General features: G+C 51.3%; 45 protein-coding genes, 8 pseudogenes and 1 riboswitch (2 of these 54 only partly in view). Of the genes and pseudogenes, 26 read left to right on the forward strand and 27 right to left on the reverse strand.

Translation table 11 applies throughout. The features are described 5' to 3' along the window. On the forward strand, positions 1–1,216 hold the 3' portion of the coding sequence (locus ACVB80_RS08725; protein WP_481080901.1) for an ABC transporter ATP-binding protein. 635 nt of this gene lie to the left of the window's left edge; only the last 1,216 of its 1,851 coding nucleotides appear in the window; its start codon lies off the left edge, out of view; its stop codon occupies positions 1,214–1,216. A 66-nt stretch (positions 1,217–1,282) separates the two neighbouring features. Here the strand turns inward: ACVB80_RS08725 and ACVB80_RS08730 are convergent, their stop codons facing one another. Together ACVB80_RS08730 and ACVB80_RS08735 are read right to left on the reverse strand one after the other, a co-directional pair. After that, complete coding sequence (locus tag ACVB80_RS08730) at positions 1,283–1,639, reverse strand: MmcQ/YjbR family DNA-binding protein (RefSeq protein ID WP_481080902.1); 357 nt, start codon at positions 1,637–1,639, stop codon at positions 1,283–1,285. Positions 1,640–1,670: 31 nt separating this feature from the next. Then, complete coding sequence (locus ACVB80_RS08735) at positions 1,671–1,967, reverse strand: ArsR/SmtB family transcription factor (protein WP_481080903.1); 297 nt, start codon at positions 1,965–1,967, stop codon at positions 1,671–1,673. 227 nt (positions 1,968–2,194) lie between these two features. On the opposite strand from ACVB80_RS08735, the gene ACVB80_RS08740 reads away from it, so the two are divergent. Next, positions 2,195–3,259: a permease gene (locus tag ACVB80_RS08740; protein ID WP_481080904.1), complete on the forward strand. Its 1,065-nt coding sequence runs from the start codon at positions 2,195–2,197 to the stop codon at positions 3,257–3,259. Between the two features lie 67 nt (positions 3,260–3,326). Here the strand turns inward: ACVB80_RS08740 and ACVB80_RS08745 are convergent, their stop codons facing one another. The 7 genes from ACVB80_RS08745 to ACVB80_RS08775 form a co-directional block, all read right to left on the reverse strand. Then, positions 3,327–4,346, reverse strand: coding sequence for a GGDEF domain-containing protein (locus ACVB80_RS08745; RefSeq protein ID WP_481080905.1), 1,020 nt, complete (start codon positions 4,344–4,346; stop codon positions 3,327–3,329). 256 nt (positions 4,347–4,602) lie between these two features. Continuing rightward, positions 4,603–5,427, reverse strand: a complete 825-nt coding sequence (gene thiD, locus ACVB80_RS08750) for a bifunctional hydroxymethylpyrimidine kinase/phosphomethylpyrimidine kinase (RefSeq protein ID WP_481080906.1) — start codon at positions 5,425–5,427, stop codon at positions 4,603–4,605. Positions 5,428–5,478: 51 nt separating this feature from the next. After that, positions 5,479–5,583, reverse strand: a riboswitch (TPP riboswitch). Positions 5,584–5,597: 14 nt separating this feature from the next. Further along, complete coding sequence (locus ACVB80_RS08755) at positions 5,598–6,473, reverse strand: NAD(P)-dependent oxidoreductase (RefSeq protein WP_481080907.1); 876 nt, start codon at positions 6,471–6,473, stop codon at positions 5,598–5,600. 79 nt (positions 6,474–6,552) lie between these two features. Beyond that, positions 6,553–7,269, reverse strand: a complete 717-nt coding sequence (locus ACVB80_RS08760; RefSeq protein WP_481080908.1) for a YebC/PmpR family DNA-binding transcriptional regulator — start codon at positions 7,267–7,269, stop codon at positions 6,553–6,555. Between the two features lie 76 nt (positions 7,270–7,345). Next, entirely contained in the window at positions 7,346–7,555 is a 210-nt protein-coding gene (locus ACVB80_RS08765; protein ID WP_481080909.1) for a DUF3283 family protein, read from the reverse strand. 159 nt (positions 7,556–7,714) lie between these two features. Then, complete coding sequence (locus ACVB80_RS08770; RefSeq protein ID WP_481080910.1) at positions 7,715–8,884, reverse strand: BamA/TamA family outer membrane protein; 1,170 nt, start codon at positions 8,882–8,884, stop codon at positions 7,715–7,717. 254 nt (positions 8,885–9,138) lie between these two features. Then, positions 9,139–9,339 carry a hypothetical protein gene (locus tag ACVB80_RS08775; protein ID WP_481080911.1) on the reverse strand — a complete coding sequence of 67 codons (201 nt, stop codon included), beginning with the start codon at positions 9,337–9,339 and terminating at the stop codon, positions 9,139–9,141. 348 nt (positions 9,340–9,687) lie between these two features. Between ACVB80_RS08775 and ACVB80_RS08780 the strand changes: the two genes are divergently transcribed. Beyond that, positions 9,688–10,158 carry a transcriptional regulator gene (locus ACVB80_RS08780; RefSeq protein ID WP_481080912.1) on the forward strand — a complete coding sequence of 157 codons (471 nt, stop codon included), beginning with the start codon at positions 9,688–9,690 and terminating at the stop codon, positions 10,156–10,158. Between the two features lie 286 nt (positions 10,159–10,444). Here ACVB80_RS08780 and ACVB80_RS08785 read toward each other — a convergent pair whose 3' ends face one another. Further along, entirely contained in the window at positions 10,445–12,421 is a 1,977-nt protein-coding gene (locus ACVB80_RS08785) for a replication initiator protein RctB domain-containing protein (RefSeq protein WP_481080913.1), read from the reverse strand. 1,175 nt (positions 12,422–13,596) lie between these two features. Here ACVB80_RS08785 and ACVB80_RS08790 point away from each other — a divergent pair. From ACVB80_RS08790 to ACVB80_RS08875, 18 genes are all read left to right on the forward strand, one after another. Further along, positions 13,597–14,817, forward strand: a complete 1,221-nt coding sequence (locus ACVB80_RS08790) for an AAA family ATPase (RefSeq protein WP_481080914.1) — start codon at positions 13,597–13,599, stop codon at positions 14,815–14,817. 3 nt (positions 14,818–14,820) lie between these two features. Continuing rightward, entirely contained in the window at positions 14,821–15,795 is a 975-nt protein-coding gene (locus ACVB80_RS08795; RefSeq protein ID WP_481080915.1) for a ParB/RepB/Spo0J family partition protein, read from the forward strand. 134 nt (positions 15,796–15,929) lie between these two features. Further along, complete coding sequence (locus ACVB80_RS08800; RefSeq protein ID WP_481080916.1) at positions 15,930–17,969, forward strand: GNAT family N-acetyltransferase; 2,040 nt, start codon at positions 15,930–15,932, stop codon at positions 17,967–17,969. A gap of 347 nt (positions 17,970–18,316) precedes the next feature. Then, positions 18,317–18,580 (forward strand): STAS domain-containing protein, encoded by a 264-nt coding sequence (locus tag ACVB80_RS08805; protein WP_481080917.1) that lies wholly within the window; start codon positions 18,317–18,319, stop codon positions 18,578–18,580. A gap of 20 nt (positions 18,581–18,600) precedes the next feature. Continuing rightward, the gene (locus tag ACVB80_RS08810) at positions 18,601–18,960 is read left to right on the forward strand and encodes a response regulator (protein ID WP_481080918.1); all 360 of its coding nucleotides are present in this window, start codon (positions 18,601–18,603) and stop codon (positions 18,958–18,960) included. A 35-nt stretch (positions 18,961–18,995) separates the two neighbouring features. After that, complete coding sequence (locus tag ACVB80_RS08815) at positions 18,996–21,080, forward strand: chemotaxis protein CheA (protein ID WP_481080919.1); 2,085 nt, start codon at positions 18,996–18,998, stop codon at positions 21,078–21,080. A gap of 9 nt (positions 21,081–21,089) precedes the next feature. Beyond that, positions 21,090–21,581 carry a chemotaxis protein CheW gene (locus tag ACVB80_RS08820; protein WP_481080920.1) on the forward strand — a complete coding sequence of 164 codons (492 nt, stop codon included), beginning with the start codon at positions 21,090–21,092 and terminating at the stop codon, positions 21,579–21,581. 7 nt (positions 21,582–21,588) lie between these two features. After that, positions 21,589–22,053 (forward strand): chemotaxis protein CheW, encoded by a 465-nt coding sequence (locus ACVB80_RS08825; protein WP_481080921.1) that lies wholly within the window; start codon positions 21,589–21,591, stop codon positions 22,051–22,053. An 82-nt stretch (positions 22,054–22,135) separates the two neighbouring features. After that, on the forward strand, positions 22,136–24,118 hold the full coding sequence (locus tag ACVB80_RS08830; protein ID WP_481081078.1) for a methyl-accepting chemotaxis protein: 1,983 nt from the start codon (positions 22,136–22,138) through the stop codon (positions 24,116–24,118). After that, the gene (locus ACVB80_RS08835; protein WP_481080922.1) at positions 24,103–24,966 is read left to right on the forward strand and encodes a CheR family methyltransferase; all 864 of its coding nucleotides are present in this window, start codon (positions 24,103–24,105) and stop codon (positions 24,964–24,966) included. The genes ACVB80_RS08830 and ACVB80_RS08835 overlap by 16 nt, the downstream gene beginning before the upstream one ends. Before the next feature lie 9 nt (positions 24,967–24,975). After that, positions 24,976–25,632 (forward strand): chemotaxis protein CheD, encoded by a 657-nt coding sequence (locus tag ACVB80_RS08840; RefSeq protein ID WP_481080923.1) that lies wholly within the window; start codon positions 24,976–24,978, stop codon positions 25,630–25,632. Then, positions 25,632–26,684 carry a protein-glutamate methylesterase/protein-glutamine glutaminase gene (locus ACVB80_RS08845; RefSeq protein WP_481080924.1) on the forward strand — a complete coding sequence of 351 codons (1,053 nt, stop codon included), beginning with the start codon at positions 25,632–25,634 and terminating at the stop codon, positions 26,682–26,684. The genes ACVB80_RS08840 and ACVB80_RS08845 overlap by 1 nt, the downstream gene beginning before the upstream one ends. A gap of 88 nt (positions 26,685–26,772) precedes the next feature. Beyond that, positions 26,773–27,927: a methyl-accepting chemotaxis protein gene (locus ACVB80_RS08850; protein ID WP_481080925.1), complete on the forward strand. Its 1,155-nt coding sequence runs from the start codon at positions 26,773–26,775 to the stop codon at positions 27,925–27,927. A 9-nt stretch (positions 27,928–27,936) separates the two neighbouring features. Beyond that, positions 27,937–28,236, forward strand: a complete 300-nt coding sequence (locus tag ACVB80_RS08855) for an STAS domain-containing protein (protein ID WP_481080926.1) — start codon at positions 27,937–27,939, stop codon at positions 28,234–28,236. 49 nt (positions 28,237–28,285) lie between these two features. After that, on the forward strand, positions 28,286–29,944 hold the full coding sequence (locus ACVB80_RS08860) for an ATP-binding SpoIIE family protein phosphatase (RefSeq protein WP_481080927.1): 1,659 nt from the start codon (positions 28,286–28,288) through the stop codon (positions 29,942–29,944). Between the two features lie 296 nt (positions 29,945–30,240). Further along, complete coding sequence (locus tag ACVB80_RS08865) at positions 30,241–31,944, forward strand: DUF342 domain-containing protein (protein ID WP_481080928.1); 1,704 nt, start codon at positions 30,241–30,243, stop codon at positions 31,942–31,944. A 677-nt stretch (positions 31,945–32,621) separates the two neighbouring features. Further along, the gene (locus ACVB80_RS08870) at positions 32,622–34,403 is read left to right on the forward strand and encodes a DUF262 domain-containing protein (RefSeq protein WP_481080929.1); all 1,782 of its coding nucleotides are present in this window, start codon (positions 32,622–32,624) and stop codon (positions 34,401–34,403) included. Between the two features lie 325 nt (positions 34,404–34,728). Continuing rightward, complete coding sequence (locus tag ACVB80_RS08875) at positions 34,729–35,301, forward strand: hypothetical protein (protein ID WP_481080930.1); 573 nt, start codon at positions 34,729–34,731, stop codon at positions 35,299–35,301. Positions 35,302–35,430: 129 nt separating this feature from the next. Here the strand turns inward: ACVB80_RS08875 and ACVB80_RS08880 are convergent. From ACVB80_RS08880 to ACVB80_RS08890, 3 genes and pseudogenes are all read right to left on the reverse strand, one after another. Further along, positions 35,431–35,625: pseudogene (locus tag ACVB80_RS08880) on the reverse strand (IS4 family transposase); the annotation flags it as partial. A gap of 174 nt (positions 35,626–35,799) precedes the next feature. Continuing rightward, positions 35,800–36,040, reverse strand: a pseudogene (locus tag ACVB80_RS08885) (type B chloramphenicol O-acetyltransferase); the annotation flags it as partial. Positions 36,041–36,098: 58 nt separating this feature from the next. Beyond that, positions 36,099–36,461 (reverse strand): YbbD-related protein, encoded by a 363-nt coding sequence (locus tag ACVB80_RS08890; RefSeq protein ID WP_481080931.1) that lies wholly within the window; start codon positions 36,459–36,461, stop codon positions 36,099–36,101. A 286-nt stretch (positions 36,462–36,747) separates the two neighbouring features. Between ACVB80_RS08890 and ACVB80_RS08895 the strand changes: the two are divergent. Continuing rightward, positions 36,748–37,599 (forward strand): annotated as a pseudogene (locus ACVB80_RS08895) (IS3 family transposase); the annotation flags it as partial. Between the two features lie 10 nt (positions 37,600–37,609). On the opposite strand, the pseudogene ACVB80_RS08900 reads toward ACVB80_RS08895, so the two are convergent. Then, positions 37,610–37,930 (reverse strand): annotated as a pseudogene (locus ACVB80_RS08900) (helix-turn-helix transcriptional regulator); the annotation flags it as partial. 659 nt (positions 37,931–38,589) lie between these two features. On the opposite strand from ACVB80_RS08900, the gene ACVB80_RS08905 reads away from it, so the two are divergent. After that, positions 38,590–39,186, forward strand: coding sequence for a tyrosine-type recombinase/integrase (locus ACVB80_RS08905; RefSeq protein ID WP_069546410.1), 597 nt, complete (start codon positions 38,590–38,592; stop codon positions 39,184–39,186). A gap of 268 nt (positions 39,187–39,454) precedes the next feature. Here ACVB80_RS08905 and ACVB80_RS08910 read toward each other — a convergent pair whose 3' ends face one another. The 9 genes and pseudogenes from ACVB80_RS08910 to ACVB80_RS08950 form a co-directional block, all read right to left on the reverse strand. Further along, a complete protein-coding gene (locus tag ACVB80_RS08910; RefSeq protein ID WP_481080932.1) occupies positions 39,455–40,960 on the reverse strand; it encodes an SgrR family transcriptional regulator in 1,506 nt (501 codons plus the stop codon). A gap of 9 nt (positions 40,961–40,969) precedes the next feature. Further along, positions 40,970–41,980: a Gfo/Idh/MocA family protein gene (locus ACVB80_RS08915; RefSeq protein ID WP_481080933.1), complete on the reverse strand. Its 1,011-nt coding sequence runs from the start codon at positions 41,978–41,980 to the stop codon at positions 40,970–40,972. A gap of 140 nt (positions 41,981–42,120) precedes the next feature. Then, positions 42,121–43,248, reverse strand: a pseudogene (locus ACVB80_RS08920) (ISAs1 family transposase). 96 nt (positions 43,249–43,344) lie between these two features. Further along, positions 43,345–43,440, reverse strand: a pseudogene (locus ACVB80_RS08925) (homocysteine S-methyltransferase family protein); the annotation flags it as partial. Between the two features lie 336 nt (positions 43,441–43,776). After that, positions 43,777–44,229: pseudogene (locus ACVB80_RS08930) on the reverse strand (LysR substrate-binding domain-containing protein); the annotation flags it as partial. After that, positions 44,216–44,530, reverse strand: coding sequence for a transposase (locus ACVB80_RS08935; protein ID WP_481080934.1), 315 nt, complete (start codon positions 44,528–44,530; stop codon positions 44,216–44,218). The pseudogene ACVB80_RS08930 and the gene ACVB80_RS08935, both read right to left, overlap by 14 nt. A 63-nt stretch (positions 44,531–44,593) precedes the next feature. Further along, positions 44,594–45,076 (reverse strand): annotated as a pseudogene (locus tag ACVB80_RS08940) (MFS transporter); the annotation flags it as partial. A 522-nt stretch (positions 45,077–45,598) separates the two neighbouring features. Continuing rightward, positions 45,599–47,569 (reverse strand): bifunctional metallophosphatase/5'-nucleotidase, encoded by a 1,971-nt coding sequence (locus tag ACVB80_RS08945; protein ID WP_481080935.1) that lies wholly within the window; start codon positions 47,567–47,569, stop codon positions 45,599–45,601. 190 nt (positions 47,570–47,759) lie between these two features. After that, a complete protein-coding gene (locus ACVB80_RS08950) occupies positions 47,760–48,638 on the reverse strand; it encodes a LysR family transcriptional regulator (RefSeq protein ID WP_481080936.1) in 879 nt (292 codons plus the stop codon). 173 nt (positions 48,639–48,811) lie between these two features. Between ACVB80_RS08950 and ACVB80_RS08955 the strand changes: the two genes are divergently transcribed. Then, a complete protein-coding gene (locus ACVB80_RS08955; RefSeq protein ID WP_481080937.1) occupies positions 48,812–49,960 on the forward strand; it encodes an S-(hydroxymethyl)glutathione dehydrogenase/class III alcohol dehydrogenase in 1,149 nt (382 codons plus the stop codon). Positions 49,961–50,008: 48 nt separating this feature from the next. Beyond that, positions 50,009–50,848, forward strand: a complete 840-nt coding sequence (gene fghA, locus ACVB80_RS08960) for an S-formylglutathione hydrolase (RefSeq protein WP_481080938.1) — start codon at positions 50,009–50,011, stop codon at positions 50,846–50,848. Between the two features lie 43 nt (positions 50,849–50,891). Here fghA and ACVB80_RS08965 read toward each other — a convergent pair whose 3' ends face one another. From ACVB80_RS08965 to ACVB80_RS08980, 4 genes are read right to left on the reverse strand one after another with little or no spacing between them, the layout of a single operon-like run. Then, complete coding sequence (locus tag ACVB80_RS08965) at positions 50,892–53,006, reverse strand: type I secretion system permease/ATPase (RefSeq protein WP_481080939.1); 2,115 nt, start codon at positions 53,004–53,006, stop codon at positions 50,892–50,894. Between the two features lie 10 nt (positions 53,007–53,016). After that, positions 53,017–54,930: a bifunctional diguanylate cyclase/phosphodiesterase gene (locus ACVB80_RS08970; RefSeq protein WP_481080940.1), complete on the reverse strand. Its 1,914-nt coding sequence runs from the start codon at positions 54,928–54,930 to the stop codon at positions 53,017–53,019. Between the two features lie 5 nt (positions 54,931–54,935). Further along, on the reverse strand, positions 54,936–55,571 hold the full coding sequence (locus ACVB80_RS08975) for a transglutaminase-like cysteine peptidase (protein ID WP_481081079.1): 636 nt from the start codon (positions 55,569–55,571) through the stop codon (positions 54,936–54,938). A gap of 46 nt (positions 55,572–55,617) precedes the next feature. Continuing rightward, positions 55,618–57,009, reverse strand: a complete 1,392-nt coding sequence (locus tag ACVB80_RS08980; RefSeq protein WP_481080941.1) for an HlyD family type I secretion periplasmic adaptor subunit — start codon at positions 57,007–57,009, stop codon at positions 55,618–55,620. 266 nt (positions 57,010–57,275) lie between these two features. Here ACVB80_RS08980 and pdxH point away from each other — a divergent pair, with 266 nt between their 5' ends. Continuing rightward, positions 57,276–57,671, forward strand: the 5' portion of a protein-coding gene (gene pdxH, locus ACVB80_RS08985) for a pyridoxamine 5'-phosphate oxidase (protein ID WP_481080942.1). Its footprint extends 243 nt past the window's final position; the window shows 396 of its 639 coding nt (coding positions 1–396); it begins with the start codon at positions 57,276–57,278; its stop codon lies off the right edge, out of view.

The following is a 57,671-nucleotide window of genomic DNA, read 5'->3' on the forward strand; positions in this document are numbered from 1 at the left end:
GCAGGCCGACGCCCGCTCAACCATGACCGGCCGTATCGTCGACAGCTACACCAACATCACCACGGTGAAGCTGTTTGCCCACAGCCAGCGTGAACTGGAGTACGCCGAAGAAGGGATGGAAGAGTTCCTCGATACGGTCAAACGTCAGATGCGTCTGGTGACAGGCTTTGATGTGTGCGTTGAAATCGCCAACTACGTGCTGGTGTTCTCTGTCGCGGCGATCTCCATCTACCTCTGGTCGGTCAGCGCTATCACCATCGGTGCTATCGCGATCGCCATCAGTCTGGCGCTGCGTATCAACGGCATGTCAATGTGGATCATGTGGGAAGTCGGCGCCCTGTTTGAAAACATGGGTACCGTGGTCGACGGAATAGAGACCCTCTCCAAACCGGTGGCTATCCAGGACAAAAAAGACGCCAAGCCGATTGAAGTTACCCGGGGTGGTATCGAGTTTAATAACGTCAGCTTCCACTACGGTGAGAAAGATAAAGGGGTACTCAGCCACCTGAATCTCAATATCAAACCGGGTGAGAAAGTGGGCCTGGTCGGCCGCTCCGGTGCGGGAAAATCGACCCTGGTGAACCTGCTGCTGCGCTTCCACGATGTGGAAGAGGGCGCGATCCTGATAGATGGTCAGAACATCTCTGACGTCACCCAGGACTCGCTGCGCGGCGCTATCGGCATGGTGACCCAGGATACCTCACTGCTGCACCGCTCGATCCGTGACAATATCCTCTACGGCAATCCGGACGCCGGTGAAGATGCTCTGCTGCGGGCAACAAAGCAGGCGCACGCCCATGAGTTTATCGAATCCCTGACCGACCCGCACGGCAACGGCGGTTATGACGCTCAGGTCGGTGAGCGTGGCGTGAAACTCTCCGGCGGCCAGCGCCAGCGTATTGCTATCTCGCGGGTACTGCTGAAAGACGCGCCGCTGCTGGTGCTCGATGAAGCAACCTCAGCGCTCGACTCGGAAGTGGAAGCGGCGATTCAGGAGAGTCTCAATGAGCTGATGCAGGGCAAGACGGTGATCGCCATCGCTCACCGCCTGTCGACCATCGCGGCGATGGACCGGCTGATCGTGCTTGACCAGGGACAGGTTGTGGAACAGGGCACCCACCAGCAACTGGTACAAAGCGGCGGGATCTACTCCCAGCTGTGGGCCCACCAGACCGGTGGTTTTATCGGCGAAGACATTACCAACGGCGCGGCGTAAACCGCACCGGATACAACAAGGGGCTCATACGAGCCCCTTTATTTGTTCTGCTTCTGTTCTGCTGCTCTACTTCTGCTGCAGCGCTTCCCGGTCTGCTTTCCTCAGCCCGGAAACCACCAGCTTATAGGAACCTTCCATCAACCCACTCAGCATCGTTTCATCAAGCTCGCCATCGAGCGAGATAGTGACCCAGTGCTTTTTGTTCATATAGTAACCCGGGATCACTGAATCAAACTCTTCGATCAGGGTTTCCACTTCGGCTGGTGGGGCTTTCAGGGTGACCCGTGCCGGCTCATCGAGCTGAGAGACCAGGGCATACATTTTACCCATCACTTTAAACACTTTCGCTTCCGGTCCGAACGGGAAACTGGCCTCCGCGCCGTTAAACAGACCGAGCGCCGCTTCTGCTTTGTCTTTATCCATAACTGTTCATCCTTTGAGCAACAGAGACAGCTTAACAGGTCTGCTCATCAGCGCAGCATTCATCCTGCAGAAATCCGATCACCTGCTCAAGCTGCTCATAGCAGGCCACACAAAACAGGGTCCGCCCTTCCCTGCGCTGAGTCAGCAAACCCGCCGATGCCAGACTGGAGATATGGTGAGACAGAGTGGAGCCCGGGATCGCCAGCTGCTCCTGAATCCCACCAACCGCAATACCCTGGTGGCCCGCTTTCACCACCACTTTAAAAATAGCCAGCCGGGTCGGATGGCCCAGTTCTTTCAATGCTTTAGCAACGATTTCTATATCCACCGATACACACCTGGTTTTATTCGAAATTTATCGAAATATAGCAGCTCAGCGCAGAAAATGCAGCCCTGCGTTCCTTCCTCCTCCCCAGCCTGGCTTTGAAAATTTTTTTCTTTAAAAATCATCGCGATCACTTTTATTTCGATATTTATCGAAATATTTCCCTTGACCATTTTCACCTCATTTCTATAATTCTCGAAATATAGAAGTTATCCAATACCGGAGTTTTTATGAATCAAGAGTTGCTCAACATGGGTCGCGAGGCCCTGGATATGTTTGTCTTTCTGGCGGCCGAACTGACGGTGCTGTTTCTGGTAATCAGTTATCTGGTGGGGGTACTGCAAAGCTACCTGACCCCGGAGAAGATCCAGTCGATCCTGAGTTCACAAAACGGACGCGGCTATGTGATCGCAGCGCTGCTGGGCTCGATCACCCCGTTCTGCTCCTGCTCCACTATCCCTTTCCTCAAAGGACTTTTAAGGGCGAGAGCCGGGTTTGGGCCTATGCTGGTGTTTTTGTTCGCCAGCCCGCTGCTGAACCCGGTGATCATTGGTCTGTTTGTGGTGACCTTTGGCTGGCAGGTGGCGCTGTTCTATTTTGGTATCGCCATGACTGTATCTGTCGTGGCAGGCTACGTGCTTGAACAGCTTGGCTTTGAGCGTTATGTAAAAGAAGAGGCCTATCAGGACGCAGGGTCATCAGCCTGCTCTGCGACCAGCTGCGCTCCGGCAAAACCGGCAGCCAGCCAGTGCTGCACCACGGCAAAGCCGGAACCACAAAGCAGCTGCTCAGCGGCTGACAAGGATTCAGCGGCAGAACAACCGGCCAGCGTAAACTGCTGCTCATCAGATGGTACCGCTGCGATGACACTGACCAAAAGCGAACCAAACCGCTGGGTCACTATCTGGCACAGTACCTGGAAAGATTTTAAGCAGGTTCTGCCCTACCTGATGCTCGGCATCGCTATTGGTTCGTTTATCTACGGCTTTATCCCGACTGAGCTTATCAGCCAGTACGCAGGCGCTGATAAGTGGTATGCGATCCCATTGGCCGCGGTGATCGGTATTCCGCTCTATATCCGCGCAGAAGCAGTGATCCCGCTCAGTGCCGCGCTGGTACAAAAAGGTATGGCGCTGGGCTCGGTGATGGCGCTGATCATCGGCAGTGCCGGGGCGAGTCTGACCGAAGTGATCCTGCTGAAATCGCTGTTTAAGACGCCAATGATCGCAGCGTTTCTCAGTGTGATACTGGGCATGGCGGTCAGTGCGGGCTGGCTTTACACCCTGCTGTTCTGAGAATAACTGTCCTGATGATAAAAAAGCGCCGGCCACTGAGGCCGGCGCTTTTTTATGAAGATAACCGCTAAACCGGAAGTACCCGGTTACGTCCCAGACGTTTGGCTTCGTAGAGCTGGATGTCTGAACGGTCCACGAGATCATGCGGGGTTTCCCCCGGCTGATACTCAGCCACACCGAATGAAGCGGTGACAGATTTCACCATCTTGCCGCTGCGTTTATCACGAATGGTCAGTTTTTCCAGGCTGGTACGCACTGATTCAGCAAAACGAATCGCGCTGCGCAGTGCTTTAGCCGGAACGATGTAAGCGAACTCTTCACCACCGAAACGATAAGCAGCGATACCATCACGGCAGGAGGTCTGCAGACGTTTGGCAATCGACTTAATCACCATATCGCCAAACAGGTGGCCGTACTGGTCGTTGTAAGATTTGAAGTGATCGATGTCGAGCAGTATTACACAGAACTGCTCACCCGCGCTGCAGTAAGCTTCGATATCTTTATCAAAGGCGCGGCGGTTCATCAGGCTGGAGAGGCCGTCAAACAGCGAATCCTGCTGTACTTTAGCCAGCTGATCTTTGAGCTGTTCGATCTCGCTGCTGGCGACATTGAGCTGATTGTTGAGAAACTGAGTGGTATGGCGGATGTCTTTGGACTCCACCAGCAGATCCCGCACGAGCCCCATGACTTCATCAAACGAAAGGCCTTCATCTTCCATCCGTTCAAGGCTGCTGAAACTCTTATCAATCTGGGTCTGAAAAGCACTGGTGTTGTTCAGGGTGTCGGACATCGAGTGAGAAACTTCACTCAAAAGACGCTCCAGACTCTGGCGCATGTGCGCCACATCGGTCTCTGTCTTTTGCGCCACGTACGTGCGGTACAGAGCCTGACTCTGGGCAGACGGACACACCCCATACTGATCAATGACCTCTTCCAGATCCCGGTTGAGCTCCGGCAGGGTGTTGTCGACGTAAGTATACCAAAGCGCGTAATTACTCGGCGTTGTCGGAACCTGATTCTTGATCATCAGAGGAACCGCCTTACGCAAATTTTCCGTAGCCTTCTGAAATTCTTCTTTTTTACTCATTTATTTTCTCAAACGTTCAGCGATGGACGCGGCTATCTTTAAAAATAGCTGAAATTTCCCTGCGATGAGACATCAATCGCAGCAAATTTTACTGACATTCCCATTCTAAAATCAATCGATGCCAAGTTCGACCAAAAATTAGAGATTTACAGTGTAAATATTGCGCGGCTCACCCTCTGTAGCTCAGGTAACATCCTGCGCCGGCCCTGAGCTGATACAAACCGCAATGAGCCAGAAACGAAAGAGCTTGTCTCTGCTACTGGTGTCCCGGATAAAAATGGTGAACCGGACCGTGGCCATTGCCGACCTGCAGCTCATCGGCGTGTGTGAGTGCCAGGGTGAGATAGGATTTTGCCATCGCCACCGCATCAGCAAGCGCCCTGCCCTTTGCAAGATATGAAGCAATGGCAGCAGACAGGGTACAGCCAGTGCCGTGGGTATTGCGGGTCACGACTCTTTGCGCCGAAAAGCGCCGGGTTTCACCGTCCTGAAGCAGCAGATCACAGCTGTCCGCTTCGTTCTCCAGGTGCCCGCCCTTAAGCAGGATGGCACCACAATCCAGGACGCGCAGCGCGGTCAGCATCGCTTCCATCTGCGCCTGATTTTGAGGAATGGGCAGCCTTGTCAGTACCGCGCTCTCAGGCAGGTTGGGCGTGATCAGGTCAGCCAGTGGCAACAGATGCTGTTTGAGTGAGTCCACTGCCCCACTCTCAAGCAGCAGATCGCCGCTGGTGGCCACCATCACAGGATCCACTACTACAAAATCCGGCTGGTACTGACGAATTTTGTCCGCCACCACCCGAATGATTTCCGCGTCTGCCAGCATGCCCACTTTCACCGCTTTTACGTTGAGATCGCCAAACACCGCATCGAGCTGATGAGCCACATGAAGCGCAGGAATGGGAAAAACGGCGCTGACGCCAAGGGTATTCTGGGCGGTTATCGCGGTGATTACCGAGCAGGCATAACCGCCAGTGGCAGAGATGGCCTTGATATCGGCCTGGATACCGGCGCCGCCACCGCTGTCTGAGCCGGCAATGGTCAGGACGACTGGAGTAACAATGGAAGTTGGATGAGTCATATACGCTCCTGTAAAGGACGTACAGGAACCGGCGCCCACGGCCTGGAGGCACCGGTGCGCAAGATAGTTCCCTACGTCAGTGTTAACTGAATCAGGTTCTGCGGGTCCCGCAATGCGATCTCAGCCTGCACAATGCAGGCACCCCGACTATTTCGCAGCTCAGTTTACACTTAGCGGCTGGCTTTGGCACGTACCGCTTTAATGAGCACCGAGGTATCCATGCGCCCTTCTCCCTGTGCAGAAAGGGCTTTGTAATCTTCAATGGTGGTTTCGGTGACCGGAAGACTCAGGCCCTGACGCCTGGCTTCGTCCAGGCAAAAGCCGAGGTCTTTGATCATCCAGTCGATGGCAAAGCCAAAATCAAACTCATTATTAGCCATGGTTTCAGCTCGGTTTTCCATCTGCCATGAACCGGCCGCGCCATTTTTAAGGCAGGCCACCAGCGCAGGAATATCCAGACCGGCTTTTTCCGCCAGCAGCAGGCCTTCAGAAAGCCCGTTAAGAATGCCGCCAATACAGATCTGATTGACCATTTTGGCACGCTGCCCCTGCCCTGCTTTACCCATCAGTACCGCAGAGCGGCCATAAGCATCAAACACCGGCTTAAGCTCATCAAACAGCGCCTGATCTCCGCCGCACATAATCGTAAGCACGCCGTTTTCTGCGCCAGCCTGGCCTCCGGATACCGGTGCATCCATAAAGCGCACCCCGGCCTTCTCTGCGGCCTCTGAGAGCTCTTCTGCCAGCAATGCAGAGGTCGTGGTATGGTCGACCAGAACCGACCCCGCTTTCATCGCAGAGAGCGCGCCTGAGTCCGGGTTGGTCATCTGGCGCACGTCATCATCGTTGCCCACGCAGGTCAGCACCACGTCCGCCTCTTTAACACATTCGGCCACGCTGGTGGCCATCTGCCCACCATACTGCGCAGCCCAGCGCTCCGCTTTTTCAGTGGTGCGGTTAAATACCGTCACTTCAAATCCGGCTTTTTGCAGGTGACCGGCCATCGGATAGCCCATCACCCCAAGTCCGATAAAACTGACTTTCATAAACTTCTCCCTGTTCTCTGTTGTTCTTATAGGTATAAAAAAACCGGGCCATATCAAGCCCGGTTTTTCAATTCAGCAATTACAGCTCAGCGTTGTGGTAAACCTGCTGAACATCATCACAGTCATCCAGAAGATCCAGGAATTTCTGGAACTTCTCAGCGTCGTCGCCGGTTACCGGAGTGTGGTTCTGAGGAACGAAAGTGATCTCTTCCACGTCCAGGGTTACGTCCGGCATCTGGCTGTTCAGAGCAGTTTTCGCTTTGAAGAACTCAGTGTGCGGAGCGAATACGGTCATTACACCGTCTTCCAGCTCGATGTCAGTCACGTCTACGTCTTCCATCATCAGCATTTCCAGTACGGCTTCTTCGTCGTCGCCTTTAAACTGGAATACTGCCTGGTGGTCAAACATGTGCGAAACCGCACCCGGGCTGCCGATTTTCGCGCCGGTCTTCACAAAGCACTGGCGAACATCCTGGAAAGTACGGTTGCCGTTGTCAGTCAGACAGTCAACGATAACGCTCGCGCCACCCGGGCCAAAACCTTCGTAGCGTGCTGGCTGGTAGTCTTCGCCGCCGCCGCCGGTCGCTTTGTCCAGCGCTTTGTCGATTACGTGAGCCGGTACCTGGTCTTTCTTCGCTTTTGCGATCAGGTGTTTCAGAGACAGGTTAGTATCCGGGTCTGCACCGCCGTTCTTGGCTGCTACATAAATCTCTTTGCCATATTTGGAATAAACTTTAATTTTTGCGCCTTGGGTTTTCGCCATAGAGGCTTTGCGCACTTCAAAACTTCTTCCCATCGGGATGTTCTCTCTGCTTCAGTTAACGCGAATCATGACACGGCCGGGCCCGCTTTTCTTTGCCCGCCGAGGGTGATCAGGCTACGCCCATCACCTGCTTATATTTTTGTACCGACTGCTCAAACCACGCCCGGTGTGTGTCGTCAATCAGCGTAGCCAGGTGATCGGAAAGTACTTCCGGACCGGCCTGAGCCTGCTTGATCTTCCACACCAAAAACGATGCCTGCTTATCGATCTCGATACGAAGCTTCTCTTCGGCGGGCAAAAGCGACAGGTTAAATGACATGGCTGTGTCTCAATCGGTGAATATCAGGCGGGAGAATATACCATAGTGAGACGGTTTTGGGGAATGCCTGGCAGGCGGGCTGTGAGATTGGCGGAATATGGCCGCAAAAGCGGTGAAAAAAACGTGCCCGGCAAAGCCAGGCACGCCACTTAACGGAGATCAGAACACTTCGTTGACGTGGAAATAGAAAGTTCCGCCATGCTCACCCCAGCCGATATCAGCGCGGATGTTCACTTTGTCTTTGATTTTCAGCCGGAAACCGGTACCGGCGCTGGTGACGGTCTTATCCCACAGGCCGGAAACGTCTTCCGCCACGGTACCCGCCGCGCCCCAGAACACCATACCAACGCGCCAGTATACCGGCAGACGGTACTCGACCTGGCCCATCATCATCTGGTTATCCCGGTAGCGGCCCTGCATGTAGCCACGCATCATGTCCTTACCACCCAGATCCGGCAGCTGGTTCCATGGCACCTTACCTGAGGTCAGGTTTGCCTGCACCTGCCACGCCAGCAGACCCGGCACCGGCGCCAGTGAATAATACTGAGAGGCCTTAAAATCGTATTTGCCAAAGTTCTCTGAGTTAGTCGTATCACGGTAGTAACCCAGGTCGGCCTGCAGCAGGGTACCTTCGGAAGCATTGGTGACATTGTCACGGCTATCGTATGCATTAGAGACAAACAGGCCATAACTGGTGTTACCGGTCAGCTCTGAGGCATATTTGCCCGCCGCCTGAACATCATATTCAATCTTGTCCGGGCTAACCGATTTGACGTTACCACCGATCCCAACAAAGTAATCCCCGCTGACCCGTGTCAGCCAGGTCGGTCTGATGTCGGCGACCTTCTCTTTGAAATCGACCCGGTTGTCGTCCTGCTGGCCATTGGCCCAGCCGCGCCCGTAATACACCGCTGCATCGTCAAACACCTTGATGTCGGTGAAAATGCGGTTATCGCCACCGTTGTAGAAATGCTTGTTACTGAAGGTGATCCCCATGGATCCGTTGGTCGAGATATAAGGGTTGATCACCATCGAAGACGGCTGGCCAGCCCCCTGCTCCGGATCCCCGTACAGGCCCACATACAGCATGCCCACGCCCAGCCCCTGCTCAGGGGTGTAGAACACCGCGGGAATGTAGCTGGAGTTAAGCCCCTGCTGTTTGTCGTACTCCTGCTCGGCCCCAATTACGCCAAGCACGCCGTCAAGCGTATCGGTGGTGGTGTTGGGCGTGGCTTCAATCAGCGGCGTAACTTCCGCTGCATGCACGAATGGAGAAACCACCAGCGAAGCGGCCAGCAGGTACCGGATTACAGATCGTTCAGGTTGCATAGTCTTTTGGCAAAAGGTCAGGGATCAGAGTGTCGGAATTATAATCCAAAATAATCAGAAGATTACAGATTTGTTCAAATCGCTGAGGAGGAATGACCAGTCAGGCCAAACATGGAAAGTAAGTGGTAGCCGGGGGAAATTTTCGCGCAACGCGCCTCTCCCCCAGAGATTGGCGGATAATTCAGGTGTGCCTTCTGCAGCTGGCACACTCTGCATCGTTGATGAGCCCGCGTTGAAAGCGGAGCTCCTGATGATCAGTGGTCGAGCAGACCCAGCTCTTCGGCTTCTTCAATGGTCAAACCGCTCTCACGGATCTCCCTTAAAGCCTCGATACGGCGTCGTGCTGCTGCACATCTCATTCTTTTGCTGGTTGGCTTGGGCGTGGCTTCATCCTTGAGGTCCCACTTGTCAGCCATACGAGCCATTTCATCATGGTCAATAGAATTAATGGACATATACACCTCCGAAAAACCATGTACTCGGGACACCTGTCTTGTAGCAAAGCCCGCATCGGGTTGTTAAGAAAAACTGTGCCGGAATGTGAGCTAACTAATAATTCCATCATCAAACGGGAAAAACGGCTGAATAATGCTGGTACAGCGTGAATATTGCGATTAAATTTAGCGGAATACCCTGCATAAAATCAGTGTGACCGGGCTCTCACAGCCACAGCAGCCTGACCTTTCCCCATATAATCCAGTATAGCCTTCAGATTTTCCCGCTGCCCGCCCGTATGAGCTGATTTGTAAGCTGGCGATTTTTCAACCAAACTTAAGATAATCCCATCAACGCAGGACGCAGCTATGCTCAACCTGGATCAATGGCAAAGCCAGATCACCTACTGGTATCAGAACCGGAACGATGATCAAGTGGAAGAGCTGATCCCCCTGATCATGCATCCGCCGGTCACCCTCTGGGGACCGGAAGCTTCCCCCAAACAGGGCAAGGCACTGGCATGCTGGCTGGACGGCTGTATGCGTGTCTACCAGTACTACATTACTCAGGGTCAGGAGATGACCGCCTACCAGTATCTCAACTTTGCCTACGCCAAAATGCAGGCACTGGCGAGCGATGCCATGGCAGACCGGGAACTGAAACTGTGGGCGATGGAGAGGCTGGAACATTTAATCGTGGTACTGCTGGAGCACTGCAGCCGTTGTCACTGGCTCAGCGAATGTGAAAACCAGGTGGAAGGGCATATTCACTTTATGGCAGCGCAGCACAACATCGATCTGGAAGACAACCGGAACGATGATCAGGGTGCATCCATGTGATCCGAAAGCATGATCATGGTGATGATCATTGTTTCTGCGGGGAAGAAATCCTGAATTTCAGGCAAAAAAAGGGCGGGCTATCCAACCCGCCTAAATTTCATTATTCATGAATGAACAATATGAGCCATCTATTAATTCATTGAAATGACAGGGCTAACTCTCATTTCGTGAACCACTTTAGCAACCGGTTGGCCCGGTTTTGTCAGGGCTTTGTCAACTTGAGTGGTTTTTATGCAAAGTTACGGTCAAATCAATACGAGAGCCCGGCCCATTAGTGATTTTTATATCAGCCGCCAGCCGCCACTTCGTCGAGAACCCGCATCACCGACTCATCGATATGACCTTCGAACACCTGCTTGCAGACTTTCCGCCGCACCGCCAGGCCACCGATCAGTTTCTCTATCGACAAATGACGGTTATCGCCACCGGCATGGAACAGCTCGATGGTCTTGCTCAGGGTTTCATACGGGATCACTTCCTGACCCACTTTCAGCCAGTCGAGCTTCTCTATGAGCTCCTGACACTCATCCATGATCGCCTGGTGTGGATGCCCGGTCATTGCCGAAAGAGCCGTTACAGAGCGTTCCAGAGCCTCTGGTGAGGTATATTTGGAAAGGGTGATGGTCAGCTCGTCCGCATTGATCTCTACCAGGTGCTTACGCTGCTTCACCCGGCGTCCGAGACGGCCCTTGCCTTTACCCGGATTACGCTGGATCGGCTCAAACTCACCATCGATGACCCCGGCCAGTTCTTCCAGCCTCTGGCTCGATACCATCTCGTTGCGCAGCGGGTTAGGCAGGGTTGGTGCCATATTGCGTTTACCGGCGTTTGTGGTACGGGCACGGGAGTAGCGCAGCACCTCTTCCACGTCACACTTGATGTCGATCAGGTAGTCATTCAGCTTGCCTTTGGTCTCCTGGGCCGTCACCGTCAGATGGTAACCCCACAGATTAACGACAAACATCTCATCGTCGCCCTTGCCTTCCGACAAACGGCGCAGTTCGCGGATCAGATCCATCGAGAAGCGACGCCACTCGATATTGCGGGCCAGTTTCTGGTTCAGTTCACTGAGCAGCATGCTGTCGGTAAAACGGCGTGACATCCGGCTCCGGAAGAACGAATAGAGCTGGAACACCAGGGTGTGCTGACGCAGGATCTCAGGCGGGAACAGGAAGAAATAATCCCGGGTCAGCAGCTCTTCGTAGAACGATGGCTCCCACACCAGGATGTAGAGGTTCGGTTTTATGCGAATTTCGCCCGCAGCGGTCTCTGAAGGGGCCTCTTCCGATGCAGTTATGGTGCGGGCCAGAAAACGGAAACGATCGCTCTTGAAGCCTTCTGGCATGTTCTCGCTCATCCAGCGGCCGGTCAGTTCGTGCAGCTGGAAATCAGTAAACTCGATCCTGTCGATGCTCTCGCGGATCGAATCACGGGCCGGACCACTGTCTTTCTTGCCGCGCAGGGCCAGAATATCCGTGATATACAGCGGCGTTTTGTTCGGGATCTGTTTGGCGTTGAGCTGATACTCCTCCTGATGGTGCTCGTGATACTGCACCGTCAGGGTGAACAGGGCGAACAGGGTCATCAGATCGTCGACTGTCATGATATTCTTTGAAGATCGTGTTTCGATCACTGCCCGGCTGCCGGAGATCGACACCATGGATTTCTGATAGCTTTTGCGGGTGCGCGGCGGTGCCAGCGCCTGATCGATGATCCCGGCCCAGTTGGTTGGCGATACCACAAACTGTTCAGACTCATCACGCATGGTTGGCGGTGTATTCAGGCCGTGTTCGTTAAGCAGGCGGCGGTTTACCTGATTTTGTGCCAGTGCTTTGGAACGCTTCTGTTTTTCGTTCTGGCGGCTGGACTCGGTTTTCAGGCTGGTGGCCCCAAGCGCGGTGATCAGCTGGCTGGGATTAATAAACTCATGCAACATGGTTTTACCGGCCAGCCCTTCTTCAAAGCGTACCGGGTGTTGTCTGAACAATCCGATACCCACAGCAGCACGCAAACGCTGCTGGATCGCGGCACGGGTCAGTCTGCGATCCGTTGCTTCAACGAGATCCGTGGTTGAAACATAACCGTCTTTGCTGGACATGCCCTGAAGTGAGATCAGGTTCAGCAGTTCAAGAATGCTTTTGGTAACACCTTTAAAGTGTTGATATTGTTCGATCCAATCGACAATTTGTTCGTTAACGGCAAACAAATGGCCATCTTTATGACCTCGTGGGGCTTTAATCAGGATCTTTTCTTCACTGCTCATTCTTGACTGGTCCGTAGTGCTCTGGCCGTAATTTCGTTATTGTTCCCGAAGATTAAAGAAAAAAGATCAAGAAATAAAGAAAAAAAAATCGCTTTTTTTAAACTGATCTTTTTGATTTAACTGATCTATATTGATTAAGTGATCATATGATCTGGGCGTTTTGTTGCTCGTAACTCACTGTAATAAAACAATAAAAAAAAATCCCTTCTGAAAGCATGATCATGACTCACCTGAAACGATGATCATTGTCCGACTGAAAGCATGATCAAATCTGACCGAAACTATGATCAAAACCGGATCGAACCGATGATCATCTGAGATCAGAAAGCATGATCACCACACCTTCACACCTTATCCACAAGGGCTGGCAAAGAATACGGGGCGGATCCGGATAAACTGCGGTAAGCATGATCAAGAGAGGGGACCATTTCCATCGTTTCCTGATGAGTTTTCCACAGATCAGCAGTTCAAAAACACAAATAACCGCGCCGCAGGTATGACAGTTCTGTGACGAAAGCATGATCATGGCCGTAAATTTTGCTTCCGGCCGTCTTCATGCATCCGTTTACTTACTGTTTACATACCGGTTTGGCCCGTCAGGCCCCGTCTGTCTTACATTGGCCGTAATTCGGAGAGTTTTTTTCATGCTTCCGGGACGGGAGTGATACTTGATCATCGATCCGCCTCCGGATCCGTCATTCCGGGATCGAAACAGAGCAGTGATTATCCGTTTTAGTCCTTGATCATTTTTCCGTAACCCCTGAATCTGCCCGTAACGATGATCAAGGCGCTCATCCTTGATCATTGTTCCCGATACCACGATTTACGGCGGGTTCTGAATGCAAATGACGCTGGCCGTAATTTATCGCAGTAAAGATATGGTTCCGGTAAAGCATTTTACGGTGGGAGTGTGAAACGGATCGGGAATTCATCAAATGGCATCTTAAACGGTCATTTTACACTGTAAATGCGTGACGCCGTAACACTTAAAATCTGACAGAGTTTGCGGCGCTTTTTACACGACAAAACGACAGTGTTTTGTACGCTTTTTCAGCAAATGGATAGATTCTTGTTATTTTAATGTGAGTTAACTCAAAAATGCCTGTTCACCTTTTTGTTGATGTAGTAGGGTATTGCTGTACAATGCGATTAGGCACTTGTTTGGATATAAAAAAATGAAAAGAGACAAAACCATACAGAACTTAGTTCGCCTGGCTGAACAGACTCAGCAGGTTCAGGCGGACCGGATTGAAATTGTTCTTGAAGAGCGAAGTGATGATCACTTCCCGCCGATGTCCAAAGCCATGATGGAAACCCGCAGCGGTTTGACCCGGCGTAAGCTTGATGATGCGATCGGTAAAATGGAGGCAGCAGGCCACCAGTTTACCAAGAACAATGCCAACCACTATTCCATTTCACTGGCTGAAGCTCACATGTTGATGGACGCAGCCGGAGTGCCAAAATTCCACGAACGTAAAAACAGTGCCGGCAACAAGCCATGGATTATTAACGTTCAGAACCAGAAGGGTGGTACCGGCAAGTCGATGACGGCGGTACACCTGGCCGCGTGCCTGGCCCTGAACCTGGACAAGCGCTACCGTATCTGTCTGATTGACCTTGACCCACAGGGCTCACTGCGCCTGTTTTTGAATCCTCAGATCAGCCTGGCCGATCACGATAACATCTATTCTGCTGTCGACGTGATGCTGGAGAACGTGCCGGAAGGAACCACCATCGACCGTGAGTTCCTGAAGAAAAACGTACTGCTTCCAACCCAGTATCCGAACCTGCAGACCATTTCGGCATTCCCTGAAGACGCGATGTTTAACGCAGAAGCCTGGCAGTATCTGTCACAGAATCAGTCACTGGATATCGTTCGTCTGCTTAAAGAAAACCTGATCGACAAGATTGCCGATGATTTCGATATCATCATGATCGATACCGGCCCGCACGTTGACCCGCTGGTATGGAACGCGATGTTTGCTTCAAACGCACTGCTGATCCCATGTGCGGCCAAGCGCCTTGACTGGGCTTCAACGGTTAACTTCTTCCAGCACCTGCCAACCGTGTATGAGATGTTCCCGGAAGACTGGAAAGGACTGGAGTTTGTGCGTCTGATGCCAACCATGTTTGAAGACGATAACAAGAAGCAGGTGTCCGTTCTGACTGAAATGAACTATCTTCTCAATGACCAGGTGATGATGGCGACCATTCCCCGCAGCCGGGCATTTGAAACCTGTGCCGATACCTACAGCACGGTGTTTGACCTGACGGTCGGGGATTTTGAAGGGGGCAAGAAAACCCTTCTGACCGCGCAGGATGCGGTACAAAAAAGCGCGCTGGAACTGGAGCGGGTACTACACAGCCACTGGGCATCAATGAATCAGGAGTCGTAATTCATGGCAATCAAAACTTCAGAACTCAACGCGAAACTGTTTGGTAAAACCAACAAGCGCCGGGTGAGCTCACCGCAGGAAGCACAGACCGCAGCCAAAGATAAGGCGCAGGTGATTGAGCTGGCTGTGGCTGGTAAAGAGACGGTTGCCTTTGAACTGATGCGCGTTCCGGCGGCAGAAGTAGCTGAGCAAACCTGCGTATTCGCGGAAAACTCCCGTGAGCAGTCATTCCTGAACCCGCATGCGTTGTCTGATATTCTGGTTACGCTGAAAGAGCGTGGTCAGCAGTACCCGGCGGTTGGCCGCCGTACTGAAGATGGCAAAATCGAAGTACTGGACGGCAGTCGTCGTCGTATGTCGTGTATTCTGGCGGAGCAGGACTTCCTGGTTTACGTGGCGGACAACATCAACACCGAACACGCCAAGTTCCTGTCTGATGTGGCGAACGCGCACAAACCTCTGTCTCTGTATGAGCGCGGCCGTGAAATGCAGGCCAAACTCGACAGCGGTGAAGCGGCGGATCAGAAAGCGCTGGCACAGATGTTCCAGTGCAGTGAAGCTCTGGTCAGTGGCGCTCTTAAGGCGGCCGCACTGCCACTGGAGCTGCTGCAGGCATACCCGAACGTGAGCGAACTGGGTCGTCCGACGATTGTTAAGCTGCACAAGCATTTCTGTGCTCTTTCTGAAGAGCATAAGAAAGAGCTGCTGGAGAAGTGTCATTCAGAGCAGGGCTCGCTGTGGCAGAAGAGTGCCAGCCAGGGCGTGGCGCGCATCACCAAAGATGTGACCGAGCAGCTGGAAAACTGGATCGCAGAGCTGATGCCGGCACCGGCAAAAGAGAAAGCGAAGAAGGTGGAACTGGTAAAAGGCCGGGTAAGTTACACCCGTAAAGGCAGTGCTATGTCGCTGAATCTGAAAAAACTTGACGATCAGCTGGCAGAGGAAATCCTGGAATTTCTTTCTCAGAAACTGGGCTAAGCCAAATCTGAAATTTCAAACCGCACTCAGGTGCGGTTTTTTTACGCCTGATCCCCGGGAAAGGAAAGAATGATTAGATAAAGCCGGGCCCAGGGTTTATCATTTTTGACAACGACTCCGATAAATTACCAGCTATGCATCTCGACTATCTTCTTAAACTGACTCAGGTTGCTCAGACAAGTTTTCACCGTTTTGGCGTCTGCCTTCAGGGGCCGGACGAATGGGCTCACTCTCTTATCCGGAACTACTGTCAGGCGCAGGGCTGCAGCGCGGCGGTGAAACTCGGTGGGGAGCCGGTTGAAGGTGTGGCTCACTATCCTGCCAAAGCCGGTACCCGACTATTGGGTCAGGAAGCAGACTGTCTGATTGTCGATTTGGCAGAAGGGCTGGATGCCAACAGTCTCACCGCAGCAAGCGGTATTCTGACCGGCGGTCATCTGCTGTTTATCCTTGGCAGCGACAAACCTGTTCAAACTCCGGCGGACAACTGGATGAGTGCCGCCTGGCAACAGTTAGTGTTTTTAACACCGGACTGCGTGCCGGACGCTTTGCCAGTGGCCGGGCAGCAGGACCAGGCAGAAGCGGATTTCAGTCAGCAGCAGGCAGCGGTGGATGATATTTTGCAGGTTCTGAACGGTCACCGAAAACGGCCGCTGGTGCTGACAGCTGACCGGGGGCGGGGTAAAAGCAGCGCACTTGGGCTGGCGGCAGGCAAAATTCTGGCTTCGCGTAAAGCGCGGATCCTGGTTTGCGCACCGGCAGTGAAGTCGGTTACGCCGCTGTTTCGTCACGCGGCTGAATCTCTCGGGCAGGCGTTTCATGCTTCTGAGCTGCATACCGATAATGGCTGGCTGCGCTTTATCGCGCCTGATCAGCTGCTGCGTGAAAATCCGGAGTGCGATTTACTGTTGGTCGATGAAGCATCTGCGCTGCCCGTCCCCATGCTTAAACGCCTGATTGGCTGCTATCACCGTATGGTGATGTCGGGAACGGTTTATGGTTATGAAGGCTGTGGCCGTGGTTTTACGCTCAAGTTTTTGCCCTGGCTGACTGCGAAGCGGCCGGGCACCCGTTTCCGCCATCTGGAGCAGCCGGTTCGCTGGTCGGCAGGTGATCCGCTGGAAGCCTGGCTGTTTGATACCTTCTTACTGAACTGCGATCTGGACGAAGCTGCGCTGCCGGATGCCAGACCCTGTCTTGAAAAAGTGCCGGCTTCGGAGCTGTCCCGGCAACCGCAGTTATTACGGCGCGTGTTTGCGCTGCTGGTCAACGCCCATTATCAGACCAGTCCGTCAGATTTGATTCAGCTTTTGGCCGATCCGGAAACAGAGCTGTATGTCGCCAGACAGGATGATACCTGTATCGGGGTGATATCGGTGGTGAACGAAGGCGGGCTTGAGCAGCACATGATTGACGCCATTGCCGTTGGAAAACGCAGACCCAAAGGTCAGCTTGTCCCGGTTACTATGGTGAATCAGCTGGGTATGGATGAATTTGCCCGCCTGCGCTGTAAACGCATTATGCGCATCGCCGTTCATCCTGACATGCAGGGCAGGGGAGCCGGGCTGAGTATGCTTAATCAGCTTCGGGCAGAAGTTCAGAATGATGACTGTTATCTGGCGACCAGTTTTGGCGCAACAGATGAACTGCTTGGCTTCTGGAGTCAGGCCGGTTATCAGGCTGTGCGGGTGGGCAGCAGCCGTGATCAGGCCAGTGGCTGTCACTCGGTTGTAATGATTCATGCTGATGGGAATGAGGCTCAGGCGCTGCTTGATCAGGCGCGCCTGACCGGCTGGGAAAACCTGCTGGTGAATCTGGCCGGTGCCGGAGCTCTCTCTCAGCTTGAACCTGCTCTTGTGATTCAGCTGTTGTCGATGGGGCGTTATCAGGATTACATGACAGAACTCAATCCGGGTCATCTTCGCCGGCTGGAACGCTTCGTGCTCGGAGGCGGCAGTCAGGACTCAGTATCGGATGCTGCGGTTCGTCTGCTTTTGAATCTGCTCAGTAACAGTGTGGTGGAGCCTGCGCAGGCGGCGTTGCTTTGCGCCTGTTTTATTCAGCGATGGCCGGTATCACAACTTGTGCATGAGTTTGAATTGTCCGGGAAAAAACAGGCCGCCGCGTTAATCCGCCAGGATTTACAGGTTCTGCTGGCGCAATTTACAGTGTAAATCGCAACGCACGGTTTTCTGAGTAACCTGTATGGCCGGGTCGATTTACACTGTAAATTGGCCTGGCCAGGTTGGCCAGCCCCGGTTGAGCCGGAAGAAATATTCCCGACTGAACTTGAGCCACAGACAGAAGATAATATCCCTGCTTACTATAAGCTTTTCATTTCCCGTCCTTTTCTTAATCCCCTTTGAACCGCTTCAGTGATGAGCTCGCCTCTCCTGACTTCTCTGTACAGCTCAGTTCTTCATCCATATCTTTCCACTGTCATATTTGCCAATCCCGGAAAGCCTCCTACACTCAATGATGATGTCAGTATAAAAATAGCTAGGTTTATCAGGTTCTAAACATGCAATGTCTTCTCGATGAGTCACTGGAAATCAGCAACGTACTACCCGCTAAAAACGAATACCAGCGCTGGCTGGACAGTAACGATACGCTGATTATTGATGCTTCTCCGGTCACCCGGCTGGACGCGGCTGGTTTACAGGTTCTCGCTGCTCTGTTTATCAGTGCCCGGCAAACAAATACTGACATCCAACTTATCAATGTGCCCGAAGCGATGGCGCAGGCGATCGCTGTGCTGGATCTGACCAGCCTGTTTGAAGGATAAACATTTGTGAGGAACACACCATGACAAAAATTCTTGCTGTTGACGACTCTGTTTCCATTCGTCAGATGGTCAGTCACACCCTGCGTGACGCCGGTTATGAAGTTGAAACTGCCAACGATGGCAGTGACGCGTTGCGAAAAGCCAATATGACCAAATTTGATGTGGTGATTTCAGATGTGAATATGCCGGTGATGGGGGGCTTTGATCTTGTCCGGGCAATTCGCGGGAATCCGCAATATAAGTTTATTCCGATCCTGATGCTGACCACAGAAACCAGCATGGAGAAAAAACAGGAAGGGAAAAAGGCCGGGGCAACGGGGTGGCTGGTTAAGCCGTTTAATCCTGAGACACTGCTCAAAACGCTTAAACGCGTTATCTGAGTACGCCTTTCCATAATAACAAGAAAGGAAGTGCTATGGCTTTGGACATGAATCAGCTTCGAAAGATGTTCTATGAAGAGTGCCGTGAGAACCTCGAAGTACTGGAAACTGAACTGCTGGAGATTGACCCTGCGCAGGTTGAACTCGAAACCATCAATACCATTTTCCGCGCAGCCCATTCGATTAAGGGTGGCGCGGCAACGTTTAATCTGCTCGCCATCAGTGAGTTCACCCATTCTGTAGAAGCCTATCTGGATGAGGTGCGCAACAGTCAGAAAAATCTGACCGCGCACAGCATCGATATCCTGCTTAAATCCTGTGACTGCATCAAAGAGACGCTCGAAGGTTACGAGCAGGGCGAAGAAGAGCCGGCGAGCGAACTTCGCGGGGTGATCACCACCGAATTGCAGCAGTTACTTATGGATGACGCAGAGCCGGAGCTGGTCACGGATGATGCCGCAGCAGAGTTGACTGAACCGGAAGAAGAGGATGCACGCCCCTGGCAAATTCAGTTTACCCCGCATCAGGACCTGTTTTTCAGCGGAAATGACCCGTTGCGCATTCTGGCTGAGATCCGCGAGATTGACCCTGAGGTCGTCATTCATTGTGACGTGACCAAACTGCCGGTGCTTTCTGAGCTGGAGGCAGAGCTCTGCTATTTGAGCTGGCGGCTTGAGGTGTCCGGCGGCATTGAGAAACACCTTCTGGAGGAAGTGTTTGAGTGGGTCGAAGATCAGTGTGACCTGAGTATCGGCAAAGCGGAGCCTGAGCCGGTCTCAGCTCCTGATTTGGTTTTACCTTCAGAGCCAGCGTCACCCGATGCAGCCGGTCTGGCTGAACCTGAGCCGTCAAAGCCGGAGACACCTGCAGCAGATAACAAATCATCGCCGGGTAAAGTCGCCAAAGCTGATTCCAGCGTCAGCTCTATCCGGGTGGATATCGATAAGGTGGACAGCCTGATAAACCTGGTCGGTGAGCTGGTGATCACTCAGTCGATGCTGACCGAAATCGGTAACGACTTCAGTGCCGATAAACTGGAGAAGCTCCGCGCCGGGCTGGATCAGTTGCTTCAGAACAGTAAAGACCTGCAGGAGAACGTGCTCAATATCCGTATGTTGCCAATGAGCTTCGCGTTCAGCCGTTTTCCGCGTCTGGTGCGTGACCTGTCCGGCCGCCTTGGCAAGCAGGTGGATTTGCGTATCAGCGGAGAAAATACTGAGCTGGATAAAACCGTGCTGGAGCGGATTGTGGACCCGTTGGTGCACCTGGTGCGTAATGGTATTGATCACGGCCTCGAACTGCCTCAGGAGCGCCTGGAAAACGGCAAACCGGACACCGGGGTGATAGAGCTCAATGCCTACCATCAGGGCGGTTCGATCATCATCGAAGTGAAAGACGACGGAGCTGGTATCGACTGTGAGCGCCTGTGGCAAAAAGCCAAAGACAAAAACGTGCTGCCGCCCGATGCCCGCCGGGAGGAGATGACGGACAAGCAGGTGCTCAACCTGATATTTGCGCCGGGTTTCTCTACTGCAGAAGAGGTCTCGGATATTTCCGGCCGCGGTGTGGGTATGGATGTGGTACGGCGAAACATAGAAGAGCTCGGCGGCCATATTGAAGTGGAATCGGCGCTGGGTGAAGGCAGCACCTTCACCATCAGCCTGCCGCTGACACTGGCGATACTGGACGGTCAGTTAGTTCGGGTTGCCGGGCAGGTCTATGTCATTCCGCTGCTGACCATTGTCGAGTCGCTGGAGATCGAGCCGGAGCACGTCAAGCTCGCTTCCGGCGGGATCGAGCTTTACCGGCTGCGGGAAGAAAATATTCCGCTGCTGCGGCTGCATGAAGAGTTTCAGGTTGGCCGCAGTGGCGATCTTGAAGGCCAGATCCTTTGTCTGGTAGAAGCTGCCGGTAACCGGGTCGGGCTGGTGATAGATCAACTGCTCGATCAGCAGCAGGTGGTGATCAAGAGCCTGGAATCGAACTACAGCAAAGTGGCCGGGATCTCTGGTGCGACCATTCTCGGCGATGGCTCGGTATCACTGATTTTGGATATTCAGGGGCTGGTGACGGCGTTCTTGCGTCGCCAGACAGACAACAACGGCGGCGCTGCGGCGTAAGGGGTGCAGATGGATCCGGTTATGGCAGATGGCAACAGTACAGACAATCAGATCAGCGCCAATGCGGATTATCTCAGCTTCAGTCTGAAGAATGAGTTATACGGTGTGGAAATTGGTGATGTGGAAGAGATCAGGGTCTGGGAGCATCCGACTCCCATCCCGCGCGCTCCGGATTTCGTTAAAGGCGTCATCAACCTGCGCGGCATGATAGTACCGGTCATCGACTTAAGGGCGCGCTTTGAAGTGGGCGAGTGCAGCTATCTTCCCACCACGGTTGTGCTGGTGCTGCGTTACCGTTTTGACGAGAAAGAACGCCTGATGGGACTGGTGGTAGACGCGGTGGCCGATGTGGTCAGCCAGGGTGACCAGTCGATCACCCCCCCGGTTGGGGAGACCCTGGTGACTCCGTTTACCCATGGATTGCTGAATGTGGATGAGCAGGTGATGTCCCTGCTCAGCACTGAGGCGCTTCTCAACATGGACTCAATATTAAAAGGATGAGGTAAGCATGGCAGCGAATGAGTATCTGAGCTTCATTCTGGAAGGCGAGGAGTATGGTGTACCGATTTTGGATGTGCGGGAGGTGCGCGGCTGGACACCGGTCCGGGCGGTGCCGAACACGCCGGATTATCTGAAAGGACTGCTGGAAATACGCGGTGAGTACGTGCCCATTGTGGATCTGAGGCTGCGCTTTGATCTGCCAGCGGCAGAAATCAATACCACAACTGTGGTGGTGGTTCTCAATGACAGCCAGGGCGAGCCACTTGGGATCATCGTGGATGCCGTTTCTGAAGTGTACGCCCTCAGTGGTGATGACATACGCCAGGCACCGAATATGTCGCGTACCCTGGATGATAACTATGTGGTGGGCATCGCCCCGGCCGGGGATGGCCACATCATTCTGATCAACTTAGAAGCTCTGTTCGATACAAAAGAGCTGAAACAACTAACCGAAAGCGAAGCGCTCAGTTAAAGGTGAACTTATGGGATTCTGGAATCGAAACAAAGAGCCGGAGGCGGCCTCACAATTTATTGCCGAGGCGAAAGATACGCTGATGCAGGAACATACGCCTGAGCCTGAACCACAGGGTGCGATCAGTTATGCTCAGCTTCTGTCAGCCCTGGATGCAGCGCAGACCGCGCTGATGATGATTGACCGGGACTTTAACATCACCTATGTGAACCGCCAGTCGCTGGCGCTGTTAAAGCAGCACGAAGAGTTGTTTCGCAGCGTTTGGCCGGGTTTCAGCGCGACCGAAGAACACCTGCTTGGCTTTTGTATTGATGCGTTTCATGCCAATCCGGCCCATCAGCGCCAGCTGTTGTCCAACCCGGGTAATCTGCCGTACCGTACCACGATAAAAATCAAAGATGTGCTGATTGAGCTTAACGTCAGCGCGATCATGGACGCATCCGGTACCTATACCGGTAATACCCTGGAGTGGAAAGACGTTACCCAAAAACGCGCCCGGGATGAAGAGATTGGCCGTCTGGCTTCGGCCGTGGAAGGCATGACGACCAACCTGATGATGGCCGATACCGATGGCATCATCCGCTACCTGAATCCGGCTCTGATGACACTGCTGAAAAGCCGTGAGCAGGAGCTGCGCCAGGTTCTGCCTGCGTTTGACTCATCTAATCTGATTGGTCAGAACATTGATGTGTTCCATAAAAATCCGGCCCACCAGCGCGGGATCATCAATAATCCTGACAGTCTGCCGTTCAGCTCTAATATCAAAGTGGGGTCGCTGGAGTTCAACCTTACCTGTATTGCGATGCGGGACAGGCAGGGCAATTACATGGGGCCGGCGCTGCAGTGGGTGGATATCACCGAGCAGCAGGATGGTCAGCGTCAGGTTGAGAACCTGATCCAGAAAGCCATTGCCGGTGAGCTCGATGAGCGGATTGATACCAGCCAGTACAGCGGCTTTATGCGTGAGCTGGGTGAAGGGATCAACAATCTGCTTGAAGCCATGGTGAAACCGGTCGATGAGTGTATTGCTGTGATGAGCCGGGTAGCGGAAGGTGACCTGAACTCCAATATGTCGGAAGACAGCAAAGGCGAGTTTGCCCGCCTGACGGAAGCGGTGAACACTTCGATTCTTAACCTGCGTAATATGGTCGATAAGATCACCACCTCATCAGCCCGGGTGGCAACGGCATCGACCGAAATTGCAGATGGCAATAATGACCTCAGCCAGCGGGTGGAAGCACAGGCATCGAACCTGGAAGAAACCGCTGCCAGCATGGAAGAGATGACCGCGACGGTGAAACAGAACGCGGCTAATGCCAAAGGAGCCAATGAACTCTCGGATGATGCAGCGAAAAAAGCGGGTAAAGGCGGTGAAGTGGTCGGTCAGGCCGTGGCCGCGATGGCAGAAATTAACGATGCCAGCCGCAAAATTGCTGACATTATCGGCGTGATTGATGAGATAGCTTTCCAGACCAACCTGCTGGCGCTGAACGCCGCTGTAGAGGCGGCCAGGGCCGGTGAGCAGGGCAGGGGGTTTGCCGTAGTGGCCGGGGAAGTGCGTAATCTGGCGCAGCGCAGTGCCGCTGCAGCGAAAGAGATCAAAGGCCTGATTAACGACAGCGTGGAGAAAGTGGACGAAGGATCCCGCCTGGTCGATGAATCCGGTTCTACGCTGAATGAGATCGTGGACGCGGTAGCGCGGGTTTCAGAGTTGATCACCCAGATCGCCCAGTCCAGTCAGGAGCAGGCCACCGGGATCGATGAGATCAGCCGCGCGATAGCGACCATGGATGAGATGACCCAGCAAAATGCATCCCTGGTCGAGCAAACCTCAGCCGCCAGCCAGTCACTCAAGGATGAAGGTCGCGATCTGCTGAACCTGATGAACTTCTTCTCGACCGATGAAAATGTCAAACGTCTGAGTGAACCGGCCGCGCCACAAAAGCCGGCACCAGCGAAACCGGCGGCAAATGTCAGCGAGCTTCGTCAGCCGGAGTCCGCGCCAAAGGTGGCCAACAGCGGCATTCAACTCAGTGAGGATGATGACGAATGGGAAGAGTTCTAGACCAGCGGGCTGCACCGGATGACGTGCTCGATGGCCGGGAGTTTGAGGTCACTCAGCAGGACTTTAAGTTCATTCAGTGGTTTATTCACAAGAATGTCGGCATTTTTTTGTCAGACAAGAAAAAGGCCATGGTGTATGGCCGGGTCAGTCGTCTGCTGCGTCAGCATAAAATGCAGCGCTTTGCTGAATACCGGGAGCTGATTGAGAGTGATGAAGAGGAAAAAGTCAACTTTATCAATCAGATAACCACAAATAAAACCCACTTTTTCCGTGAGTTACATCACTTTGATTATGTGGAGCAGGTGCTGGTTCCCCGCTGGAAACAGCGCAAAAAGCCGGTACGGATCTGGTCGGCAGGCTGCTCAACCGGTGAGGAGCCTTATAGTTTTCTGGCTATGCTGTCGCACAGCGGATTGCTGGAAAGTGGCTGCGATTTTCGCCTGTTGGCGACAGACCTGGATACCCGGGTACTGGCCCGGGCGAGGGAAGGGATTTACGACATGGATGCGGTGAAGTCGATCCCAGCGCGTTATCTCAAAGGAGCCTTTGTCAAAGGCAAAGGGGCGCGCGGTGGTCAGATGAAGATCAAAGCGGCACTGCAGCAGTATGTGACCTTCAATCAGCTCAATTTGCTGGCTGACTGGCCGATGAAGCAGAAATTCGATCTGATCTGTTGCCGGAATGTGATGATCTACTTTGACAAGCCGACCCAGGAAAAGCTGATCACCCGTTTTCATGAGCACCTTACCGAAGATGGGGTGCTGTTTATCGGTCATTCTGAAAGCGTGGGCAGCAAGACGGATCTGTTTCGTCACCTTGGTCACACCATCTACCTGAAACAGGTGTAGGAGAACGGGATGAAAGGGCGTAAGACTTCCGGACTTCATGATCGCATGCAGACCCATGCACAGCGGTTTAACCGCTTTTATCATCACAGCCACAAAAAACACCTTGTGAAAGTGATGCCGGGCGGAATTTACACCACAACAGAAGATGAGCTGATTTGTACCGGGCTTGGGTCGTGTATTGCTGCCTGTATGTGGGATGAAACCGTGCCGGTAGGTGGCATGAATCACTTTCTGCTGCCGTTTGACAGCAAATATGAGCTGGAGCACTGGCACCCCACCGAAATCATCTCTACGGCTTCACGTTACGGCAATAACGCCATGGAGATGCTGATTAACCAGCTGCTGGCTGCGGGGGCACAGCGTGACCGTATCCGGCTCAAGCTGTTTGGTGGTGCACAGATGCTCGGGAAACACGCCCTGATCGGTGACAAGAACATTGAGTTTGCACTGAGCTATGCCCACGCCGAGCACTTTGAAATTGATAAACAGGACCTTGGCGGCATGGTGCCGCGCAAAGTGATGTTTGAACCCCTGACCGGCAGGGCCTGGGTGAAACGCATCCGCTTTGCTGATGTTGAGCGCGTGAAGCAGCGTGAAGATGAATACGCCCAACGGCTTGATGTGGAGAGCCACCAGCCGCACGACGACGATGTGGAGCTGTTCTGATGAGTGACATAAAGCGTGTAATGGTAGTCGATGATTCGCCGGTATTCCGGGCGCTGCTGTCTGAGATCATTAACTCAGATCCATTGCTGGAAGTGGTGGCCGTGGCGGAAGATCCGTATCAGGCCCGGGAGTTGATCAAACTACACAACCCGGATGTACTGACGCTGGATATCGAGATGCCGCGTATGAATGGCGTTCAGTTCCTGAAAAACCTGATGCGCCTGAGGCCCATGCCGGTTGTGATGATCTCTACCCTGACCCAGCACGGTGCGGAAGTGACCCTGCAGGCGTTAGAGCTTGGCGCAGTGGATTACTTCCCCAAGCCAACCCTTAATAACCCGGCAGAGATGGTCGCTTACCGGGATCTGGTTAACGATAAGGTCAGGCTGGCTGCTGGTGCCAACGTGCGCTGGGATCATCGCCGCGAGCAGCATGCTATCGAGCCCTGGGTTGATTCTTCCCATTCCTGTCAGGTGATTGCGATTGGTGCATCAACCGGGGGTACAGAGGCGGTCAGAAACGTTCTGGCGGCGCTGCCAAAAGGGCTGCCACCAGTCGTGATCACTCAGCATATCAGTGCGCTGTTCTCCGGGCCGTTTGCCACCCGGCTCGACAGTTTCAGTGAGCTTAAAGTCATTGAAGTGACCGAAGGGCCACATCTTCTGGAGCAGAGTTGTGCCTATGTCGCACCCGGAGACCGGCATCTGAGCGTATTTGCCAGAGACGGGAACCTGTACGCCACGCCGGATGAAGGTCCGGCGGTGAACCGCCATAAGCCCTCGGTAGACGTGATGTTTGATTCCGTCGCTGAAGCGGCAGGCAGACACGCTATTGCCGCGCTGCTGACCGGAATGGGAAACGATGGGGCCAGCGGTATGCTCAGGCTGAGAAAACAGGGCGCGGTCACCCTGGCGCAGGATGAAAACACCTCTGTGGTATGGGGGATGCCGCGGGTGGCAGTTGAGCTGGGCGCAGCCCGCACCGTGGCGCCACTGGGCCGGATACCGGCTCTGATCTGTGAGGCTTTAAAACAGGATAGCGTCGTATCCTGAGTTTATGTCTATGATTTAAGAAGGCTTGCCGGTTACAACCGATACAAAAAAAAACCGGCAGATAATGATAATTGGCGGGGAGAGCCAAATGACAAATTCAGGTTCACAACGTGCGATGTTGGTATTTACGGGTCAGGGGCTGGCACTGCTGCTGGCCTGGTGGTTGTCTTCGTTCTGGCTGTCAGCTGTGCTGGTACTGGCGGCGGCTGGCTTGCCCTGGCTGCTTCAGCGAAGGGTGGTTGAAATTCATCAAAAAGCGAAGAAACAGCATATAGAGAGCAAACAGCAGGTGGGAAACCGGCTGAAAGGGCTGCAGGATCTGCTGGATAAAGAGACCGTCAGCCTGCAGGAAGCACTGAGTAATCAGCGTTCGGTCACCGAAGAGTCGGTGGAAACTCTCAACAGCAGTTTCTTTGGCTTGCAGGAACTGGCGGAAAATCAGAACTCGGTGTCATCGGATCTGGTGACTAACCTGCTGGTGAATGATGACAGCCGCTACAGCCTGAGTCAGGTGTTGCCCAAAACCGAAGAAATCATTTCTCACTATGTTCAGATCCTGGTAGATGTCTCTGAGCGGAGTATTTCCTCGGTTCACAGCATTCATGATATGTCGGCCAAGCTGGATAACGTGTTCAGCCTGCTCACCCAGGTGCGCGGGCTTTCGGAGCAAACCAACCTGCTGGCGCTGAATGCTGCGATAGAGGCCGCCCGGGCGGGCGAAGCCGGGCGTGGCTTTGCGGTGGTGGCCGATGAAGTGCGGGCGCTGTCGAAAAAGGCAGAAGAACTCAATGATCAGATCCAGCAGGAGATCAATGTCGCTCAGCAGACGATTAAGGAAGCCAATCAGACCGTGGGGGAGATCGCATCGATCGATATGACCGTCGCGATCGAATCCAAGGATCAGGTTGAAGAGATGCTGCACGGTGTTCAGCAGGTAAATGAAGAGATCAAACTGGAAGTGGATCGCCTGCGGGATCTGGGTGGCCAGATCGAAGGTCAGGTCAGCAACGGGATCCGCGCCCTGCAGTTTGCCGATATTGTCACCCAGCAGGGCGAGCATGCGATGAAGAGCGTCGTCAGCCTTGAAGAGCTGGGCGGCCTCATTCAGGCATACCGGGAAGAAAAACTGACTTCAGAGCAGTTTGTGGATCAGGTGGACGGGCTGATTGAAAAAGTGAAGCAGCGCGGCGCACCGGCGGCCACACAGTCTAATATTGAAGAAGGTGAAGTTGAGCTGTTTTAGGGGATAGTTATGTCAGTGAATACAGAAATAGACAGCAATAATCAAAGGATTACCATCTCTGTTGAGGGAGCGTTCGGATTCAATCTGGTGCATGAGTTCAGGCAGAGCTATTACAACCACAAGGATTACCGTTACGTGGTCGATTTTCGCAAAGTGGATTACATCGACAGTGCCGGGTTGGGGATGTTGCTCAATATGCACAAGTATCTGGGCCAGAAAGACGGCAATATCCAGATCACCAATTCCATGCCTCAGGTGAAGAAAATTCTGCTGATCTCGCGCTTCGACAAGAAGTTTTCGATTGAATAATGCCCGGGATTGTCTCTTTGGCCACAAACGATGTAACCCAGAGGATCCCATGCATATAGTGATTGTTGACGATCAGAAGACCAACCGCGAGATGTTTCGCTATATGCTGGCGGATCTCGCGGATGACATTACCCTGTTTGAAAACGGTGAAGGGGTAGTGGAGTATCTGGCTGAGCTCGACCAGTTACCGGATATCATCCTGATGGACGTGATGATGCCGGTCAAAGACGGCTTTGTTACCGCAAAGGAGATCCGCGAAACCTTTGGTGGCGTGCATATCCCGATTATTTTCCTTACCGTTCTCGATGACCGGGACTCCTTTGGCCGTTGCCTGTTCTATGGCGATGATTTCATCCTGAAACCTGTGGACCGGAGTACTCTTCTGGCCAAAGTACAGGCTCATTACCGTATTGCTACCATGCACAATGAGGTCAGCCGCCAGCGCGATGAACTGAGTCAGTTCCGTGAACAGGTCAAATACGACTACGCCATTTCTGAGTCTATCTTTACCAACCTGATGGAGGAGATGAACCACGAAATTGAAGGCATTCAGTTTGTTTCTACCCCAACTACGGTGTTTAACGGTGACCTTATCGTAATGGCAAACCGCCCCCAGGGCGGCGCGTACGTGATGATTGCCGATGCGACCGGCCATGGCCTTCCGGCAGCCATCTCTTCTATTCCTGCTACCCGGGCGTTCTTTTCCATGGCGGCTAAAGGCCTGGCGCTTGGGGATATCGTTTTTGAGATCAATAACTCCCTGGGGCGTTTTCTGCCAATGGGGATGATGCTGGCCGCCAGTGTGTTTGAGATAAGCGCCAACGGACGGGATGTGACCTGGTGGGGTGGTGGTCTGCCCGATGGCTACGTGATTGGCAGTGGAGGTGAAATTCTGAACCGGCTGACATCGCGGCACATGCCGCTCGGGGTGCTCAGCCCTGAAGAGTTTGAGGCAGACCTCACCATGCTCAGCATGGATGAGGGGCAGACCATTTTGTGTTACACCGACGGGGTGACAGAAGCGGCCAATGAGTACGATGAGCAGTTTGGTGAAAAACGGCTCAAAGAGGTTGTTAAGCAGGGAGGCGACCTTATCCCGGCGGTAAGCGAAGCGGTCAGTGAGTTTGCCGGCGGCCCCTGCCATGATGATCTGTCCATTCTGACGATGCGTTTTCCGGTGATTAACCAGAACCCGGAATGCCACGAGCTGGATAAGCCTTTTGTCAGCCAGATACGGAGTGAAGCCCGAATGGTGTTTGATAAAACGGCGCTCGTTGAGGCGAACGTGATGGGAGAAGTACGCCAGTTTATGACCGGCATGATCGCTGGTGGGCAGGACCTGGACCTGATCTGCTCGGTTCTGTCCGAGTTGCTGGCCAATGCCATTGAGCACGGTATGCTGGAGCTCGATTCTGAGCTGAAAGACGATGAAGATGGCTTTCTGATCTATTACCAGCAAAGGGAGGAGAAACTCAGAAATCTGACGGAAGATGCCCATCTGGCACTGGATATCGGCTTTGAACCCACTCCCGGGCTTTGCACCATGACCCTGGAGCATAACGGCAAAGGTTTTGATTATGAGCACATGGAAAGCTGTGATGATGACATGACTCATGGCCGGGGTATTGTGCTGGTTTCCGCTTTGTGTGAATCGCTTAAATATTCCGATGAAGGGAAAAAGGTGACGGCGGTTTACCGTCTGACCTGAGCCGGAAGGTAAACCTTTCTCCGGCTCAGATCTGACAGGCCCGGTTTTGCATAATGGCAGGCTTTAGCCTGCCATTATGCATTCTGCCTTGTGCTGTAAGCGCCGGTAAATGGTGCGATCCGGCGCTCACTCACTGTTTGGTGTATGAGCTAAAATTAAAAAGGTTCAAATAAAGTTTTACACTGTAAATATATTCTTGAGCGTGGTCGGAATTTGAGAAGAAAGTTACGTTAACTGCGCGCAGTTTCGTTACACTGATTCCAGATTGTTGTTGTTTTATTCACCGAGTGGAGCCTATGTGGAAAGAGATCGTCCGGTTATCAGATGATGAACAGTGCGTCATTGCGCAGCTGCCTTCCAGCATGATGGTTGACAACAACTTCAGCGAGGTAGGGCTGGAGCACGTGCTGAGAGACATCGGTGCGGCTGCGCTGTATCTCGATGATGAGGCGGTACAGAGGTTTGTGTTTGCCGCCAAGGAAGGCAAGAAAGACGCGTTTCAGGGTATCCAGGTTGCGTTTCGTAAGAATGCCGAAGTGACCGTGGTGCTCGAAGACAACGATATGATCGCCAAAATGGTGGTCACCGGCGCCTGTGGTGGACGGGGACTGCGTGGCAGTGAAATCGTGGAGGCCCTTACCAAAGGCAATGTCAAAAAGGGCATCAATAAGCTGGCGCTGAAAAAAGTGCTGGCGATGAGCCAGCGCGTTCCGCCGGGAGCGGAGTTTATTCAGGCCGTTGCGGTGGGCAAGAATCCGATTGACGGCAAAGATACCCGCTTTGTTCCGCTGGTGGAGGACGTAAACAGCCGTATCCTTAAACCTCAGGAAGTGAACAATGTCACCCATAAGGTGGACATGCGTAACCTCGGGGAGACCATCACAGTCGCTGAGCATGAAGAGATCATGCGACGCATTCCGTCTACCAAAGGCACCCCGGGTTTTACCGTGACCGGTAAACCTCTCCCGCCCAAGCCCGGGGCAGACAAATTGCTCAAGGAATCCAAGGGCAGCTATATCTCCAAAAAAGACCCGAACGTGCTGATGGCCGCGGTATCCGGCATGCCGATGCTCAAAGACAACAGCGTCGAAGTGGATAATGCCCTCGTGCTGAAAAAAGTCGATGTGGCGACCGGACATATTAAGTTTAAAGGCTGTGTGGTCATCAACGGCGATATTGAGCCGGGCATGAAGGTGCTTGCGACTGGTTCTATCACGGTGGGTGGGTTCATCGAATCGGCCGATGTGCAGGCCCACGGCGATATCATGGCAGCGAAAGGCATCATTGGCCGCCCGATACACGAAGGCGAAGATGTGGCCTGTGTGGTGCGCTCAGGCGGCTCTATCACCACCAAATATGCCCAGTACGCCAAAGTACAGGCCCACGATGACATCAATATGGCGATCCACTGTCTGCAAAATGAGATCCGCTGTGGCGGTAACCTGACCGTTGTGGATGCCAACGGGAAACAGGGGTCGCTTAGTGGCGGTAATATTCAGGTGGGTGGTCAGATCGTCTGTGTGACTCTGGGGGCTGAAGGGGGCGCAGCGACGGAAGTTGAGGCCTGTGCCCGTTATAACAAATACAAGCTGGGGATAGAAAAGCTCAAAGAGAATTATCGCGAAGCACAGGAATCGACCATGAAGGTGGTCCGCGCCGAGCTGGAGCTGTCCAAAACGCCGAAGAAAGAGCGTACTCAGGAGATGATCGATAATGTCATGAACCTTAAGAGTGAAACCAATGAACGCATGACGAAAGCAAAGAAAAAGCTCGATGCGGTCGAACTGGAGTTCACCCAGATGCTTGAGGCCAGCAGCATCATAGTAAAAGAGCGGGTCTACCCAAAAGTGACGATCCGCTACGGCGATGAATCAATAGTCACCCGCCGTCCCCATGGCCCGTCGGAAATCACGTTTAACCACTATGAGATAGAAATGGTCTCCATGATGGATCAGGACGCGCTTGAGGTGGATAAGAACAAACCTGAGAACAAAAAATAAGCAGAGCCGGCCGGCTCTGCTTTGTGGATTAGTCTGGACTGCATTTGTCTGAGACAAAGCAAGACGTCACCAAATCTGACAGATCCTCCTGTCGCGTTTTCCCCACTTCCTGTACCGGTTTTGATCCCGGTTGACTATGTAAACCATGTACCCAGTTTGCACAAAACAGGTTCTCCCCCTTTGCAAGGGGGAGTTAGAGGGGGTTCCACAGCGATCTCATATCGAAACAGCTGATCTTGAGCTGCCCCTCATCGACCTGCCAAATCCTTGCTCCCATGCTCCAGCGTGGGAATACATATCGTGCCTGATAGGTTGGTCTAACTCATTTTTGCCCCATTCTTATTTAGAGCATTGTCATCTTTTACTTCATCAAGTCATCATTTGACCTAAATTTACTCATGTAAGTAAAGTGTCTAGATGATCGAGAGAGCATCACACACCCATGTACCTTTGTGGTATAAGCCATAACGAGCTACAATCTTTTATGTTTAAGTGATTGTAAAGTAAAAATTATTTAGGTTATTATCGTTATTCTATTTCTTACGTTCAATTGGTGTAGAACAACAAACATGGTCTGCACTGTTCACACAACATCTACGGTTGACTCCAAAAATGGCTGAACAGCCATCAGCGCGTTGCCGAACTGAATTTTGAAACACGACAAGGTAGTAAATCACATGGCTTATGCAAGTCTGTCAATCTCGGATTTGATTAGTGAAATCAATAAGAACAAATATTACCTGCCAGCAATTCAACGTAAATTTGTGTGGCGGGAAGAGAAAATCTGTACCCTTTTTGACTCTATAATGCGTGATTATCCCATCGGCACCTTCTTGTTTTGGGAGCTAGATCAAGGCAATGCGAATGCCTATACGTTCTACGAATTTCTAAAAAATTATCATGAACGTGATTCAAAGAATGCATTGGTGAATTATAGTTTTCCGCACGATATAACAGGTGTCCTAGATGGGCAGCAGCGCATCAGCTCGATGTACATAGCGTTGCAAGGTATTTATCAAAGCCGCCCTAAGTACGCCAAAAGAGCCAAGGATTCCTCGTACCCCAAACGGGAATTTTACCTGAATTTGCTGGGCGATGCTGATGAATACGAGTTTTGTTTCCTGACGGAGCAACAAGCTGGTGAAAGCTCAACTGATCGCTATTACTTCCGGGTAAGGGACATCCTCGAATATACGGTGGATGACGACCCATATGATATCTTAGACCCACTACTTGCTCAAAATGACGATGGGGCAGCTCATCTTAACGCTAAGCGCAGTTTAGCAAGACGAAAACTCGACCTGTTGAAGCGAAAGATGTATCAACCCGATTTGATAAGTTATTTCAAAGTAACCGGCAAAGAGCTAGATGAAATTCTGGATATTTTTGTCAGGGTAAACAGTGGTGGCAACATATTGTCGAAATCGGATCTGCTGTTTTCAACCCTTGTTGCACACTGGGAAAACGGACGAGAGCAAATCGAAGAGTTGCTGGATGAACTGAATGGGGAAGACGGATTGTTTAGCTTCAACACTGACTTTTTGATGCGTACCTGCTTGTTCCTTGTCGACGCACCAATGAGCTTTAAAGTCCGGTCGTTTAACAAAGAGACCATCGAGGTCATTAAGCATCGCTGGATGGACATCAGTCAGGCGCTGAAGCGAACAGCAGTAATGCTCCGTGACTTTGGTTTTAATAAGAAACGATTGTCCTCACACTATGCAGCGACCCCCATTGCCTACTATCTACTAAAAGGCGGTGTTGTTAATCAAGAGATCAAAGGTCAACTGCATAAACTGGTGATACACAGCTTACTCAAGCAGGTTTATAGCGGCCAAGCAGACACGGCCTTGAATGGCCTGCGAGAAGGTTTGCGCCAAAAGGGGGATGAGGGTTACTTGTTAAAATCAAACATGTTTGATTTTGGTAAATTCAAGCACACCCGACTTGCCGGTGGTAAGAAACTGACCATTGATCACGACGATATTGACGAATTACTGGAACGCTCAAAAGGGGCATTTACCTTCATGGTGCTGTCACTCCTCTATCCTGATCTTAAATTGGATAAGGTGAACTTTCACCAAGATCACATGCATCCTGCATCCGGCTTTAAGTGGACAAAACTGGAAAGCATGGGGCTGGAAGAAGAAGCTATTCGCGACTGGCAGAGCAAACGCGACCTATTGCCAAACCTACAACTGCTGGAAGGTCAGGAGAATGTCGAAAAGCAAGCGAAAGCGTTGAATAAATGGGTTGCTGAGGAAGTCACAAATGAACCGTTATACCGTGACCAAAATTACATCCCTACAGAGCTATCTCTTCAGTTTAATGATTTTGAGGCATTTTTTGACTGCCGGCGATCACTGATGAAAACTAAGCTATGCAAACTTTTTGACGTGGAACAGCCAAACATGGTGGAGCCTGTCTCCGAAACTGAAGAGATCATCGACCCAGTCTAATGCTCCAAGTGGCAAGAGAGTAACTCTCATACCAAGATGGCGGTTAATGCATCTATTTACCGCTATTCATGACTCAAAAATGCCCCTAAATCATTCAGAGCTAATACTCTACAAAATCTAAGGGCGTGCGTTTTCCCTATAAAAGTTATCTGAAGGCATAGAGTGATCTACCGTAAGCGCGTCATAAACCCCGCATTCTAATCACCTATCACGAATAATAAGATCAAGTGTCCAACCATGAGGAGATTTGAAGAATTTTCTTGTTAATAGTCAGGATTAAATTTACATTAATTAATCGTGTTAGTCAGAGTTAGGGTGGTAGAGAATGGAAACGCTAAATTATCAGATGGATGATGAATCTATACAGGCACTACGATCCATCATAGGGCTAAAATGTAAAGTGATGGCGAGCAGTGAGGGCACTAGCTTTGAATCGAATACAGTTACAGTGACGAGCCTCTATTCTTTATTTTTCCAGATACCTACCGGTTTTATTGAGTTAAGCAACGATTGGTATACCAGCCCTCAAGGTCATGACTTTCATTTGCCTATTGCAAGATTTATTCATGAATTGAACCCAAAAGACGTTAAGGCAGGGCAACTTGAGGAGGTAAAGCTTTTCGAAGAATCTAAGGCAATAGAATTTATAGAAGTCGTTAGGTTACGCAGTCGTAAAGCAGTAAAAGAAAACTTTAAAGTCTTTATCCCTTCTTCAGAGGTTGTCATTTATGACTTTGGCCTCAACATTGTGCTTGTTGATGGCAATTGTATTTCGATCAAAACGGAAGACGATTTAATCATAGGTGAATGGATTATTTCTAATGAACCGATAGAGCCTTATCATGTTGAAGATATTTACGAGGAAACGTTAGAAACTCGTATTCGGATAACAAGATAAATGGCGAGCCAATGGGTAGATGGAAAACTCTTCTACCCTGTGTTGGGTAAGGTGAGGCACTGGCGGATCCCCTCATAATTCTGTCATCCCACAGAAGTGCGTTAACCGTTGATATTCTATGATTGCCCATCAGTATTGTTGCTCTCGAATGTGGTAGCGTCGATGCTTCCGCACTTCTCGCCCTAATCTGGGAATTGAGAGTACACGCCGGTGTTTAATAGTATTGGCCTGGAAGTCCCACTGCCATTTGGCTTGCATCGCGATTAGCCCATTCCACCACATAATGATTTCGGCCAGTAGCGCCATGAGCAACAAGATGTCGATGTGAAGACTACGGTAATACTCAAAATCTTTGCTGACTGTTGACATATGTGTAGATGGGTAAAGGCTCGGATACTGTCTATATGGGGATTGGTGACCGTATTTCAAGCAGTGGTATCATTGCTCAACTTACAGTTTTAAGTTCATAACGCGATAGTTCAGGCTTAATTATGATATTGAGAAATTAGGATTTTGTTGGTGTAAGAAAGGAAAAGTGTTGATCCAATCCGTTCTATGGCCTTGTTTCCTGCCATCATGAACACCGCGCCTGAGCCAACTAAGCAAAAGCTGCCGATGATCAGTTTGTCCACATCATTTCGCTCTGGATTTAGGTAGCGCACGCAATTATCAAAACCGTGGCCATGATAATAACCAGAGTAGCGGCTAGGCCGCCCAACGATGTATTAGGATTGGTAATTTTCTTTTAGATAGGCTTACCCGAAAATGGACTGTCAAAGTAATTCATCTTGTTCTCGTTATTTCATCTCACTGTGGTATTCGCTAAGTTGGTAACTTACCTTACCCGCTTCTTCCAGTGTAAAAATCCAGACACTATTGTCCGATGAAAATCGATATTGATTTGCGGTCTCTAAAAGCTGTAGCTGGCTAAGAAACTGCGCCATTTCTTTCTCTGCAACGACAAACGAACCTTGAGAGGTGTTGTTGTCCAGATTATTCGCTACCTCAATTTGCGTGGTCGACACAGGCAGAACATCTGGCAGCCACCCTCTTTCAAAGAGTTGATCCGCTTGAGCCTGCAGGTAATTATCATAGTGGCTTTGAACTATATCAGAGCAGCCCGATAAAACGAGGAGCAAAAGAAGAAAACGCGCTTTCATTGGTCTATCCATTTATTTCAGTGATAACAAGCGAGCAAAAATCGCCAAAACATTCAGCGAAATTATATAAGAAAAACGATTTGGCGTTTGTACCGCTCTGTCAAAGATTGGTAAGAACGATGTAGTGGATCGTTAATATGGCATTCTTCTGTTGAGCGTTGATAGAAGGCATTTTGGAACGACCATATCCGACAGTGTCTGTTTTCTCTATTCTCTAATAGGTGGTGGTTTTTCGGTGACCCTGATGCCTCTTTGTTTTCTGACGGCAAAACCAACCCACTCCTGGCAGAACTTTAGTGTGAAAACCTTGTGTCATGTGTTCGGTGTCCACCGCAGTAGTTATAGATACTGGCGTAGTCGTCCCAAAAGCGTCTCCCCAGAATTAGTGAAACTGAAAAGTCTCGTTAAATAGGTTCATGCGGCAAGCAACGGCTCTGCTGGGGCAAGAAGTATTGCCGATATGGTTACGGCACAAGGCGTAAAACTGACACGTTATCGAGCATCTAAGATATTGAAATCATTAGGGTTGGTAAGCTTCCAAACACCAAAACATCGTTATAGAAAAGCATCGCAAGAGCACGTGGAGATCCCGAACCATCTGTATCGCCAATTTGCCGTTACCTCGCCGAACCAAGTTTGGGTTGGTGATGTAACGTATGTCTGGACAAGTCAGCGTTGGATGTATCTTGCGGTTGTCATTGACCTGTTTGCGAAGAAACCCATCGGTTGAGCAATGTCTGTGTCCCCCGACAGAAAATTGACCGGAAAAGCTTTGTCTATGGCGTTTGAATCACGGGGTAAACCGAAAGGAGTAATGTTCCACAGTGACCAAGGGAGTCATTATACAAGTCGCTCATATCGGCAGTTGTTGTGGCGCTATCAAATCAAACAAAGTCTATCCAGACGAGGCAATTGCTGGGACAATAGTCCAATGGAGCGATTCTTCAGAAGCCTAAAGACAGAATGGATACCAGTATCGGGCTATCGGAGCTTTAGTGAAGCACGAGAACACATAACCCGATACATCACGGGCTATTACAGCCAACTCAGGCCGCATCAATACAATGGTGGGCTTACACCCAATGAGTCTGAACGGCTGTACTGGGAAAACTCTAAAACCGTGGCCAATTCTCCTTGACCACTACAACTTAACTTATCTGTTTAGCATACTGACCCGGAGTAATCCCCGTAGCTTTCTTAAAGTGGCGGTGGAAATGGCTTTGATCATGAAACCCTGCTTGTTGAGCTGCATGTAAGATTTTGTGCCCTTGCTTAATTAGCTTTTTCGCCATTCGCAATCTTGCTTGCACTTGATAAGCATGAGGAGGGAATCCATAGGCTTTCTGGAAGGCTCTTACCAAATGAAAAGGACTAAATGAAGCTAAGTTTGCTAGTTCCTGCAGTGAAACATCAGCACTGGGGAAATCATCTATGAACTCTTTAACCAGTTGAAGCTGTCGTTGCGCTTTGGGTGTTTCCTGAATAGTGACCAGTTTTTTGGGGAGGGTTACACTGCAGCCCGTTCTTCAATAGGTCGCTGGGTTAGTTGGTATACAGAATGCGGCATCGAAGGATTGGAAAGCTCTACCAGCGGGAGGGTGGTTCTTCTTTAATTAATTGATAGGTAAGTATTTCGAAGTCCCTATCGCTTAGCTCACATAATGGCAAATCTCGGCTGCTTGCATTCGTTGCATGTGGTCGATATCTTGATTCAATTTCATTATCGATTTGTTCATCACTAACGGTGTTATACATTTGAATTCTCTTTATTGTGTAAGATTGCTAACAGCGCTTATAAGTATTGACAATGGTTAACCCAGCTCATGTAGCAGGCTTCATCAGGGCGGAGGCCTTTGAGTCCTAGTGGTTAAGCTTCGTTATCATAGAATACCATATAGTTTAGTGGTGGGTTAAAACTGGTCGCTGGTTTGTAGTGGGAGAATGGAATGCTTTGTCATAGCAGTAGTTATCCAAGAACTCACAGCCTTTGGGAATTCATAACTAGCTTTTGTCCACGGATGATTCTGAGCACCCTGAACGACAGCGTGATCGATGGCTATCAGGCTGGAACAGTTTCAGTTTATAGCCAGACTTTATGTTGACCAATAATATCGAAGAGGAGGTCAACATGAGAAAGTTATCTTCGGGAAAATGCAGCGGCATTAAACGACCATTCAAGTTGGAAGAAATTTGGCGAATTAGAACTAGGCTAGAGCTTGAAAGCGACCTAATGCAGCTTGCACTATTGAACTTAGCCATTGATAGCAAATTAAGGGCAAGTGATTTACTAAGGCTGCATGTATATGATGTTTCTTCGCAAGGTGTAATCTATGAAAGGGTTCAATGCATCCAGCAAAAAACTGGCACCGACGTCCACTACGAGATTACCCCGAGAACGCAACAAAGTATTAGCCGATGGATCTACTCGGCATCCTTAGAGGCAAGCAGTTTTTTGTTTCCAAGTGGTCGCCGAAAAGGACAACCTATCAGCTACTCATTCTATCGATCGATTATCAGGAACTGGGCAGTAAAACTTGGATTGAATGCGGACTACTATGGCACTCATTCCATGCGCCGTACTAAAGCAACCTTGATCTATGCCAAAACAAAAAACATCAGAGCGGTACAGATTTTACTGGGGCACTCGAAGCTAGATAACACTATTCGTTACCTTGGAGTGGAACTGGAAGACGCTCTGAGGCTCTCAGAGCAAACAGACTGCTGATAAGCGCTGATACATACAGGCTTTTCTTTTCTTCTGAAAAGCCTGTGCCCCGGTTTCGGGTGATGAGTCATTAATAGGGGCTATTGAATCTTGCCTAACTTTCCCTCACCTGAAAAGAAGCTCAGTTCGAATTGCTAAGCGTTTAGGCAATTATTCGAGTAGGTAACTAAGGTCATAATAACAGAATTAATCCAACCTTCGTTATTGGTAGCGGAATGTCAATTATAAGCCCTTGTGCCTAAAAGCTTATCTTTAATATGGTCACCATTTACAAATGGCTAATCCACAACTTGTCTAGATTGCACCAACCAAAACCATTCACTTCTGCACCGTGTATTTTTTCAGAAACGTTCAAATTAAATACTTCTTGCTTGAGCTCGACCACTATTCCAGAATTATTTAACCAATATCGAAGCGCCAACAATGCGTCCGTCGCTAGCTCAAAGTTCGGTTCCTGTCGAATTGAAGCCAAGCTTTGTTCGATTATATCTAATATCTCAATAGGTAGCCTTAAGTCCTCAAACGGGAAGCGATAGAAGAAGCTTAACCACGAGGTAAAGGTATTGTTCTCATCAATAATGCTGCATATCGAGGCGTCTTTGTTGGTTAGGTAGTGTCCATATTCGACACTAACGTAGTTCTCGCTAGGAGCTGATAATTGCTTGAACAGGGTTTGGCATTCAGAGGTATCTTCAACATTGACCTCGCAAAGTGCTTTAGACAAGGCTGGGTTTTGAACTTTGAGAAACGTTGAACTGAAATTCTGTTGAGAAGAATACCCATCACCACTCACGGTAATCGTCTTTTCGGGCAGTTTCATGCATATATGATTCTGAGCGCAAGCTTTACTTTGTGCCCATTCAGGATAGACCCACAGCTCGACTCGATTGAGAATAGGTGTGTCGTGTGAATAAGCGCTATTGCGGCTCAACCTCAGCATTTTGCTCGAGAAAATGTCTAATGAGAAAGCGCCAGAACCAATCAGACGTTTGGTTGATGAGTATTCAAAAATCGAAGCCTCAGCTCTGGCAAGTGTGCGTGGTAAATGCCAATCAGGCTGATTCAAATTCACGACGATAACATTGCCTTCCGAGACAGAGACCTCCTCAATATGCTGATAACAGCGGCGCCATTTTGGGCTTTGAGAGAGTAGGTTGAGGCAGTGTGCTATGTCTTGAGGTTCAAGCGTTCGACCGTTATGGAATTGCACACCATTACGAACTTGGAATCTCCATTGCGTGGCGTCGTGATTTTGTTGCCAGTGATAAGCTAAATCACCACAGACTTTATCGTGTTGAACGAACGTTAGGCGTTGGCAAATTTGCATCACCAAAAACCGTTCAGTGCGTCTAAGGACACGTTGAGGATGAAGCTCCTCTAATTCTCGGTGAAAGGGGATATAGGCGACATTCTGTACCGATTGATTGGTACTGCTGAGAAAAGCTTGCAGTTCAGAGCCTGAATTTCGGCCATTGAAGCTTAACGTGTTAAACACTTGCTCTATGTTGCCTGCTTCAGCTTGGATTTGTGCGTATCGGTAACATGCTTCAATGGGCTCAACGAAACAAGTTAGTCGTGCTTTCTTTCTGCGGCCTGAACTGGCTTGCCATTCAATCCAGCCTTGCGCTGTCATTGCTTTGAGTAAGGTTTGAACGTGACGTTCACTTACGTGCAGCAGTGCGGCCAGTTGGTTGACTTGGCAGTGTGATACTCCAGGCCCGAAAGCCTGAAATATCTTTTCATACAGTTCCAGCTTGCGCTTAAGGTTGCCCAATTTGTTTTCCTAACGACGAGGTTGAGTTAAATGTTGATAGCCAGAATCAATGAGTGCTTTTTCCATCGTATAGAGAACTCGAGAGGTTATCTCTGAGCTTAGGATACCCGATTCAGTTTTGCCTTGAAGAACTAGCTCTGAAAAATGATCGATTTCAAACTCGAATCCATTCCCCTTCACTCGGCAGTCAATGGTTGACTTCTTTCCTTGATGTTCAATCTCAATACAGGTCGGATTCCACCATTTTTCTTGAATGGTGATGTCAATATCAGGCCCAGTCAAACGTGCGGTGCGAGGAAGATTTTGAACTGTTGATGCTGATATGGTGCCGCTAATGTTTCCTGAGAATTTAAAGCAGACATCGGTATCGACATTTGAGCCTTCATAAAGACACGATATCTTGACTTGAGGTTTTGAAGGGGTCACTCCCAGAATGCGGCACAAATCGTAGAAGAACCAAAGCCCGTATACACCCACATCGAGCGTTGCTCCGCCTGCTAAATCAGGATTGAAGATAAACAACTCAGGATCATAGTCATGCTGGTTGCCAAAGCTGGCTTCTATAGAATCTATCTGAATGTCGTTATCGACCAAGAATGATTTGAGCTCGCGATACGCGGGAAACACGACGGTTTTCATCGCCTCTAGTAACATCACGCCATTTTGCTTCGCGAGGGCTTTCATTTCAATCCAGTCAGCAAGGTTGGTAAACGCAGGTTTCTCGACCAATACGTGTTTGTTATTGCTTAGAAATAATTCGGCCAGTGGTTTGTGGTATGGGTGAACAGTGGCAATGTAAACGGCTTCAACGTTTGGATCGTTAGCCATCTCTTCATAAGAACCATAAGCCTTTTTACAACCAAATTTGTTGGCAAATGTGGCTGCGCGTGATTGGTCTCTTGCTGAAAGTGCATAGAGTTCACTATGCAGGCAGTGCTCTGTTAATGCCGTTGTGAATCGATTAGCGATATTGCCTAGGCCTGCAATACCCCATTTAATTTTCCGTTGCGTGTCACTCATCAGTTACTACTTCATTTCGTTGTTTTTTATTAGTGTACTTAGAGGTGTCGCTTATAAATAGAGAACAAATTTCTCTATTTGTTCTCTATTTATTTCATTCTAGTTGAAGATCTATATGGGCAGGGTGTCCGCATGAATGGTTAGGATTTAGCCATTGAGGTAAATCCGGCCAGAAGGACTTGTTCTAAGAAGGCGGGATTCATCATGCAGCGCTTCTGCTTCATTGGCACGCTGATCTTTGTGGACTCAGCTCTGAGCATATTCAACGACATATGCCTTAACCCCGCCAGATTTTCAGCCGCATTTTCCCGGTAAATCTGACAAGCATCTTCCCGCATACTCACATCCAAAATCCAGTGCATTGACTCAATGCCCCAGTGAGCGCGGATAGCATTCCCTGCCTGCTCTGGAGTTAGCTAAGCTGAACTGATGTAGTAGCGGTACTCCAGTTCTGGCTCTTTACCTTTTGTTGCCCGGTAGTTTTCGACCATCACGATGCTGGTGAGGTTGCTCCAGGCTGAGAAGTCCCCTTCAAGGTCACTCGCATTCAATACATGGCAGGTGCGCGCTTCAACACGGCCTTTCTGCTTCTCAATTTGACATGTAGCTTCATCAACCGGGGCTCGGCGGTACGGGGCAAAAGCCGTCTGTACAGCGGCGGCTAACTTACCCTGGTTACCTTTAACTGCTAATAAGTAGTCTCCACCCTTGCTGGTGATGACATCGGCAATCTTAGTCTGGCAGGCCATTGCATCAATCGTCACTATGGCACCTCGCAAATCGAGCATCTTAATCAGTGCAGGTATCGCGGTAATTTCATTGCTCTTGCTCTCGGTTTTGAGTTGCCCCAATACCAGCTGGTTGGCGCTGGCGTATGCGCTAACCATATGGATGGCACTTTGTCTGTCGTCTCTGTCATAGGAGCCACGTAATGTCTTGCCATCAATGGCAACTACTTCACCAGAAGTTAGTTTATGCACCGCCTTCATCCAGGCCACAAAGCAGTCTCGAAACTCTGCTGGATCGACGCTTGCTATCAGGCGGGCAAAGGTGTCATCAACAGGAACACCATTTTCAAATAAGTTGTGTTTAAGAAACCACTCATGGTGACCAAGAACATACTCGCGAATGTCAGTCCAGCCTTGGCCACCGGCTATCACTGCGCAGATAGAACCAAACAGGATGTCGAACAGCGGATAGTCCACCTTTGCGCTCTGTCGTTCGTCACGGATAATACTGAAATGCTCTTTAATGGTATCGATATTCATGGTCACTCCTCGAAAGAGGGGTATAAGATCATGGTGGCCTTATCAAGTCAACCTTGGTCAAACATTGGATAAAAAACGTTCATGATCTTGCCCTGTCTATATGGAGCGTTTCCAATCGGCTAGGGCTTTAATGTGTTTTGGCTCGATGTCACAACAGTCACCGATAGTATTTGCGCCAAGTGCTTGCCAGCGATTGATCTAGCCAACATCTCGGGAACTACTGGGCAAGAAGTGCTGAAGCTTAGTTACGCGCGAACGGAAAGTAATGGTTCAGTCTATTGTTTTATGCTAACCAGAGTTTTCTATACTTTAGATAATCCGTGGTTCACTAAATTAGCAAGATCACTGACAAACTCCTGTCCAGAGGTGTGCTGAGCTGATCAAGGTAAACACACCTTTGCCCCAAAATGAGTTGAAAGCGGTATCAGAATAGAGGAAAGCGTTCTAAATGGGTGGTACCAAAACTAATGGAAGTCCCTACCTAACCTCAATGATTTAGCGAGAGCTGTTCATATGTTACCTGAATATTCAATTTACGCTATACAAGCTTTTTATTGTCTCCCTTAACCATACGATTTTAGGATTCTGATTATTGCGCTTATGCCAGATCATCGTAAATGGAATCAGTAGCTTATGCTGATATTCTTGCGAAATTGGAATGGGCAGCGATACCAAGTTAGGGTGCAGTTGTTCACAATATCGCTGACAATACTTGGGTGCCGTGGTTAACATTAGATGGCTGGGCTTCTCTGCTACAAACAGCGCCTGTTCGAAGCTTGCCATCGTTAGGCTAACATTGCGCGTATGTCCCTGCTCAGCCAAAATCTCATCCAACGCCCAACTGTCGTTTTTCTCCCATGTAACATTGATATGGGCGTAGCTTAAGAAGGTCTCCAAGTTCCATTCCAGATCAATCGCTGGGTGGTCTTTTCGGATATACACCATAGGCAGGTCGGAAAATAGAACTTCAAAATTGATGAAAGCGCCCTTCTTTAACCTGCTCAGGATAAAGTCCTTTCTCACGACAGTACTGGCTCAGTTCGTTTTCAGTCATGGAAAAAGTTTCTGCGACAACGGCCAGTTTGGTTTGAGCTGACCATTGCCCGGATGAGGTATTACTGTTTGGCACTGCGGTTCCTGATTCTCTGAGTTGTTTTCGCCAATTGTACAGGGTGGCTTCGCTGATGCCTTCTTCTTTTGCTACTTCCACTACCGACCGAGAGTGCGGAGGTAACAACTTCTTCAATATTGCATCTTTTCTTTCTTGCGGATAACGAGACATGACTTACTCTGTTACCGCCCCTAACTGGTTAAATTTTAACAGTGACAACTATCCTGCCAGAGGGGGAAACTTAATCATGATCAGATTACCGATAACAGGTGCTAGCACGGGAATAGAACAAGTTATGCCATTAAGCATTGAAAGCACTTTAGCCCGCATTTGGTCATCTAAGGTATCACGCAAAATAGCGAAGGCTACAACGTAGCAACATGCCGCTCCAACGCCTTGGAAGAAACGCATAACTAGGAAGCTATTACTGGTTTCCGCTGAACCCGCTAACGTCGAAGCAAGCGAGAAGATCACTGCCCCACACATGGCGACAGGTTTACGGCCAAAACGGTCAGCAGCTCGTCCTACAAACACCATAGTAGAAGCCATACCCGCAAGATAAACAGAAAAGGCGATATGAAGTTGGGATTCACTTGCAGAAAGATCGTTGGCAATTTGTGGCAAGGCAACCAAATAGAGATCGATGGCAGTGGGATAGAGCAGCACAAAGGCAAAGCTGCATAGCAGATATCGGGATACATTAGCCGCTGGTTTCATGGTGGTCTCGTAAGTGGTTGGTCTTACGAGGATAATATGAGACATCACTGAACTTGGCGCGTTACCTTTATGACAACAGGTATTTCCATTTACTACATTAGTAAATGAAATGTATGGGTATGTCAGGGGTTAACGTCGGTAAGGCCCCTGTTTTTCATACATGCTTGATTTTTCCTTGAGCTACTGTGTCTTTGCTAAATTCAACCTAATACGGCGGTTACTAAACACTTTTGTCCAATAGTGATTAGCAGCCCAAAGCACGCCAAGAAACGACTCTGCCCGCCAGTGTGGTAACTAGCTAGGAGGGGAATTCAGCTTCACGCTCAAGCTCTGAGTATTTGCAGGGATTCAGTGATCGCTGTGAAAACCCCCTCTAACTCCCCCTTGCTGAAGGGGGAGAACTTGTTTTGTGGTGGTTGATAGTGAGAATAAAAACGGTCAGCTCTCATCTGTCCAGGTATGAGCCAGTACAACTCACGAGCCAAGAAAATCAGCCTGTGACTAACGCCACAGGCTGTATTCTTATTTAGCCCGAATAAAAGTCACAGTCTCGTACTTCAGTGGCTCCAGCGTCTCCATCGGTCTGATGGTTTCGATTACCGCTTTAGCGTCACTGTTACACTTCACGCCGTCTGCTTTGCAGTTCAGCTCGTGCGCTTTGTACATCACCGACTTGCTCATCACGGTTTTGCCTTTTTTCACTTTCTCTTTCAGCAGCATTTTCTCTACCGGGAAAGCGGTCAGCTTGCCGTTCACGTAAGCCAGGTCAACGCGGCCTGAGCGCTCTGTCTGAGCGTCAAACACTACTGACCAGCCGTCGTTACCGCTGGCGTGGTAGGCGTCCATCACTACGTTGTAGGTATCCGCGTCTTTAAGTGGCTGCCAGTCAGGTTTTTCTGGTGTGCCACGGTTTACTTCCGCAGAAACCAGCTTGCCATCTTTCAGTGACTCTGTTTCCTGGTAGGTGTACCGCAGGTTACCGCCGTACGGGAATTTACCCGCGTGCGCGCCTTCCGGCAGGGTTGCGGTGATGGCAGAGCTCAGCAGGGCTTTCACTTCTTTACCAGTCAGCGGAACCACAGACAGGGCGTTAGAGAATGGCAGCAGCTCCAGGCTGATGTTGCCTTCACGCAGGTCGCCAAATGCGATGTCCTGACGTACGCCACCGGCGCCAACCAGTGAGAAGTCGGCTTTGATGCCGGCAACTTTGGCAACGTCATCAGAGGCTGCCCATGCGTACTGGCCCCAGGCTACGATTGGCGCTACGTCTGAGCCATGCTCGTCTGTGCCGCCGTCACCCGGACGACGCTCGTGGTTGATGGTGTCCGGTACAAACGCGATCACATCGCCGTAGGCTTTGTTCAGCGCTGGCTTGTATTTGCTGTCGATGGTCTGGCGAAGCTCAGGGTTTTCTTCAGTGATAGTGATGTTGTCCTGATCTTCGATGAACTGCTCAACTTTGTCTGCACCCGCCAGTTTGGTGGTGCGGAACTTGTCCGCGTAGAACTCGTCGTTACTCAGCAGGGTATTGTGACCGCCACATTCGGCGATTTTGCCTGCATCATCAAATTTAGCGCGTACCCGGCCAATCGCCTGAGCCGACTCACCGGCCTGCACGATACAGGTTTTACCGCCGTCCGGGTTGGCGACCATTTGGGCGTAAGTGCCTTCGGTAGCTTTACCCAGGTTGGTGAAATCGCCCAGCAGGGTGTGCGAGTGGCCGCCAACAATCAGGTCAATACCGTTTACTTTTGAAGCCAGTTCAACGTCACGGGCGTTACCGATATGGGTCACCGCGACGACTTTGTTGATGCCCATGGCTTTCAGTGCATCCACGCTGTCCTGCGCCGATTTCACCATGTCAGCAAATTCTACGCCGCCGGTTTTGCTGGCGATGTCTTTCATATCATCCAGTGCAAAGCCAACCACACCGACCAGGTTTTCCGGATTTTTCGCCTGTTTGGCGTCGGTCAGCAGGGTTTTGTTGAAGCCGTCGAACTCATAGATGATATAAGGCTTAATGTTGGTGCTGCCTTTCAGGTGCTCATCACCGCTGATGTCCAGGTTTGCCGCCAGGATCGGGAAGTTCACGGTGTTAACAAAATCGGCCAGTTTTTGAGTACCCAGGTCAAACTCGTGGTTACCCATTGCCATGGCATCCAGGCCCATACGGCTCAGCAGGTCGGCGTTCATCGCGCCGTGGTTCAGTTTGAAGTAGGCACTGCCCTGGAATGCATCGCCGCCGTGCAGGAACAGGTAGCTGTCGTTATTCTTTTTCGCCTGGGCTTTGTAGGCCAGAGACTCCTGGTAAACGCGCGGGTAACCACCAAACTCGTTGAAGACCACGGTGTCTTCCATTTTAAAGCTGGATTTAACCGGTTCGAATGCTGAGTGGGTGTCGTTTACATGAGCAACGGTCAGTTCAAACGCCTGAGCCGCGCCGCCAATCATCATACCTACTGACAGTGCAAGCAGGGACTTACGAAGTTTCATTTTGGAGTCCTTATTCTTCGTTAGAGGAGAGCACAACGTTATAAAGCAATTGGTTGTACTGAAATGTGATCGGGGTGGGATAATATTGAGTTAATGCTCTATGTTGCAAGGGGAAATGTGAGCATAAGGGCTCATTCAACAGATATTGCCACTATTACTGAGTAAACTGACAGCACTTCCATTTGCTGTCTTAATTTTGAGAATCAAGCCGTTCACTCAGGAAGTCGATCAGCAGCTTCACTTTTGCGGGCAGGTGGCGGTTTTGCGGGTAGAGTGCCCAGATCCCTTCTTTGGACTCCCGGTAGTCGCGCAGCACTTCCACCAGCTCGCCGCGCTCAAGCGCTTCGCGGACGTAATAATCAGGAAGCTGTACCAGGCCTAATCCCTGACGTGCAGCCTGCGCCAGTGCGATACCTCCGTTACAGCGTAACCGACCGTGAACTCTGATGGCGGCCTCTTTACCCTGATCCCTGAATCGCCAGTACTCTATCGACCCCATCAGGCACTGATGCTGGACGAGTTCTGAAAGGGTATGAGGTTCACCATAACGTTCAAGGTAGGCCGGACTGGCACAGACGTGCAGCTGGCGGCTTGCCAGCCGTTTTGCGATAAGGGTTGAGTCTTCCAGCTTTCCAAGGCGGACCGCCATATCGATACCGGACTCGATCAGGTCCAGCCGCTGGTTGGTCAGCTCAAGCCTGATATCGAGCAGAGGGTATTGCTGCATGAACTCGACCAGCAAAGGTGCCAGGTAGAGCTCGCCATAGTTGACCGGTGCCGTCAGCCTGATGAGACCGGAAGGGCTGGATTGCATTTGGGTTACCGCCAGTTCAGCCTGACGCAGCCCTTCGACGAGGTGTGCACACTGCTGATAGTAGAGCTGGCCGGCTTCGGTCAGCGATACCCGCCGGGTGGTGCGGTTGAGCAGCTTGACCGCCAGACGCTCCTCAAGCCGGGCGACGCGGCGACTGACCTGAGCGACCGAGGTCGAGAGCTGCCTGCCAGCGCCGGTAAAGCTGTTGGTCTGCGCGACCGCGACAAACTCACTGATCCCTTCCCAGTTATCCATAATTCTTTTCCTCAGCGCTTCTGGTGAGGGTCCATAGTAGCATTATTACAAATCAGTAAAAATGATTTGCTGTTTAACCGGATTATCAAAATTCAGTGGGTAATTATACTGAGCACAACTTAAGACGAAGTGGCTGCCGATGTCCGGATGCCGCAAACCAGAGGATGCAAATCATGGCTCTTGAAATTAAACCTGGTCAGGAATTTATCAAATCAAAAGCAGCGGTTGCGTGGGCAGCCGGTGAACCACTGAAAATGGAAGAAGTTGACGTACAGCTGCCGAAAGCCGGCGAGGTACTGGTACGCATCGTCGCGACGGGCGTGTGTCACACTGATGCATTCACCCTGTCTGGTGATGATCCGGAAGGGATCTTCCCGTCTATCCTGGGTCACGAAGGTGGCGGTATTGTTGAGATGGTTGGCGAAGGCGTGACCAGCGTGGAAGTGGGCGATCACGTGATCCCGCTTTATACCGCTGAGTGTGGCGAGTGTAAGTTCTGTAAATCCGGTAAAACCAACCTGTGCCAGGCGGTACGCGAGACTCAGGGCAAAGGTCTGATGCCGGACGGGACTACCCGTTTTTACAAAGACGGGCAGCCAATCTACCACTACATGGGCTGTTCAACGTTCTCTGAGTACACCGTACTGCCGGAAATCTCACTGGCTAAGGTCAGCAAAGAAGCGCCGCTTGAAGAAGTTTGTCTGCTGGGCTGCGGCGTAACCACAGGTATGGGCGCAGTGCTGAATACGGCAAAAGTAGAGAAGGGTGATACGGTCGCGATCTTCGGTCTGGGCGGTATTGGTCTGTCTGCGATCATTGGTGCCCGTATGGCCGGTGCCAGCCGCATTATTGGTGTTGATATCAACGAGAGCAAATTTGAGCTGGCTGAGCAGCTTGGTGCAACCGATCTTATTAACCCGCAAAACTTTGACAAGCCAATCCAGGAAGTGATCGTGGAGATGACCGATGGCGGTGTGGATTACTCCTTTGAGTGTATCGGTAACGTCAACGTGATGCGTCAGGCGCTGGAGTGTTGTCACAAGGGCTGGGGTGAATCTGTGATCATTGGTGTTGCCGGTGCGGGCCAGGAGATCTCGACCCGTCCGTTCCAGCTGGTGACTGGCCGCGTATGGCGTGGCAGCGCGTTTGGTGGTGTGAAAGGCCGCTCTGAGCTGCCGGAAATCGTTGAGCGTTATATGGCCGGTGAGTTTGGTCTGCAGGAGTTCATCACTCACACCATGGGGCTGGATGAGGTCAATGAAGCGTTTGATCTGATGCACGAAGGAAAGAGTATCCGTACCGTAATCCACATGGATAAATAAATCCGCTTAATATCGGCCGCTGTTTTGGCGGCCGGGTGAGGAGAAGCAATGACACCTGAAAATATCAGTCAGAATAAAGTCTCTGGTGGCTGGCACAAGCAGTATCGTCACCGCTCTGACACACTTAACTGCGATATGCGTTTTGCCATTTTCCTGCCGCCAGGTGCCAGTGCAGAGAATCCGGTTCCGGTGCTGTACTGGCTTTCCGGACTGACCTGCACTGATGAGAACTTCATGCAGAAAGCCGGGGCTTTTCGCGCTGCGGCTGAGGCGGGGATCGCTATTGTCGCGCCGGATACCAGTCCGCGTGGTGAAAACGTCGCGGATGATGCAGAGTACGATCTGGGGCAGGGGGCGGGTTTCTATCTCAACGCAACTGAGCAGCCCTGGGCAGCGCACTATCAGATGCGTGATTACATTGTGCAGGAGCTGCCGGCGCTGATTGAGCAGCACTTTCCGGTTTCTTCTGTCCGGGCGATTTCCGGTCACAGTATGGGAGGGCACGGCGCGCTGACTATCGGCCTGAGTGAGCCGGAGCGGTATCGCTCAATATCAGCGTTCAGCCCTATCTGTCATCCGGTCGCCTGTCCGTGGGGCCAGAAAGCGTTTCGCGCTTATCTGGGAGAGGATAAAAAGCAGTGGGAGCAGTATGACGCCAGTCTGCTGCTGGCAAAGCAGGGCCCGAAACTGCCGGTGCTGGTGGATCAGGGTGACAGCGATGCATTTTTGCATCAGCAGTTGCTGACGCCGGAGCTGGAAAAAGCGGCGGCACTGCACGGCTCATCCGTTGAGATCCGTATGCAGCCGGGGTATGACCACAGCTACTACTTTATCTCCAGCTTCATTGGCGAACATATAGCGTTTCACGCCCGCTATCTGAAGCGATAAAAAAACAGGAGCCATCCGGCTCCTGTTTGTCTTTTTAGGGATGTCAGTTCACTGCCCTGACCCGGCCCTGTTTCAGGTCGTTGAGAACCTGGTTCTTTGGTCCGTCGGCGATCACCGCGCCTTTTTCCATCACGATTACCCGGTCTACCACGTCCAGCATGGAGGTTTTATGGGTGATCAGGATCAGCGTCTCATCGGATTTCAGGCTCGCCAGCTGATGTTTGATGTGCATCTCTGAGCGGTTATCCATCGAGCTGGTGGGCTCATCCATCAGCATCACCGGAGGGCGGCCAAGGAAAGCGCGCGCGATAGCAACCGCCTGGCGCTGACCACCGGAGAGCAGAATACCGCCTTCACCCACCTGACGCTCCAGACCGGCCGGGTCCTGCTGGGTAAATACGGTGACACCGGAGCGGTTAGCCGCATCGAGTACTTCACGGTCATCGGCCAGCTGCTGGCCCAGGGTGATGTTGTCGCGGATTGAGCCGTAGAACAGGGTGACATCCTGTGGTACGCAGCCGATATTGCGCCTGACGTCCACATAGTGCAGCTGGTTGATGTCGGTGTCATCAATGCGCACAGAACCCTGTGTGGGCTTATACAGGCCCATTATCAGCCGTTCAAGGGTGGTCTTGCCCGAGCCAATCCGGCCGATGATGGCGACTTTCTCACCCGGGTTAATCGTCAGGCTGACATCGCGTACCGAAGCCAGCTCAGATTCGGGGTAGTTAAAGGTTACCCGGTCGAGCTCGATCTTGCCCTGGATGATCGGGCGGTGGATGTAGCGCTTGCCAGGCTCCTGCTCGTCCGGCATCTCCATGACCTGTTCGATAATGGTCATTGCTGACTTGGCCTGGTTGTAGCGGGTAGAGAGCAGCGACAGCTGAACCAGCGGACCGACTGCACGGCCGCTCAGCATGGTTGATGCAATAAGACCACCCATCGACAGGTCACCGGCGGCAATCAGATAGACACCGACAATGATCATACCGATATTGGACGCCTGCTGAATAAATCCGGCCGAGTTCTGAATCGAGTCAGTGATGCGGCGGGTTTTGATGTTCCAGTTTGCCATGTGCGCCACAGCCTCTTCCCAGCGGTACTGGAACTGGCTCTGGGCACCGAATACTTTGACGGTTTCAAGGCCGGCCAGGCTCTCGATCAGGTTGGCGTACTTCTGCGATGCCAGACGTGAGCCTTCTTCGATGCTTTTACGCAGCGGGCCCTGGATCAGCATCGAATGGATCACCAGCAACAGAATACCGACGATTGGCACCAGCACAATCGGGCCGCCGACCAGCCAGATCACCAGCAGGAACAGCAGGGCGAAAGGCAGGTCGATCAGCGAGTTGATGGTCGCGGAGGTAAAAAACTCACGGATCGATTCAAACTCCTGCAGGTGGCGGGCAAAAGCGCCGACTGAAGGTGGTCGTGATTCCATCCTGATCCCCATCACTTTGGAAAACAGTTTGGAAGAGATCAGTACGTCGGATTTTTTTCCGGCCACATCGATAAAGTAGCTGCGCAGCAGTTTCAGTATCAGATCAAATACGAACACCACCAGGATGCCCGAGGCGAGCACCCACAGGGACTCAAACGCCAGGTTGGGCACCACTTTGTCGTACACCAGGCGGGTGAACATCGGCGTGGCGATAGCAAACAGGTTGATAAGAATGGAGGCGATCAGCACGTCACGGTAGATATGGCGTGATTCAAGCAGGGTACTCCAGAACCAGTGGCCGTCACGGGTTTTGAGGATTTCCGGTGAGCGTTCATCGTAGCGGAACTGCTTTTTAACCAGAAAGTAGCGGCCCGTGTACTGGGCGGCGAGCTCTTCAAGAGAGAGCGACACCGGCATCATGTGTGAGTCAGCGGTGACGACCTCGGCTTCCTGGGTTTCGTTGTTGACGCTGACCAGCACGCAGGCATCTCCGCCTTTGAGCAGCAGTACTGCAGGCAGTACCAGCTGAGGGATCTCCTCAAACGCCGCACGGTTTTCCCGCACTACCAGCCCGGCCCGCTCAGCAGAGCGGGGGAACAGGAAGGGGGTCAGTTTGCCATCTGTCAGCGGAAGGCCGTTGATCAGCGCTTCCGGGGAGTTGGAAATCCCGTAATAGCGGCTGATGTACACCAGGGCGTTGAGTAATGGGTCTTGCATAACTTCTGCCTTATCCCTTATCGACAATGTAACCCTGGAACACATCAATAAAGTGTTCTGCCAGGAAGTTGAGCTGCGCCTGAGTTTCTACCCGCGAAGCGATGGTGGTGATCCCCAGGTTGTGGGCAGTACGCGAGATAGAGGTCAGGGTGTACGCCTGTTGTTCATCATCCAGGTTGTGGGTGTAGAGATAATCAAGTTTCACGTAAGCCGGACGGAACTCGTTGATGTAGTCCAGCGAGTGGAAATGACGGCCGTAGTTATCAACACCGAAATCAGCGCCCGAAGTACGGATTGCATGGCATACCAGAGCGGTGTGGTGCTGGTGGTGCACAAAGCACGACTCCGGAATTTCAAAGTGCAGCTTGCCTGCAGCACTCTGATGGCGTCCCAGAGTCTGGGCAAGCCAGCGGATAAAGCTTGGTTCGGTGACACTGCTGACGGTCAGGTTGACAGCCAGGGTATTGGTCAGCTCACCGGACTCGATTTTGTCGATCATCGAACTGATTACATAGCGGTCAAAGATCTGACCCTCACCCAGTTGCTCAAGTGCAAACAGGTACTGGTTGGCGGTGTAACGCTGCCCGTCTTTTTCGATAGAGGAGAAGACTTCGCTGTGATAGCTGTTATTGGCTGAGTTAAACGCGGTCTGGTATTTAAACTCGATCCACTGGTTGCTGATCGCCTCTTCCACCAGGGCGCGCCATTGCTGTTTACCCAGCATCACTACGTGTTGCTCATCGGTCACGATGCCATAGCAGGTGTTTGGATTAGCGTGTGCTTTGGAGAGGGCATTATCCACCAGTGACAGGATTTCGGTGGTGGTTTTGCTGTTCTCATTGTGCACCAGACCAAGGTAGGCGTTGGCCGGGGTGGTGCCGGTTGGATCCGGGCGAATGTCCTGGGTGTAGTTCATGATGCTTTCAGCGATCACTTTCAGGTCTTCCTGTTCCAGGTTCTGGAAGATAAAACCGAACTCGGCGGTATTGATCCGCGCAATCGTCACATCCGGGGTGGAGAGGGTCATATTGAGGTGGTCTGCCAGCTGTTTGACCAGCTTATCACCCGCTTCGTAACCTTCTTCTTCATAGGCTTCTTTGATAAAGCTTGCTTCAAGGATGGCAATGCCACCGATCGCGGATTCTTTCAGCCAGGTGTTGAGCTGGCCCATAAAGAAGGAGCGGTTACCCAGGTGCGAAACCGGGTCCATGTAGGCTCGTTCACGCAGCTGCTCGGCTTCTTTAGCCTGCGCCTGGAAGCTTTTTTCTACCTGAGCGGACATATAGTTAATGCCTTTGACCACTGCGATCAAATCGCGGGTACGTGGCAGCTCCAGTGGCTGGCCAAACTGGTTGTTGGCGACATCGTTCATCTTCTGCACGATCTGGGTCAGCGGCTTGAGCGCCCGTTTAACCACCCAGGAAATGACCGCCGCACCGAGTACAAATACCCCGGCGAAGATGGTCAGCAGGTTGGTCAGGGCATACCAGAGCTGAGCATAGGCATCACCCGGATGACTGATGATTTCCACCTCTGCCAGCTGCATCCAGCCGCTGGTGACGACCCGGCGATCATGAATGGTGCGGAACAGGGAAAGGCTGGTAAACCACTCCGGTACATCGGCAGGTTTGATTGGGTAAGTCCGGACGATCTCCTTATCATTGCTGAGAAAAATCAGCCGCACCGCAGAGTAAGAACTGCCATCAAACAGGGCGTTGATCACGGACTCGACGGCTACCTCGTCCTGGTCTTCCAGGTAAGGAGCGAGCGCCAGACCCACCGTGTTGATGGTGTTGTTTACTTCTGAGCGCTGCTGCTGCTCAAGAAAGTTTCGCGTGGTGTTAAATTCGATAGCCAATACTGAAGTGATCAGCATTAAGAAGACGGCTAACATCCATGCGACAAGCTGTTTATATAAAGTCATCCTGCTTACTCGTCATAGTTGATGATCGGTTTATTTAGTTTGAGCGTCTTTTCCCGTGAGCGCAGATCATTCCACAAGCTCAACCGGGACGACTTCCCAGCCAACTTACCCGCTCCGCGCTCTTTCATCAGCCACAGGTTTTTACCGTTGAAGCTGTAGATTGGCAGCAGATCCCGTCTTTTCGACGCGGGCATAATGTTATATTTCAAATTATCCAGCAGAAGCGGCTCGGCACTGGGTTTGGCGTAGTACGCCAGCACCATGTGGAACTGATTCAGCTCGATAGCCTTAACGTAAATCAGGCGCAGTTTTTTATCCGGAACCCCCAGTTCCAGCAGCGAGAAGTACTTGGCGATGGTGAAATCTTCACAGTCACCGCCTGCGCTGCCGAGAAACTCCAGTGGTGTGGCCCAGTAGTCTTTTTTGCCCCACAGTATGATGTCATCGACAAAATGCATCTGATTAAAGAACTGATTGACCGCTTCCAGTTGTTCTGCCTCGGGCAGATTTTTGTAGCTGTGCACCACATCGCGCCAGGCGCGGACCCGTTTACCGGCCCGCTCGCCATACGTGCGTTCCACCGCATTTACCCATTGCTGCTCCTGATCATTGAGGGCAAAAGAAGCAGAGCTCAGCGCCATTGCGCCGAGCAGGGGAAGCCAGAACTTTTTACTGCCAGCCACCGGGTTACTCCCGCAGCGCGGTCTGACGCGCTTTGGTGATCGGTTTGAGCAGATAGTCGAGCACCGAGCGTTTGCCGGTAATAATGTCTACCGAGGCGGTCATACCCGGGATGATCGGCAGTTCGTCTGAGTGGCCAAACTGGGTTTCCAGGGTGCGCACCCGCACCAGATAAAAGCTGTTGCCCTCTTCGTCCTGAATTGTATCGGCACTGATGTGTTCCAGTACCCCTTCCAGTCCGCCATAGCGGGTAAAATCATAGGCGGTAAACTTCACCAGCGCCGGTAGCCCCGGACGCAAAAAAGCGATGTCCTGCGGCGCGATTTTGGCTTCGACCAGCAGGGTATCTTCGCCCGGGACGATTTCCACAATGTCCATCCCCGGCTGGATAACGCCGCCAACGGTGTTGATATACAGTTTTTTCACGGTACCCGTGACCGGAGACACCACCACGGTGCGGTTTACCCTGTCTTCCAGGCCGACGGTGGACTCGGTCAGCGCCGAGAGTTTGTCCTGGGCCTGGTTGAGTTTTTCCTGCTGCTCAGAGCGGAACTTCAGCGCTGCGTCGATCCGGCTGAGCATGGCTTCTTTGATCGCTGAGTTCAGTACCGGGATTTTCAGCTCGGTTGAGGTCAGCTCGCGGCGGGTATCGTTGACCTGACGCTCCAGTTTCAACAGTTCGATGCGCGGTACCACGCCCTCTTCTGCCAGCGGGCTGGTGATCTCCAGCTCCTTATTGGCAAACTCATAACTGCGCTTTAAGTTGCGCACCCGTGCCCGGAGCTCGACCAGATCCTGTTGCTTCTGTTTTACCTGTTGGTCGAGTACCGACACCTGGTTTTTCAGGTTGTTCAGGTCCTGGCGGTACTCTGCCATCTGGCGGGCGACCAGTTTCGGGGCATTTTCATTAATCTGCTCCGGGAAGATCAGTTTGTTACCTTCAATCTGAACGCTGTCCTGCCAGTTTTTCGGATCAAAATTCTCGTTGATTTTGATACTGGCGATCGACGCGCTCAGCTGCAGAACACTGGCAGTCAGGTTAGTTACCTGCTGTTCGCGCTCACGAAAATCACTTCGAAAGCGGGTGTCATCAATAAGCAGCAGTTGCTGACCTTTTTCAACGACCTGCCCCTCTTTGACCAGCAATTTCTTCACCAGACCGCCTTCCAGATTTTGTACCACCTGCAGCTGGGATGAGGGAATGACTTTCCCCTGGCCGACCGTTACCTTATCGATCTGTGCCCAGGCGGCCCAGCCAATGGCACAGGCAAAGAAAACCACCATGACCCACAACAGCACCCGGGCGCTGCCGGGGGTATTGAGCAGCAAGGCTGCCGTCTTGTCATCGACGTAGTCGAGCTCGTTCTGATCGAGGCGTTGTAAGCTCTTTCTGTCCATGTATAGTCCCTAATAAGCCGATAGCTCAGCTTTCTGTTATTCGAATGCTCAATAGGTTGATTTTATTGCTTGTTTGCACTGATGTTAAGCTATTCGTTTAATTATAGGGCAGAGTGATAATGCTGTGCTTCACCAAACAGACTTAAAATGCCTGTCTGGGGGTGGCAGCAGGACACAAAGTCGCGAAAATGCGATCCCGCCTGCAATTAGCGCTTGAAGTCATCAGATCAGAGGCGCACAATTCCCGCAACGCATAAGGAGTCTTCATGGAACTTTCTGATATTCGTCGCGAGTATTGTAAGGGCGGTTTGCGCCGTCGCGACCTGAACGCTGATCCGATGGAACAGTTTAATTTGTGGCTGGAGCAGGCCGTAGAAGCTCAGCTGACTGACCCGACTGCGATGACCATCGCTACAGTGGATGAGAGTGGTATGCCGTATCAGCGCATCGTGCTGCTGAAGAACTTTGATAAGAATGGTTTTGTATTTTTTACCAATCTTGCGAGCCGCAAAGCCCAGCATCTGGAGCACAACAGTAAGATCAGCCTGCACTTCCCGTGGCATCCGCTGGAGCGTCAGGTACACATTACCGGCGTAGCCAAAAAACTGGGCGCTATGGAGAACATGAAGTACTTTACTTCTCGGCCAAAAGAGAGCCAGATT

It is taken from the genome of Vibrio sp. 9-16B-A1 (assembly GCF_056726165.1).

Bases quoted from the DNA above. Each gene is read 5' to 3' on its own strand.
- ACVB80_RS08730 (WP_481080902.1), bottom strand. From the start codon at position 1,639: ATGGATAAAGACAAAGCAGAAGCGGCGCTCGGTCTGTTTAACGGCGCG.
- ACVB80_RS08740 (WP_481080904.1), top strand. From the start codon at position 2,195: ATGAATCAAGAGTTGCTCAACATGGGTCGCGAGGCCCTGGATATGTTT.
- ACVB80_RS08745 (WP_481080905.1), bottom strand. From the start codon at position 4,346: ATGAGTAAAAAAGAAGAATTTCAGAAGGCTACGGAAAATTTGCGTAAG.
- thiD (WP_481080906.1), bottom strand. From the start codon at position 5,427: ATGACTCATCCAACTTCCATTGTTACTCCAGTCGTCCTGACCATTGCC.
- ACVB80_RS08755 (WP_481080907.1), bottom strand. From the start codon at position 6,473: ATGAAAGTCAGTTTTATCGGACTTGGGGTGATGGGCTATCCGATGGCC.
- ACVB80_RS08760 (WP_481080908.1), bottom strand. From the start codon at position 7,269: ATGGGAAGAAGTTTTGAAGTGCGCAAAGCCTCTATGGCGAAAACCCAA.
- ACVB80_RS08765 (WP_481080909.1), bottom strand. From the start codon at position 7,555: ATGTCATTTAACCTGTCGCTTTTGCCCGCCGAAGAGAAGCTTCGTATC.
- ACVB80_RS08770 (WP_481080910.1), bottom strand. From the start codon at position 8,884: ATGCAACCTGAACGATCTGTAATCCGGTACCTGCTGGCCGCTTCGCTG.
- ACVB80_RS08775 (WP_481080911.1), bottom strand. From the start codon at position 9,339: ATGTCCATTAATTCTATTGACCATGATGAAATGGCTCGTATGGCTGAC.
- ACVB80_RS08780 (WP_481080912.1), top strand. From the start codon at position 9,688: ATGCTCAACCTGGATCAATGGCAAAGCCAGATCACCTACTGGTATCAG.
- ACVB80_RS08785 (WP_481080913.1), bottom strand. From the start codon at position 12,421: ATGAGCAGTGAAGAAAAGATCCTGATTAAAGCCCCACGAGGTCATAAA.
- ACVB80_RS08790 (WP_481080914.1), top strand. From the start codon at position 13,597: ATGAAAAGAGACAAAACCATACAGAACTTAGTTCGCCTGGCTGAACAG.
- ACVB80_RS08795 (WP_481080915.1), top strand. From the start codon at position 14,821: ATGGCAATCAAAACTTCAGAACTCAACGCGAAACTGTTTGGTAAAACC.
- ACVB80_RS08800 (WP_481080916.1), top strand. From the start codon at position 15,930: ATGCATCTCGACTATCTTCTTAAACTGACTCAGGTTGCTCAGACAAGT.
- ACVB80_RS08805 (WP_481080917.1), top strand. From the start codon at position 18,317: ATGCAATGTCTTCTCGATGAGTCACTGGAAATCAGCAACGTACTACCC.
- ACVB80_RS08810 (WP_481080918.1), top strand. From the start codon at position 18,601: ATGACAAAAATTCTTGCTGTTGACGACTCTGTTTCCATTCGTCAGATG.
- ACVB80_RS08815 (WP_481080919.1), top strand. From the start codon at position 18,996: ATGGCTTTGGACATGAATCAGCTTCGAAAGATGTTCTATGAAGAGTGC.
- ACVB80_RS08820 (WP_481080920.1), top strand. From the start codon at position 21,090: ATGGATCCGGTTATGGCAGATGGCAACAGTACAGACAATCAGATCAGC.
- ACVB80_RS08825 (WP_481080921.1), top strand. From the start codon at position 21,589: ATGGCAGCGAATGAGTATCTGAGCTTCATTCTGGAAGGCGAGGAGTAT.
- ACVB80_RS08830 (WP_481081078.1), top strand. From the start codon at position 22,136: ATGCAGGAACATACGCCTGAGCCTGAACCACAGGGTGCGATCAGTTAT.
- ACVB80_RS08835 (WP_481080922.1), top strand. From the start codon at position 24,103: ATGGGAAGAGTTCTAGACCAGCGGGCTGCACCGGATGACGTGCTCGAT.
- ACVB80_RS08840 (WP_481080923.1), top strand. From the start codon at position 24,976: ATGAAAGGGCGTAAGACTTCCGGACTTCATGATCGCATGCAGACCCAT.
- ACVB80_RS08845 (WP_481080924.1), top strand. From the start codon at position 25,632: ATGAGTGACATAAAGCGTGTAATGGTAGTCGATGATTCGCCGGTATTC.
- ACVB80_RS08850 (WP_481080925.1), top strand. From the start codon at position 26,773: ATGACAAATTCAGGTTCACAACGTGCGATGTTGGTATTTACGGGTCAG.
- ACVB80_RS08855 (WP_481080926.1), top strand. From the start codon at position 27,937: ATGTCAGTGAATACAGAAATAGACAGCAATAATCAAAGGATTACCATC.
- ACVB80_RS08860 (WP_481080927.1), top strand. From the start codon at position 28,286: ATGCATATAGTGATTGTTGACGATCAGAAGACCAACCGCGAGATGTTT.
- ACVB80_RS08865 (WP_481080928.1), top strand. From the start codon at position 30,241: ATGTGGAAAGAGATCGTCCGGTTATCAGATGATGAACAGTGCGTCATT.
- ACVB80_RS08870 (WP_481080929.1), top strand. From the start codon at position 32,622: ATGGCTTATGCAAGTCTGTCAATCTCGGATTTGATTAGTGAAATCAAT.
- ACVB80_RS08875 (WP_481080930.1), top strand. From the start codon at position 34,729: ATGGAAACGCTAAATTATCAGATGGATGATGAATCTATACAGGCACTA.
- ACVB80_RS08890 (WP_481080931.1), bottom strand. From the start codon at position 36,461: ATGAAAGCGCGTTTTCTTCTTTTGCTCCTCGTTTTATCGGGCTGCTCT.
- ACVB80_RS08905 (WP_069546410.1), top strand. From the start codon at position 38,590: ATGAGAAAGTTATCTTCGGGAAAATGCAGCGGCATTAAACGACCATTC.
- ACVB80_RS08915 (WP_481080933.1), bottom strand. From the start codon at position 41,980: ATGAGTGACACGCAACGGAAAATTAAATGGGGTATTGCAGGCCTAGGC.
- ACVB80_RS08935 (WP_481080934.1), bottom strand. From the start codon at position 44,530: ATGTCTCGTTATCCGCAAGAAAGAAAAGATGCAATATTGAAGAAGTTG.
- ACVB80_RS08945 (WP_481080935.1), bottom strand. From the start codon at position 47,569: ATGAAACTTCGTAAGTCCCTGCTTGCACTGTCAGTAGGTATGATGATT.
- ACVB80_RS08950 (WP_481080936.1), bottom strand. From the start codon at position 48,638: ATGGATAACTGGGAAGGGATCAGTGAGTTTGTCGCGGTCGCGCAGACC.
- ACVB80_RS08955 (WP_481080937.1), top strand. From the start codon at position 48,812: ATGGCTCTTGAAATTAAACCTGGTCAGGAATTTATCAAATCAAAAGCA.
- fghA (WP_481080938.1), top strand. From the start codon at position 50,009: ATGACACCTGAAAATATCAGTCAGAATAAAGTCTCTGGTGGCTGGCAC.
- ACVB80_RS08965 (WP_481080939.1), bottom strand. From the start codon at position 53,006: ATGCAAGACCCATTACTCAACGCCCTGGTGTACATCAGCCGCTATTAC.
- ACVB80_RS08970 (WP_481080940.1), bottom strand. From the start codon at position 54,930: ATGACTTTATATAAACAGCTTGTCGCATGGATGTTAGCCGTCTTCTTA.
- ACVB80_RS08975 (WP_481081079.1), bottom strand. From the start codon at position 55,571: ATGGCGCTGAGCTCTGCTTCTTTTGCCCTCAATGATCAGGAGCAGCAA.
- ACVB80_RS08980 (WP_481080941.1), bottom strand. From the start codon at position 57,009: ATGGACAGAAAGAGCTTACAACGCCTCGATCAGAACGAGCTCGACTAC.